This is a genomic window from Streptomyces uncialis, assembly GCF_036250755.1.
GTDB classification, from domain to species: domain Bacteria; phylum Actinomycetota; class Actinomycetes; order Streptomycetales; family Streptomycetaceae; genus Streptomyces; species Streptomyces uncialis.
The window spans coordinates 7072751-7130421 of the sequence record NZ_CP109583.1; the positions used below are offsets into that span (position 1 = coordinate 7072751).

At 71.5% G+C, this 57671-nt stretch carries 47 protein-coding genes, 1 tRNA gene and 1 pseudogene (2 of these 49 running past the window's edge); 24 read left to right on the forward strand and 25 right to left on the reverse strand.

Annotation, left to right across the window (positions count from 1 at the left end):
• On the reverse strand, positions 1 to 921 hold the 5' portion of the coding sequence (locus OG711_RS29590) for a glycoside hydrolase family 35 protein (RefSeq protein ID WP_329561535.1). 834 nt of this gene lie to the left of the window's left edge; only the first 921 of its 1755 coding nucleotides appear in the window; it begins with the start codon at positions 919 to 921; the stop codon falls past the left edge of the window.
• 164 nt (positions 922 to 1085) lie between these two features.
• On the opposite strand from OG711_RS29590, the gene OG711_RS29595 reads away from it, so the two are divergent.
• From OG711_RS29595 to pyk, 5 genes are all read left to right on the forward strand, one after another.
• The gene (locus tag OG711_RS29595) at positions 1086 to 1979 is read left to right on the forward strand and encodes a helix-turn-helix domain-containing protein (RefSeq protein WP_329561537.1); all 894 of its coding nucleotides are present in this window, start codon (positions 1086 to 1088) and stop codon (positions 1977 to 1979) included.
• Positions 1980 to 1985: 6 nt separating this feature from the next.
• Positions 1986 to 2327, forward strand: coding sequence for a chorismate mutase (locus tag OG711_RS29600; RefSeq protein ID WP_329561539.1), 342 nt, complete (start codon positions 1986 to 1988; stop codon positions 2325 to 2327).
• Between the two features lie 441 nt (positions 2328 to 2768).
• Positions 2769 to 5264: an aminopeptidase N gene (pepN, locus tag OG711_RS29605; RefSeq protein WP_329561541.1), complete on the forward strand. Its 2496-nt coding sequence runs from the start codon at positions 2769 to 2771 to the stop codon at positions 5262 to 5264.
• A 187-nt stretch (positions 5265 to 5451) separates the two neighbouring features.
• Complete coding sequence (locus OG711_RS29610) at positions 5452 to 6882, forward strand: lysine N(6)-hydroxylase/L-ornithine N(5)-oxygenase family protein (RefSeq protein WP_073790939.1); 1431 nt, start codon at positions 5452 to 5454, stop codon at positions 6880 to 6882.
• A 221-nt stretch (positions 6883 to 7103) separates the two neighbouring features.
• Positions 7104 to 8534 carry a pyruvate kinase gene (gene pyk, locus OG711_RS29615; protein WP_073790936.1) on the forward strand — a complete coding sequence of 477 codons (1431 nt, stop codon included), beginning with the start codon at positions 7104 to 7106 and terminating at the stop codon, positions 8532 to 8534.
• A 56-nt stretch (positions 8535 to 8590) separates the two neighbouring features.
• Here the strand turns inward: pyk and OG711_RS29620 are convergent, their stop codons facing one another.
• Both OG711_RS29620 and OG711_RS29625 read right to left on the reverse strand, forming a co-directional pair.
• Positions 8591 to 9379, reverse strand: coding sequence for a helix-turn-helix domain-containing protein (locus OG711_RS29620; RefSeq protein ID WP_329561544.1), 789 nt, complete (start codon positions 9377 to 9379; stop codon positions 8591 to 8593).
• Between the two features lie 79 nt (positions 9380 to 9458).
• Positions 9459 to 9545 (reverse strand) — tRNA-Leu (locus OG711_RS29625).
• 95 nt (positions 9546 to 9640) lie between these two features.
• Between OG711_RS29625 and OG711_RS29630 the strand changes: the two genes are divergently transcribed.
• Positions 9641 to 10297 carry an ANTAR domain-containing response regulator gene (locus OG711_RS29630; RefSeq protein ID WP_073790930.1) on the forward strand — a complete coding sequence of 219 codons (657 nt, stop codon included), beginning with the start codon at positions 9641 to 9643 and terminating at the stop codon, positions 10295 to 10297.
• A gap of 111 nt (positions 10298 to 10408) precedes the next feature.
• Here OG711_RS29630 and OG711_RS29635 read toward each other — a convergent pair whose 3' ends face one another.
• From OG711_RS29635 to OG711_RS29665, 7 genes are all read right to left on the reverse strand, one after another.
• Complete coding sequence (locus OG711_RS29635; protein WP_073790927.1) at positions 10409 to 11125, reverse strand: ABC transporter ATP-binding protein; 717 nt, start codon at positions 11123 to 11125, stop codon at positions 10409 to 10411.
• Entirely contained in the window at positions 11122 to 12021 is a 900-nt protein-coding gene (locus OG711_RS29640; protein ID WP_329564127.1) for an ABC transporter ATP-binding protein, read from the reverse strand. Before OG711_RS29640 ends, OG711_RS29635 begins: the two co-directional genes overlap by 4 nt.
• Positions 12022 to 12026: 5 nt before the next feature.
• Positions 12027 to 13826, reverse strand: coding sequence for a branched-chain amino acid ABC transporter permease (locus OG711_RS29645; protein ID WP_073791659.1), 1800 nt, complete (start codon positions 13824 to 13826; stop codon positions 12027 to 12029).
• Between the two features lie 5 nt (positions 13827 to 13831).
• A complete protein-coding gene (locus tag OG711_RS29650) occupies positions 13832 to 14764 on the reverse strand; it encodes a branched-chain amino acid ABC transporter permease (protein WP_073790925.1) in 933 nt (310 codons plus the stop codon).
• 183 nt (positions 14765 to 14947) lie between these two features.
• Entirely contained in the window at positions 14948 to 16177 is a 1230-nt protein-coding gene (locus OG711_RS29655; RefSeq protein WP_073790923.1) for a branched-chain amino acid ABC transporter substrate-binding protein, read from the reverse strand.
• Positions 16178 to 17628: 1451 nt separating this feature from the next.
• Positions 17629 to 18093, reverse strand: coding sequence for a PaaI family thioesterase (locus OG711_RS29660; RefSeq protein ID WP_266514177.1), 465 nt, complete (start codon positions 18091 to 18093; stop codon positions 17629 to 17631).
• 86 nt (positions 18094 to 18179) lie between these two features.
• A complete protein-coding gene (locus OG711_RS29665) occupies positions 18180 to 20459 on the reverse strand; it encodes an FdhF/YdeP family oxidoreductase (RefSeq protein ID WP_329561551.1) in 2280 nt (759 codons plus the stop codon).
• Between the two features lie 138 nt (positions 20460 to 20597).
• Here OG711_RS29665 and polA point away from each other — a divergent pair, with 138 nt between their 5' ends.
• The 3 genes from polA (at position 20598) to OG711_RS29680 (ending at position 26528) form a co-directional block, all read left to right on the forward strand.
• Positions 20598 to 23327 carry a DNA polymerase I gene (gene polA / locus OG711_RS29670; protein ID WP_329561553.1) on the forward strand — a complete coding sequence of 910 codons (2730 nt, stop codon included), beginning with the start codon at positions 20598 to 20600 and terminating at the stop codon, positions 23325 to 23327.
• Between the two features lie 633 nt (positions 23328 to 23960).
• The gene (locus OG711_RS29675) at positions 23961 to 24380 is read left to right on the forward strand and encodes a hypothetical protein (RefSeq protein ID WP_073790913.1); all 420 of its coding nucleotides are present in this window, start codon (positions 23961 to 23963) and stop codon (positions 24378 to 24380) included.
• Positions 24381 to 24683: 303 nt separating this feature from the next.
• The gene (locus tag OG711_RS29680; protein WP_329561555.1) at positions 24684 to 26528 is read left to right on the forward strand and encodes a lytic transglycosylase domain-containing protein; all 1845 of its coding nucleotides are present in this window, start codon (positions 24684 to 24686) and stop codon (positions 26526 to 26528) included.
• Positions 26529 to 26773: 245 nt separating this feature from the next.
• Here the strand turns inward: OG711_RS29680 and OG711_RS29685 are convergent, their stop codons facing one another.
• Positions 26774 to 29515: an ATP-dependent RNA helicase gene (locus OG711_RS29685; protein ID WP_329561557.1), complete on the reverse strand. Its 2742-nt coding sequence runs from the start codon at positions 29513 to 29515 to the stop codon at positions 26774 to 26776.
• Between the two features lie 140 nt (positions 29516 to 29655).
• Positions 29656 to 30540 (reverse strand): class I SAM-dependent methyltransferase, encoded by an 885-nt coding sequence (locus OG711_RS29690; protein WP_329564131.1) that lies wholly within the window; start codon positions 30538 to 30540, stop codon positions 29656 to 29658.
• Between the two features lie 324 nt (positions 30541 to 30864).
• On the opposite strand from OG711_RS29690, the gene rpsA reads away from it, so the two are divergent.
• The 4 genes from rpsA (at position 30865) to OG711_RS29710 (ending at position 34765) form a co-directional block, all read left to right on the forward strand.
• Positions 30865 to 32379 (forward strand): 30S ribosomal protein S1, encoded by a 1515-nt coding sequence (gene rpsA, locus OG711_RS29695; RefSeq protein WP_073790903.1) that lies wholly within the window; start codon positions 30865 to 30867, stop codon positions 32377 to 32379.
• 261 nt (positions 32380 to 32640) lie between these two features.
• Positions 32641 to 33579 carry a PAC2 family protein gene (locus OG711_RS29700; protein WP_099283446.1) on the forward strand — a complete coding sequence of 313 codons (939 nt, stop codon included), beginning with the start codon at positions 32641 to 32643 and terminating at the stop codon, positions 33577 to 33579.
• 82 nt (positions 33580 to 33661) lie between these two features.
• On the forward strand, positions 33662 to 34270 hold the full coding sequence (gene coaE / locus OG711_RS29705) for a dephospho-CoA kinase (RefSeq protein ID WP_329561561.1): 609 nt from the start codon (positions 33662 to 33664) through the stop codon (positions 34268 to 34270).
• Between the two features lie 114 nt (positions 34271 to 34384).
• Complete coding sequence (locus OG711_RS29710) at positions 34385 to 34765, forward strand: tetratricopeptide repeat protein (protein ID WP_073790897.1); 381 nt, start codon at positions 34385 to 34387, stop codon at positions 34763 to 34765.
• 32 nt (positions 34766 to 34797) lie between these two features.
• On the opposite strand, the gene OG711_RS29715 is transcribed toward OG711_RS29710, so the two are convergent.
• The gene (locus OG711_RS29715; RefSeq protein ID WP_329564133.1) at positions 34798 to 35058 is read right to left on the reverse strand and encodes a DUF6343 family protein; all 261 of its coding nucleotides are present in this window, start codon (positions 35056 to 35058) and stop codon (positions 34798 to 34800) included.
• A gap of 259 nt (positions 35059 to 35317) precedes the next feature.
• On the opposite strand from OG711_RS29715, the gene OG711_RS29720 reads away from it, so the two are divergent.
• Both OG711_RS29720 and OG711_RS29725 read left to right on the forward strand, forming a co-directional pair.
• Positions 35318 to 36238 (forward strand): acyltransferase domain-containing protein, encoded by a 921-nt coding sequence (locus OG711_RS29720; protein WP_329564135.1) that lies wholly within the window; start codon positions 35318 to 35320, stop codon positions 36236 to 36238.
• A gap of 83 nt (positions 36239 to 36321) precedes the next feature.
• Entirely contained in the window at positions 36322 to 36999 is a 678-nt protein-coding gene (locus tag OG711_RS29725) for a class I SAM-dependent methyltransferase (RefSeq protein WP_073790895.1), read from the forward strand.
• A 239-nt stretch (positions 37000 to 37238) separates the two neighbouring features.
• Here OG711_RS29725 and OG711_RS29730 read toward each other — a convergent pair whose 3' ends face one another.
• Positions 37239 to 37985 carry an RNA-binding S4 domain-containing protein gene (locus OG711_RS29730; protein ID WP_329561564.1) on the reverse strand — a complete coding sequence of 249 codons (747 nt, stop codon included), beginning with the start codon at positions 37983 to 37985 and terminating at the stop codon, positions 37239 to 37241.
• A gap of 210 nt (positions 37986 to 38195) precedes the next feature.
• Here OG711_RS29730 and OG711_RS29735 point away from each other — a divergent pair, with 210 nt between their 5' ends.
• The gene (locus tag OG711_RS29735; protein ID WP_329561566.1) at positions 38196 to 39734 is read left to right on the forward strand and encodes a YfcC family protein; all 1539 of its coding nucleotides are present in this window, start codon (positions 38196 to 38198) and stop codon (positions 39732 to 39734) included.
• Positions 39735 to 39948: 214 nt separating this feature from the next.
• Here the strand turns inward: OG711_RS29735 and OG711_RS29740 are convergent, their stop codons facing one another.
• Positions 39949 to 40353, reverse strand: a complete 405-nt coding sequence (locus OG711_RS29740) for a RidA family protein (RefSeq protein WP_073790891.1) — start codon at positions 40351 to 40353, stop codon at positions 39949 to 39951.
• A 258-nt stretch (positions 40354 to 40611) separates the two neighbouring features.
• Here OG711_RS29740 and OG711_RS29745 point away from each other — a divergent pair, with 258 nt between their 5' ends.
• Both OG711_RS29745 and OG711_RS29750 read left to right on the forward strand, forming a co-directional pair.
• Positions 40612 to 41583, forward strand: coding sequence for a serine/threonine dehydratase (locus OG711_RS29745; RefSeq protein WP_073790889.1), 972 nt, complete (start codon positions 40612 to 40614; stop codon positions 41581 to 41583).
• Positions 41584 to 41934: 351 nt separating this feature from the next.
• On the forward strand, positions 41935 to 42624 hold the full coding sequence (locus tag OG711_RS29750) for a DUF899 domain-containing protein (protein ID WP_073790887.1): 690 nt from the start codon (positions 41935 to 41937) through the stop codon (positions 42622 to 42624).
• 265 nt (positions 42625 to 42889) lie between these two features.
• On the opposite strand, the gene OG711_RS29755 is transcribed toward OG711_RS29750, so the two are convergent.
• Positions 42890 to 43333 carry a hypothetical protein gene (locus OG711_RS29755; RefSeq protein WP_073790885.1) on the reverse strand — a complete coding sequence of 148 codons (444 nt, stop codon included), beginning with the start codon at positions 43331 to 43333 and terminating at the stop codon, positions 42890 to 42892.
• Positions 43334 to 43371: 38 nt separating this feature from the next.
• Positions 43372 to 43863: pseudogene (locus OG711_RS29760) on the reverse strand (ATP-binding protein); the annotation flags it as partial.
• Between the two features lie 166 nt (positions 43864 to 44029).
• Here OG711_RS29760 and OG711_RS29765 point away from each other — a divergent pair.
• The 3 genes from OG711_RS29765 (at position 44030) to OG711_RS29775 (ending at position 46371) form a co-directional block, all read left to right on the forward strand.
• Positions 44030 to 44890 carry a helix-turn-helix domain-containing protein gene (locus OG711_RS29765; protein WP_266514145.1) on the forward strand — a complete coding sequence of 287 codons (861 nt, stop codon included), beginning with the start codon at positions 44030 to 44032 and terminating at the stop codon, positions 44888 to 44890.
• On the forward strand, positions 44891 to 45133 hold the full coding sequence (locus OG711_RS29770) for a DUF397 domain-containing protein (RefSeq protein WP_073790879.1): 243 nt from the start codon (positions 44891 to 44893) through the stop codon (positions 45131 to 45133).
• Positions 45134 to 45552: 419 nt separating this feature from the next.
• Complete coding sequence (locus tag OG711_RS29775; protein ID WP_329564137.1) at positions 45553 to 46371, forward strand: SAM-dependent methyltransferase; 819 nt, start codon at positions 45553 to 45555, stop codon at positions 46369 to 46371.
• A 222-nt stretch (positions 46372 to 46593) separates the two neighbouring features.
• Here the strand turns inward: OG711_RS29775 and OG711_RS29780 are convergent, their stop codons facing one another.
• Both OG711_RS29780 and OG711_RS29785 read right to left on the reverse strand, forming a co-directional pair.
• On the reverse strand, positions 46594 to 48078 hold the full coding sequence (locus OG711_RS29780; protein WP_266514142.1) for a glutamate synthase subunit beta: 1485 nt from the start codon (positions 48076 to 48078) through the stop codon (positions 46594 to 46596).
• Positions 48079 to 48421: 343 nt separating this feature from the next.
• Positions 48422 to 48904: an anthrone oxygenase family protein gene (locus tag OG711_RS29785; RefSeq protein WP_329561572.1), complete on the reverse strand. Its 483-nt coding sequence runs from the start codon at positions 48902 to 48904 to the stop codon at positions 48422 to 48424.
• A gap of 331 nt (positions 48905 to 49235) precedes the next feature.
• On the opposite strand from OG711_RS29785, the gene OG711_RS29790 reads away from it, so the two are divergent.
• Entirely contained in the window at positions 49236 to 49655 is a 420-nt protein-coding gene (locus OG711_RS29790; protein ID WP_073790870.1) for a CBS domain-containing protein, read from the forward strand.
• Between the two features lie 222 nt (positions 49656 to 49877).
• On the opposite strand, the gene OG711_RS29795 is transcribed toward OG711_RS29790, so the two are convergent.
• The 3 genes from OG711_RS29795 to OG711_RS29805 all read right to left on the reverse strand — a co-directional run bounded on the left by OG711_RS29795 (position 49878) and on the right by OG711_RS29805 (position 53093).
• On the reverse strand, positions 49878 to 51005 hold the full coding sequence (locus tag OG711_RS29795; RefSeq protein WP_073790868.1) for a magnesium and cobalt transport protein CorA: 1128 nt from the start codon (positions 51003 to 51005) through the stop codon (positions 49878 to 49880).
• A 154-nt stretch (positions 51006 to 51159) separates the two neighbouring features.
• The gene (locus OG711_RS29800) at positions 51160 to 52200 is read right to left on the reverse strand and encodes a carbohydrate kinase family protein (RefSeq protein ID WP_405675032.1); all 1041 of its coding nucleotides are present in this window, start codon (positions 52198 to 52200) and stop codon (positions 51160 to 51162) included.
• Complete coding sequence (locus OG711_RS29805) at positions 52185 to 53093, reverse strand: pseudouridine-5'-phosphate glycosidase (RefSeq protein WP_329561576.1); 909 nt, start codon at positions 53091 to 53093, stop codon at positions 52185 to 52187. Before OG711_RS29805 ends, OG711_RS29800 begins: the two co-directional genes overlap by 16 nt.
• A 112-nt stretch (positions 53094 to 53205) precedes the next feature.
• Here OG711_RS29805 and OG711_RS29810 point away from each other — a divergent pair, with 112 nt between their 5' ends.
• The gene (locus tag OG711_RS29810) at positions 53206 to 53568 is read left to right on the forward strand and encodes a cupin domain-containing protein (protein ID WP_329561578.1); all 363 of its coding nucleotides are present in this window, start codon (positions 53206 to 53208) and stop codon (positions 53566 to 53568) included.
• A gap of 43 nt (positions 53569 to 53611) precedes the next feature.
• Here the strand turns inward: OG711_RS29810 and OG711_RS29815 are convergent, their stop codons facing one another.
• From OG711_RS29815 to OG711_RS29825, 3 genes are all read right to left on the reverse strand, one after another.
• Positions 53612 to 54895 carry an MFS transporter gene (locus tag OG711_RS29815; protein ID WP_073791650.1) on the reverse strand — a complete coding sequence of 428 codons (1284 nt, stop codon included), beginning with the start codon at positions 54893 to 54895 and terminating at the stop codon, positions 53612 to 53614.
• A gap of 394 nt (positions 54896 to 55289) precedes the next feature.
• A complete protein-coding gene (locus tag OG711_RS29820; RefSeq protein WP_329561580.1) occupies positions 55290 to 55853 on the reverse strand; it encodes a methylated-DNA--[protein]-cysteine S-methyltransferase in 564 nt (187 codons plus the stop codon).
• A gap of 111 nt (positions 55854 to 55964) precedes the next feature.
• A complete protein-coding gene (locus tag OG711_RS29825; protein ID WP_405675035.1) occupies positions 55965 to 56858 on the reverse strand; it encodes a glycerophosphodiester phosphodiesterase in 894 nt (297 codons plus the stop codon).
• Positions 56859 to 57147: 289 nt separating this feature from the next.
• On the opposite strand from OG711_RS29825, the gene OG711_RS29830 reads away from it, so the two are divergent.
• Positions 57148 to 57671, forward strand: partial view of an MHYT domain-containing protein gene (locus OG711_RS29830; protein WP_079184816.1) — the 5' portion only. Its footprint extends 319 nt past the window's final position; 524 of the gene's 843 nt are visible here — the first part of the coding sequence; the start codon lies at positions 57148 to 57150; its stop codon lies off the right edge, out of view.

The following is a 57671-nucleotide window of genomic DNA, read 5'->3' on the forward strand; positions in this document are numbered from 1 at the left end:
CGGCGCCCCGTAGTCGTACGACGTCACATCCGGCTCCAGCGCCCCGTCGTGCAGCTCCCCGGCCCGGTTCGCCCCCGACCAGCCCGCGAAGCTCGTCCCCCCGAACGCCATGTAGAGATTCACCGACGCCCCGCACTCCAGGATCTCCCGCAGCGCCGCCGCCGCGTCCGCCGCGTCCCGCGACACATGCTCCGCGCCCCAGTGGTCGAACCACCCGCACCAGAACTCCATGCACATCAACGGACCCCGCGGCCGGTGCCGCCGCAACGCGTCGAACCCCGCCCGCGCCTGCGAGCCGAAGTTCACCGTCGCGAGCACGTCCGGCACCGAGCCGCCCGTCAGCATGTGGTCCTCGGGCCCGTCCGACGTGAACAGCGGCACCCGCACCCCGAGGTCCGACAGCATCCCCGCGAGATGCCGCAGATACACCGCGTCCGACCCGTACGAGCCGTACTCGTTCTCCACCTGCACCATGATCACCGGGCCCGCGCCGTCGATCTGCCGCTCCGTGATCTGCGGCAGCAGCACCCCGAACCAGCGCGTCACCGCCGCCAGGAACTCCGCGTCCCGGGTCCGCACCCGCGCCCCCAGGGAACCCGTCACCCAGTGCGGGAGCCCGCCGTTCTCCCACTCGGCGCAGATGTACGGACCCGGCCGCACGATCGCCCACATCCCCGCCGCCCGCACCGCGTCCAGGAACCGGCCCACCCGCTCCACGTCCCGGAACTCACCCGGCCTCGGCTCGTGCATGTTCCACGGGACATATGTCTCCACGCAGTTCAGACCCAGCGCCCGCAGCATCGCCAGCCGATGCCCCCACTGCTCCTCATGGACCCGGAAGTAGTGCAGCGCCCCCGACAGCAGCCGCACCGGTCTTCCGTCCGTCTCGAAGTCGTCCTCGCCCACCCTGAACTCGGCCATCACATCCCTCTCGGTCACCGGCCCCCACACGATCGCCCCTGGCGGGCGCCGGGTCCATGGACAAAGATCGGGGGTGATTGGACGCAAAGGTTCCGGAACGGACGGGGCGGGCACCCACCACCCGGCCCCACCGGCCGACGCGGCGAGAAATGGGGAGAAAGCGGATGTATCACACCTGGATGAGGTACTTCACCCCGAGCCCCCAGCACCACCGCCTCGGACTCGTCTGCCTCGGCGTCGGACTCCAGCACGGCACCCTCCCCACCGTCGGCCCCCGCACCCTCGACCACCATGTCGCCGTCGTCATCACCGCGGGCCGCGGCTGGTACCGCAGCCCCGACGGCCGCCGCACCACCATCACCGCCCCCGCCCTGCTCTGGCTCACCCCCGGCGTCCCCCACCACTACGGACCCGACCCCGGCACCGGCTGGGACGAGAGCTTCGTCGACTTCTCCGGCCCCGCCACCACCACCTACACCGAACTCGGCTACATAGAACCCGAACGCCCCGTCGTCGCCCTCTCCGACCCCACCGGCCCCCGCACCGCCATCGGCCGCATCGCCCGCGCCGCCCGCCGCGGCAACCCCCTCCTCGAAGTGGAGACCGGCGCGGCCGTCCATGAACTCCTCGTCGCCCTGCGCCGCGCCCGCGCCGGTACGGCCCCCGACGGCCACCCCGTCCTCCAGGCCCTCGCCCGCGACGCGTTCCAATCGCTCTCCGTCGCCGAACACGCCGCCCGCCACGGAATGACCCCCGCCGAACTGCGCACCGCCGTCCGCCGCGCCGCCGGATGCAGCCCCAAGGACTACCTCCTCGGCATCCGCCTCGGCCGCGCCAAGGAACTCCTCGCCGCCACCGAACTTCCCGTCGCCTCCGTCGCCCGCCGCGTCGGCTACGACGACCCCGCCTACTTCTCCCGGCTCTTCACCCGCCGCGTCGGCATGGCACCCATCCGCTTCCGCGACCAGCAAGGACGCGCCGTACCCGGCGGCTGGTCCACCACCGTCCCCGACCCCGACGACCCCCCGATCCTCCGGTCCGGCCGCCCCGTAGGGTGATCCACCATGACCCCCAGCGACACCTACAACGCCACCGGCACGGGTCCCGGCTCCGTCGACCCCGCGGTCCGAGCCGAACTCGTCCGCCTCCGCGAAAGCATCGACAACATCGACGCCGCCGTCGTCCATATGCTCGCGGAACGCTTCAAATGCACCCAGCAGGTCGGCCACCTCAAGGCCGCCCACCGACTGCCCCCCGCCGACCCCGGCCGCGAAGCCGACCAGATCGCCCGGCTCCGCACCCTCGCGGAGAACGCCAAACTCGACCCCGCGTTCGCCGAGAAGCTCCTGAACTTCATCATCGCCGAGGTGATCCGCCACCACGAGCAGATCGCCGACGCCCGCTGAACACCACACGGGCCGCCCGCACCTGACCCCCGCGCCCGGCCCGCCCGCCGACCGCCGCCCACCCGCACCGGCCACCGGCACACCGGCTTCCCCCGCCCCCGCACCCCAGGGGCGGGCCCCACGGGCCCCGCCGACGAACGGGTCCCCGGCCCACCCACCCCACCCGGCCCGGGCCCCGCGAGCACCGGCCCCGCGAGCACCGGCCCCGCGAGCCCCCGCTCCCGCGAGCCCCCGGCCCCGCGAGCCCCCGGCCCCGCGAGCACCCGCTCCCGCGTGCCCCCCGGCCCCGCGCGCAGCCGTTCCCCGCCCGCCGGAACAGCCGCCCCCCGAGCCCCCGCACCCGCTCCACCACCACACAGCGACCGCACCGCGCCCGCACAAGTGCACAGACCGGCCCGGACAGGACACCGCCCCTGTGCCCGGCGCCCCGCATCATGCAGCATGAGCAGCATGTCCGTACTCACGCGCGACGAAGCGCACCGCCGAGCCCAGCTCCTCGACGTCCAGCACTACACCGTCGACCTAGACCTCACCACCGGCGACGAGACCTTCACCTCCCGCACGGTCATCCGCTTCACCTCCCGCGCGGACGCGGACACCTTCGTGGAACTCAAGCCCACCGCACTGCACACCGCCACCCTCGACGGCGAACCCCTCGACCCCGCCACCCTCACCGACAACCGACTACCCCTCACCCTCACCACCGGCCCCCACGAACTCACCCTCACCAGCACCATGCGCTACAGCCGCACCGGCGAAGGCATGCACCGCTTCACCGACCCCACCGACGGCGAGACCTACGTCTACACCCAGCTCTTCCTCGACGACGTCCAGCGCGTCTTCCCCGCCTTCGACCAGCCCGACCTCAAAGCCACCTTCGACGTCACCGTCACCGCCCCCGACGACTGGACCGTCCTCGCCAACAGCACCACCACCCGGGACACCGACGGCCGCTGGACCGCCGCCACCACCCCCCGGATCTCCACCTATCTCGTCGCCGTCGCCGCGGGCCCCTGGCACACCGTCCGCACCGAACACCGCGGCATCCCCTTCGGCATCCACTGCCGCCGCTCCCTCGCCCCCTACCTCGACACCGACGCCGACGAGATCCTCGACCTCACCACCGCCCTCTACGACCGCTACCACGAGAAATTCGAGGAACCGTACCCCTTCGACTCCTACGACCAGGCATTCGTCCCCGAATTCAACGCCGGCGCCATGGAGAACCCCGGACTCGTCACCTTCCGCGACGAATTCGTCTACCGCTCCGCCGTCACCGAAACCGAACGCCAGACCCGCGCCATGGTCATCGCCCATGAAATGGCCCATATGTGGTTCGGCGACCTCGTCACCCTCACATGGTGGGACGACATCTGGCTCAACGAGTCCTTCGCCGAATACATGGGCTACCAGACCCTCACCGAATGCACCCGCTTCACCGACACCTGGGTCGACTTCGGCGTCGCCCGCAAAGCCTGGGGATACGACGCCGACCAGCGCCCCACCACCCACCCCGTCGCCCCCGACGCCGTCGACGACACCGCCTCCGCCCTCCTCAACTTCGACGGCATCTCCTACGCCAAGGGCGCCTCGGCCCTGCGCCAACTCGTCGCCTGGCTCGGCGAGAAGGACTTCCTCAACGGCATCAACACCCACTTCGCCCGCCATAAATTCGCCAACGCCACCCTCACCGACTTCCTCGACTCCCTCGCGAGCGCCACCGAACGCGACGTCCACACCTGGGCCGACAGCTGGCTCCGCACCACCGGCGTCGACACCCTCACCACCGGCATCACCGCCAAACCCGGCACCTGGACCCTCACCACCACCCACCACGGCACCCGCCCCCACCGCATCACCACCGGCGTCTACGACCGCGACCTCAACGACCCCCGCGCCCTCGTCCTGCGCGAACGCCTCGACACCGACATCCCCCACACCGGCCCCACCACCCCCCGCACCGGCGTACGCCCCGCCCTGGTCCTCCCCAACGACCAGGACCACACCTACGCCAAACTCCGCCTCGACCCCCAGTCCCGGGAAACCGCCCTCAGCCACCTCTCCGGCATCCCCGACCCCCTCGCCCGCGCCGTCGTCTGGAACACCCTGCGCGACATGGTCCGCGACGGCGACCTCGACCCCACCACCTACCTCACCACCGCCGAGACCCACCTCCCCGACGAAACCGACCTCGCCCTCACCCAGGGCGTCCTGACCTTCGCCGCCACCCACATCACCGACCGCTACCTCACCCCCCGGCAACGCCCCGAAGCCCTCACCACCCTCACCAACCTCACCCGCGCCCTCATCCGCCGCACCGAGGACGGCGAACACCCCGGGCTGCGCCTCGTCGCCGTACGCCACTACATCTCGGCCGCCGCCCACCCCGACACCATCAGCGACTGGCTCACCGACGGCACCGCCCCCGGCGGACCCGAACTCGACCCCGAACTCCGCTGGCGCATCCTCCACCGGCTCGCCGTCCTCGGCGCCACCGACACCACCGCCATCGACACCGAACTCGCCCGCGACCCCAGCGCCACCGGCCAGGAAGGCGCCGCGCGCTGCCGCGCCGCCCTGCCCGACCCCGAAGCCAAGAGCGCCGCCTGGAACGCCCTCTTCCACCCCGACGACCCGCTCTCCAACTACCTCTTCACCGCCACCGCACAAGGCTTCTGGCAACCCGAACAGGCAGACCTCACCGCCGAGTACATCCCCCGCTACTTCACCGAGGCCGTCACCGTCGCCGCCCGCCGGGGCCCCGCCATCGCCGCCGCCATCGGCCACCACGGATTCCCCGCCCACGCCGTCGACGCCACCACCCTCACCCTCGGCCGCGCCGCCCTCGACGACCCCGGCACCACCCCCGCGCTCCACCGCAGGCTCGCCGACCAGCTCGACGACCTCGCCCGCGCCCTGCGCGTCCGCACCACCTGACCCACCACCAGCACACCCCACCCACACGGCGGGGGGACCGGGCCCACGCCCGTCCCCCCGCCGTAACTCTTCGCCGTAACTCTTTCGGGTCCCAAACCCACAGAACCCCACCCCTTCCACACCCCGCCGGTCACCCTGAGGATTTCCGCCCCCCACCCCCCTGAACAGGTGGAAGGACCCGCCCCCGATGACCCCCCACCCCCACATCCCCGCACCCCGCCAGGCATCCGACACCCCCCGCGACCTCATCGGTATCGGCATCGGGCCCTTCAACCTCTCCCTGGCCGCCCTCGCCCACCCCCTCACCACCCTCGACACCGCCTTCTACGACGAGCACCCCGCCTTCCACTGGCACCCCGGCCTCCTCATCGAAGGGGCCACCCTCCAAGTCCCCTTCCTCGCCGACCTCGTCACCCTCGCCGACCCCACCAGCCCCTGGAGCTTCCTCAACTACCTCCGCACCCGCGAACGCCTCTACCCCTTCTACTTCGCCGAGCGCTTCCACACCCACCGCACCGAATACGACGCCTACTGCCGCTGGGTCAGCGACAACCTCCCCGCACTCCACTTCGACCACCACATCGACGCCGTCCACTGGAACCCCGAACGCGCCCTCTACGAAGTCGACTACACCCGCCGCGACCCCCACACCGACACCGGAACCCCCGGCCGCTCCTACGCCAGGAACATCGCCCTCGGCATCGGCACCGCCCCCCACGTCCCCGAAGCCCTCCGCCCCCTCGCCGACACCCCCACCGCCCCCGTCCACCACGCCGCCGACTACCTCACCCACCGCGCCCGCATCCTCGCCGCCGACCACATCACCGTCATCGGCTCAGGCCAGTCCGGCGCCGAGATCTATCTGGACCTGCTGCGCCACCGGCCCCCCGGCCGCGAACGGCTCCACTGGCTCGCCCGCACCCCCGCCTTCGCCCCCATGGAGTACTCCAGACTCGGCCTCGAACACTTCACCCCCGACTACACCCGGTACTTCCACCACCTCACCCAGACCACCCGCGACACCCTCGTCCCGCAGCAATGGCAACTCCACAAAGGCATCGACGCCGACACCATGACCGCCATCCACGAAGAGCTCTACCGCCGCACCCTGCACGGCGGCTGGCCCGACACCGTCCTCACCCCCGGGGTCACCGTCCGCACGGCCGGCCGGATCGCCACCACCCAGGTCGAACTCCACCTCGAACACGCCCAGCAGAACACCCGCAGCCGCCTCACCACCGACGCCGTCGTCCTCGCCACCGGCTACCGCGAACGCCCCCTCACCACCCTCCTCGCCGGACTCACCCCCTACCTCCGCCACGACACCGCCGGCCGCCCCCGCGTCGACCACCACCAACGCCTCGTCCTCGACCCCGCCATCAGCGACACCGGACACCACATCTACGTCCAGAACGCCGAACACCACACCCACGGGGTCGGCACCCCCGACCTCGGGCTCTCCGCCTGGCGCAGCGCCACCATCCTCAACGCCCTCACCGGCAAGAACCCCTACCCCCTCCCCACCCGCACCGCCTTCACCACCTTCGGCCTCACCCCGCACCCCACCGCGACCCCCGCCCCCGGCCACCGGCTCACCCCCCTCGCCGAACCCCGCTGACCCACCATCACCCCCACCGGCCACCACCGATCACCCCACAGTCACCCACCCGTCACACCACTACCGAGCGTGCCCACCCCAGCGCACCCAGCCCGCGGAAATTGCTCATCAGAGCACCCCCGTGCACAATTCAACACTTGTTAAAAACCCCTCATGCAAAGGATGTTGAGTAGTCACCACAACCCAATTCCCTACCCACCGGTAAGCCCTACGCTCGAAACATGCGCCGAGCAAAAATCGTCTGTACCCTGGGCCCCGCAACCGACTCATACGACCAGATCAAGGCACTGGTCGAAGCCGGGATGGACGTAGCCCGCTTCAACCTCAGCCACGGCGACTACGCCGACCACGAGGAGCGCTACCAGCGCGTCCGCAAGGCATCCGAGGAAACCGGCCGCAGCGTCGGAATGCTCGCCGACCTTCAAGGCCCGAAGATCCGGCTCGGCCGTTTCACCGAAGGCCCCGTACTCCTTGAACGCGGCGACACCTTCACCATCACCGTCGAGGACGGCGCCCCCGGCGACCGCCACATCTGCGGCACTACCTACAGTGGCCTCGCCGCCGACGTCACCCCCGGCGAACACATCCTCATCGACGACGGCAAAGTCACCCTCAAGGTCACCGAGGTCGACGGCCCCCGCGTCCGCACCACCGTCATCGAAGGCGGCATGGTCTCCGACCACAAGGGACTCAACCTCCCCGGGGTCGCCGTCTCCGTCCCCGCCCTCTCCACCAAGGACCAGGACGACCTCCGCTGGGCCCTGCGCACCGGCTTCGACGTCATCGCGCTCTCCTTCGTGCGCAGCGGGAACGACATCAAGGACGTCCACCGCATCATGAAGGAGGAAGGCCGCCGCCTTCCCGTCATCGCCAAGGTCGAAAAACCCCAGGCGGTCGACAACATCGAGGACATCGTCGCCGCGTTCGACGGCATCATGGTCGCCCGCGGCGACCTCGGCGTCGAAATGCCCCTGGAACAGGTCCCCCTCGTCCAGAAGCGCGCCGTCAAACTCGCCAAGCGCAACGCCAAACCCGTCATCGTCGCCACCCAGATGCTCGACTCGATGATCGAGAACTCCCGCCCCACCCGCGCCGAGGCCTCCGACGTCGCCAACGCCGTCATCGACGGCACCGACGCCGTCATGCTCTCCGGCGAGACCAGCGTCGGGAAATACCCCGTCGAAACCGTCCGCACCATGGCGCGCATCGTCGAAGCCGCCGAGGAGGACATCCTCTCCAAGGGCCTCCCGCCCCTCACCGAACTCAACAAGCCCCGCACCCAGGGCGGCGCCGTCGCCCGCGCCGCCGCCGAGATGGGCGACTTCCTCGGCGCCAAGTTCCTCGTCGCCTTCACCCAGTCCGGCGACACCGTCAAACGGCTCTCCCGCTACCGCTCACCCATCCCCCTCCTCGCCTTCACCCCCGACCCCGAGACCCGCTCCCAGCTCAACCTCACCTGGGGCGTCGAAACCTTCCTCGGCCCCCACGTCGACTCCACCGACGCGATGGTCGAACAGGTCAACGAACAGCTCCTGCGGATCGGCCGCTGCGAGAAGGGCGACATCGTCGTCATCACCGCCGGCTCCCCGCCCGGCGTCACCGGCTCCACCAACCTCGTCCGCGTCCACCACATCGGCGACACCCCGACCTGACCCACCCCGGAACAACCCAGGGCCGAAGCGCGAAGCACCGAGGACAGGACGGTCCTTCAGTGCTTCGGCCCGATGTGCAGATCCATGAGCGCGACGGACGCCTTGCGGGCGACGGAGATGTTGAACGGGTCGCTGCCGCGGGCAAGCACCGTCCACTCGACCCCGACGGCGTCGAGGGTGTCCGTGAGCAACCGCCGGATGTCGTCCGACTTGTTGGCGAAGAGGTAGCGCGGGTACTCGTACCGTTTCCGTATCCCTTGGACGAGGCGGATCGTCCAGTTGGTGATGCGGCAGCCGTCGGAGTGGATCAACCCTCGGATGAACTCCCAGGGGTGCGCGTCCACGATCGACTGCTGCCAGGGCTCCAGGGCGATGCGGCGCTCGTGCTTCCGTCCGGGTCCGTGCTGCGGGAAGAGGCAGTGCAGGTGCTTGGAGTAGACCTTGATGTTCTGACAGCCTTGTTTCCTCACTCGGCACACCGAGTTGTCCGGAAAGACGGCTTTCATTGCCCGCTCGCACTCATTCTTGAGTCCGGGCCAGTCATCGGCGCAGGTGATCATGAGATTCGGCACGCGGTGACCGGAGTAGTGGCTGATGTGGCCATCGCCGAGGTACAGGCCGAGCAGGTACGAGTACGCGGCTCTGTCCAGCGCGCGACCGTCGCAGCGGGGGCACTGGGCATCGGGCCTGCCGGGGCACTCGCCACGCTTGGCCCGGTCCATGTGCTTCCAGTAGCTGATCGTGCCCTTGGGGATGTTCAGCTCCCGGGCCACATCCGCGTTGCGGGCGCCGCCCCGCAGCAGGGGGACGGCCCTGTGTCGAATCGCTGTGTCGTGAACGTGCATACGAACACTCTGCGTCACGAAGCGCTGCTCTGGGTAGCAAAGAAGCGGAAGTTCACGAGATCGTGAGCTTCCGCTTCAGTGGTGCCGGGTGCGGGACTTGAACCCGCATGTCCTTTCGGACAGATGTGTTTGAGACATCCGCGTATGCCTATTCCGCCAACCCGGCATCAGTACCCCAGCAGCATACCGGGTCAGCGTACCCGCCCGCTGCTGGGTAGGCTGCGTATCCACGACAGCAGGCCCGTCATGAGGAGCCCCAAGGTGACCGCCCCCGAGCCGCCCCAGCCCGTAGAAGACGACGACAAGTCGCATGTGCCTCCCCTGACGACGCGGGTCGTCATCGCCGAGGACGAGGCGCTGATCCGTCTCGACCTCAAGGAGATGCTGGAGGAGGAGGGCTACAGCGTGGTCGGTGAGGCGGGCGACGGTGAGACGGCTGTCTCGCTCGCCCGGGACCTGCGGCCCGACCTGGTGATCCTGGATGTGAAGATGCCGAAGCTCGACGGTATCTCCGCGGCCGAGCAGATCGCCGAGGAGTCGATCGCTCCGGTGCTGATGCTGACCGCGTTCTCGCAGCGGGACCTGGTCGAGCGGGCGCGCGACGCGGGCGCTATGGCGTATCTGGTGAAGCCGTTCAGCAAGAGCGATGTGGTGCCGGCCATCGAGATGGCGGTATCGCGCTTCACGGAGCTGCGGACGCTGGAGCAGGAGGTCGCGGATCTGACCCAGCGGCTGGAGACGCGGAAGCTGGTGGACCGGGCGAAGTCGGTGTTGCAGACGGAGTACGGGCTGTCGGAGCCGGCGGCGTTCCGCTGGATTCAGAAGACGTCGATGGACCGCCGGTTGTCGATGCGTGAGGTCGCGGAGGCCGTGATCGAGGACGGGCGGGAGCGGAAGGCCGCGAAGGAGAAGTCGTAGGGGGAGTCGTGGGCCGGATCGTTCCCGGCCGGATGTGAAGGGGCCCGCTTTTCCGGAGTTGCTCTCCGGGGAAGCGGGCCTCTTCGTGTGCGGGGCTGCGTGGGGTCGGCCTCAGTCCTCGCCGAGATAGGCCTTGCGGACGGATTCGTCGTGGAGGAGGTGTTGTCCGCTGCCGGAGAGGACGATCTTCCCGATCTCCATGACATGGCCGTGGTCGGCGAGGGAGAGCGCGGCCTGGGCGTTCTGCTCGACGAGCAGGATGGTGGTGCCCTGGGATTTGAGTTCGGCGATGGTCGCCATGATTTTCTGCATCATGATCGGTGAGAGGCCCATGGAGGGTTCGTCGAGCATGAGGAGTTTGGGTCGCGACATGAGTGCGCGGCCCATGGCGAGCATTTGCTGCTCACCGCCGGAAAGGGTGCCCGCGGCTTGTCTGCTGCGCTCCTTGAGGATGGGGAAGAGGTCGTAGGAGCGCTCGATGTCGCTGTTGATGCCTTCGGTGTCCTTGCGGAGGAAGGCACCGAGCTGAAGGTTCTCGGCGATGGTGAGCCGGGGGAAGATATGCCGGCCTTCGGGGGAATGGGCGAGGCCGAGGGCGACGATCTTATGGGCGGGTGTCCCGGTGAGCGGGAGACCGTCGAAGGTGATGGAGCCGCTGAGCGGCTTCAGCAGCCCGGAGATCGTGCGGAGAGTGGTGGTCTTCCCGGCCCCGTTGGTGCCGATGAGGGTGACGACCTCGCCTGCCGCGACGGTGAAGGAGATGCCTTTGACGGCCTCGATCTTGCCGTAGGCGACTTTGAGGTCCTTGACTTCCAGGAGTGGGGTCACTGGTCGTCTCCTTCGGGGCGGGCGGTGCTGGTGCCGCTGTCGGTGCCGTCCGGGTGGGCGGCTTTCTCGGCGGCGACGACTTCCTCGATGGCGGAGTCCTCGGGTGCGCCTTCGAAAGGGGTGCCGAGATAGGCGGCGACGACGCGTTCATCGCTCTGGACGGTCTCGCTGGTGCCTTCGACGAGCTTCTCGCCCTGGACGAGGCACGCGACACGGTCGCAGAGGTTGAAGATGAAGCGCATGTCGTGCTCGATGACGAGGACGGCGATGCCCTGGTCACGGATGGCGAAGACCAGTTCCTCGGTGGTGCGGGTCTCCTGCGGGTTCATGCCGGCGGTGGGCTCGTCGAGCAGCAGCAGACCGGGGTCGCTGGCGAGCGCGCGGGCGATCTCCAGCTTGCGCTGATCGCCGTAGGGGAGATTGCGCGCGAGGTGATCGCGTTTATGGGCGAGCCCGATGAATTCGAGGAGCTCCATGGCCCGTTCCTCGGACTCGCGTTCCGCCTTCTTGAATCCGGGGCCGCGCAGCAGCGCGGACCAGAGCCCTTCCTTGGTGCGGGTGTGCCGTCCTACGAGGACGTTCTCCAGGACGGTCATGTTGGCGAACAGCCGGATGTTCTGGAAGGTGCGGGCTATTCCGGCCTGGGTGACGAGATGGGGCTTGGGCGGAAGGACGGTGCCCTTGTACGCGACGGTGCCTTCGGTGGGTATGTAGAGCCCGGTCAGGCAGTTGAAGAAGGTGGTTTTTCCGGCGCCGTTGGGGCCGATGAGTCCGACGATCTCCCCGGTGTTGACGGTGAGGTCGACGGAGCGTACGGCGGTGAGTCCGCCGAAACGCATGGTGACACCGGTGGCCTGGAGAACGGTGGTGCCGGTGGCTGTCCGGGTGGTGGTCATGGTGGTCACGCACCCGTCTTCTTGGTGGTGAGGGGCGGATCGGGATCGAGTCGTTCGTCGGGGACGTCGAGTTGTCCGGTCTCATGGAATTCGAGTTGCTGGCGCCGGTTGGCGATGATGCCTTCGGGGCGGAATCGCATGAGGAGGACAAGGGCGACACCGAACGCGAGAAGCGAGTGTTCCTTGAGGAAGACGAGTTTCTCGGGGAGGAGATAGAGGAGCGCCGCGCCGAGCAGGGGTCCGCTCACGGTTCCCATTCCGCCGAGGACGACGGCGGCGAGGAGGAACGCGGAGTTGGGCGGTGTCGAGCCGGCGAACTGGTACGGGTTGGGGACCACGTTGTAGGTGACGTGGGCACTGACGGTACCGGCGAGTCCGGCGAGCGCGGCGCCGAGGGCGAAGGCGATGAGCTTGACGCGGAAGCCGTTGATGCCCATGGCGGTGGCGGCGGTCTCGTCCTCGCGGATGGCGACCCAGGCGCGGCCGATGCGTGAGTCGGACGCGCGGTTGTAGACGAGGATGACGATGGCCATGACGAGGACCATCAGCAGGTAGTAGTTCGCGAACCTGCCGAGGGTGATTCCGGCGATGTCATGGGTCTCCCCGAAGTTGAATCCGAAGAGTACGAGGTCGGGGATACCGGCGATGCCGTTGGGCCCGTTGGTGATGTCGGGTCCGGAGTCGCCGTCGAGGTTGTTGACGGCGATGCGGAAGATCTCGCCGAAGCCGAGGGTGACGATGGCGAGGTAGTCGCCGCGCAGCCGCAGGGTCGGGGCGCCGATGAGGACGCCGAAGATCAGTGAGGCGGCGGCGCCGGAGAGGGCGGCGGCCCAGAAGGGGAACTGGACGCCGGAGAAGCGGGAGAACTCGGAGCCGGAGACCAGCGCGGCGGTGTAGGCGCCGACGCCGAGGAAGGCGACGTATCCGAGGTCGAGGAGTCCGGCGAGGCCGACGACGATGTTGAGGCCGAGGGCGACGGTTCCGAAGATCAGGATGTTGACGCCGAGGTTCGTGTAGTGGTCGTTCGTCTGGGTGAACGGGAACACGATGGCCGCGGCGAAGCCCATGGCGAGGGTGTAGGAGCGGTTCTCGGCGGCGAGCCGGGAGAGCCGGTCGAGGAGTCCCGCGGTGCTCATCGACCAGACGCCGAGGACGACGACGATCAGATAGCCGATGAAGGTCTCGCCTTCCTCGGACGGGGTCTCGATGCCGTAGATGAAGGTGAGGAGCCCGACGAGGGTGATGACGGAGATGAGGGTGCGCTGGAGCCACGGCGCGACGGGCGCGGGGGCGGGGACGCGGTCGGGCTTCCTGATCAGGCCGCGCAGGGTGAGCCCGAGGCCGGTGCCGCCGTCCGGTCCGGTCTCGGTCGGCCGGGGGAGGCCCAAGGCGCCGATGAGCGGGAGCGCGGACGCCACGACGGCCACGTAGGCGCCGGGTTCGAGGTTGGCCAGCCCGCCGAGGTCGACGGTGATGGCGATGACGGTGAACCAGGTGACGCCGAGGACCCCGAGGGCGGCGAGGGTGAGGGGCGCGTCGCCGCGGCCGGGGTTCAGCCATCGCAGACCGCGTATCTCGTAGGCGGCGAGCGCGTAGAGCGTGGCGAGGGCTCCGGCGACGACGGTCATCCACTGGAGGCCGCCGGGGTAGCCGTAGACGGTGAGGTCCCCGGGGAAGGCCGCGGTCCAGGTCCAGGCGAGGAAGGCGGAGACGATGCTCGCGGCACCGCCGGCGACGGTGAGGGCACGGGCCGCCTGGAGGGGGAGCGGGATGAGGGTGGTGGTGCTGCTGGTCTTGGTCGTCATGGTGGTCACGCCCTGTCCGCGACGCGTTCGCCGAGCAGGCCCTGGGGCCTGAGCAGGAGGACGAGGATGAGGAGGCAGAAGGCCCAGACGTTGGCCCAGCTGGCGCCGCCGAGCTGCTGGAGACCGGGTATGCCGTCGATGTAGGCGCTGGCGAGGGTCTCGGCGATGCCGAGGACGATTCCGCCGAGCATGGCGCCGTAGATGTTGCCGATGCCGCCGAGGACGGCCGCGGTGAAGGCCTTGAGGCCCATGATGAAGCCCATGCGGTACTCGACATGGCCGTACTTGAAGCCGTACGCGATGGCGGCGACGGCGGCGAAGAAGCCGCCGATGGCGAAGGCGATGACGATGATGCGGTTGGTGTCGATGCCCATGAGCTGCGCGGTGTCGGGGTCCTGCGCGGTGGCCTGCATGGCGCGGCCGGTGCGGCTGCGGCGGACGAAGAGCGCGAGGCCGGTCATGCAGACGGCGGCGATGGAGATGAGGAAGATGTCGGCGTTGGTGACGGTGAGGCTGCCGATCTCGTAGCTGCCTTTGCCGAGTTCGGGGAAGACACGGGCCTTGTCGGCCTTGGGGTAGAAGTTGCGCACGACCTCCTGGAGGGCCAGGGAGAGGCCGATGGCGGTGATGAGGGGTGCTAGTCGTGGTGCTCCGCGCAGGGGTCTGTAGGCGAAGCGTTCGGCTCCTACGGCGAAGAGGATGGCTATGAGTCCGCCGCCGATGAGCATCAGGGGCAGGGCCGCCCAGACCGAGGTGCCGGCGGGCAGGACGTAGGCGTAGACGGTGAGCGCGCCGAAGCCGCCGATCATGAAGATCTCACCGTGCGCGAAGTTGATGAGCTGGACGATGCCGTAGACCATCGTGTAGCCGATGGCGATCAGGCCATACATCGAGCCGAGGAGCAGCCCGTTGGCCAGCTGCTGCGGCAGAGTGTTCACCGCGTGGCCTCCATTGTCGCTGGGGGTAGGCAGGGTGGGGTCAGACGAGGGGCCGCGCGGTTGGGGTCTGCCTTCCGCGCGGCCCTGGCACTGCCGTTGTCGTCTGCTGGTGCGGTGGTGCGGTGGTGCGGTGGTGCGGTGGTGCGGTGGTGCGGTCGTGCTGTGGGGCGCGAGGCGGGTGTGTCAGCCGTTGTAGGTGCCGGTCTTCACGGCTTCCCACTTGCCGCTCTTGACCTGGTACACGGTGAGCTGCTTGTTGGCGGTGTCGCCGTACTCGTCGAAGGAGACCTTGCCGGTGATGCCTTCGAAGTTGCTCTTGCCGACCTCTTCGACGACCTTCGCGCGGAGTTCCTTGCCGCCGGGCAGCTTGCCGTCGTTGCCTTCCTTGATGGTCTTGACGGCGTTGATGATGGCGTTGGCGGCGTCGTACGAGTAGCCGCCGTAGGTGCCGTAGGTGCCCTTGTAGCCCTTGGACTTGTAGGTCTCGATGAAGGTCTTGGCGGCGGGGAGGGTGTCGACGGGGACACCGACGGAGGTCACCACGTCGCCTTCGGAGGCGCCGCCCGCGGTCTCGATGTAGGTGGGGCTGAACATGCCGTCGCCGCCGAAGAGCGGGATCTTGACGCCGGCTTCCTTGAGCTGCTTGGTGATGAGCTGGGACTCGTCGTACTGGCCGCCGTAGTAGACGAGGTCGGCCTTGGCGGCCTTGATCTTGGTGACGAGGGCCCCGAAGTCCTTGTCGCCGGTGTTGATGCTGTCGGTGCCGCCGACCTTGCCGCCGAGCTCCTCGAACTGCTCGCGGAAGATCTTGGCGAGACCGGCACCGTAGGTCTGCTTGTCGTCGACGACGAAGACCCGCTTCTTCTTCATGCCTTTGAACGCGTAGTCGGCCGCGAAGCCGCCCTGGAGGGCGTCGGTGGTGGCGGTGCGGAAGTAGGTGGTGTACGGGCGCTTCTTGGTACCGCTCTGCCAGTCCTTGCCCTGGGTCAGCTCGGGGTTGGTGTTGGAGGGCGAGATCTGTACCAGGTTGGCGGAGGCGAAGACCTGCTGCATGGACTGGGCGACGCCCGAGTTGAGGGGGCCGACGACCCCGACGACCTTGCTGTCGCCGACGAGGGCGGTGGCGTTCTGCTGGCCGGTGGCCGGCTGCGCCTTGTCGTCGAGGGCCTTGATCTGGAATTTCACCCCGGGGACGACCTTCTTGGCGTTGGCGTCGTCGACGGCGATCTGGACGCCGTACTGGATGCCGAGTCCGGTCGCGGAATTCTCGCCGGAGAGGGGTGCGTCGACACCGATGGTGATGGTGGTGGTGGCGTCGCCGTCGCCGTTGTCCCCGGAGCCGCCTTCGTCCCGTGATCCACAGGCGGTGAGGGTGAGCGCTCCTGTGGTGAGAACGGAGGTGAGTATCAGCAAAGAACGCTGTCGCACAATCAGTCCTTTCCGCCGACACGTCCGTCCCTGTTTGGGCCGAAACATTGTCGTGCTGGTACCGAACTCCCGATGGAGCGGTGACTGGCGGTGACTCTAAGCCTGACCCCTGGCCTGGGGCAGTGGCGTGGGCGTGCTTGTGACTCTCTTGTTATGACGGGCCGGAATTTGCGATTCCACTCTGCGGTCCGTGGACGGCTTCGGCGGTTTCTCCGTGTGGTCCACATTCTGAGAGTGCGCACTTCCGCTTAGTGGTGCGCCGGACACCGGAGAGCGGGCACTTGATGATCATTTGGGCCCCCCGGGAAAGATCCACTATCTAGATGCCTATAGCATCGAGATGTTTAGCCGGTATTGCTGCCGTGTTACGTAGCGTGATGTCGCACAGGCCCGGATCGGCATTCAGTGGTACTTCCGATTGAACGCCCCTTTATGTCCGCTCCGGAGTGTGCAAAATACGCCGGTGTTCCCGTCGGCGAGCGGATTGGGTGGCGGTGCGACGGTGCAGTCGTGGGAATCCGGTGAATCCCGAATCGGGGGAATGTGTGCCGCGTGGGGCGTATGGGGTCGGAGCACCCCCGCGCTGACCGGCGCGTACGCGCTCCCGGGCCTTCCCGGTCCTTCCTGGTGGTACGTCCCGTGCGGGGCCGCGCTGTTGGAGGAGGGTGGGGCCGGAAAGCGGGGGGAGTGGGGGAGTTCACGCCCGTATGGCGCGATTTCCTACCCGGACGGGTGCCCGTTTTCCGGACGGGAGCGCGCTACCGACCTGTTCAACCCGGTTGGTGGTCCACCCGGTTGAGGCCCCGCCGGACCCGCCCAGGGCCGGCTGCGGCGGACGTCCCGGCCCTGGTGCGGCCGGTGTGCGATCCGGTGCGATCCGGCCGCGATGTCCACGCGCGCCCATGGGGGTCATGTGCGGAACGTGGTGGGACGGGTGGGAAGCGTGAGGGTTGTCGGTGGAGGGTCCGGACCCGGTGAACATTTCGCAGGGTGACGGACCTGGTGCCGTGCCCGGGGCACTGTTCGTCCGCAAGTGCCGTGGGGGAGTGCTGAAACGTTCACTCGGGCGCCCACCGGACACACCGGTCCGCATTCTGGACACTTGTGCGCGGGAGTGGCGGGCGCGGGCGCTTTGTCCGGTCGGCGACGGGGGCTGGGGCCGGAAGCCGGGGGCCAGGGCCGGGTGCTGGGGGTCGGAGGTCGGGGCCGGACGGCTGTCGGCCGACACGTGCGCCGCCGCCGGGGCAGCCGGAATCCGGGCGACGGCCGATGTCCGCCCCTGTCCGCTCCTGACTCGGCTCCTGGCTCAGCCCTGAGTCGGCCTCTGAGGGGGCCTCTGAGTCGGCCCCGCCCCCGCCCGTGCCGGGATGGTCGCCGTCGGAGGGTTGCGGCGGGGGTGGCTCACGGCGGACCTCCGCACACCCCCCAGGGGGGGGCTACTTGGTGTCGCCGACCGTCCTGAGCAGGCAGGTGAGCCGTGCTGTGCACACCCGCTTGCCCGTCTCGTCGGTGATGACGATCTCGTAGGTCGCGGTGGACCGTCCCTGGTGGACGGGGGTGGCCACGCCGGTGACATCTCCGGAGCGCACCCCGCGGTGGTGGGTGCAGTTCAGGTCGACGCCGACGGCGATCTTCCCGGCGCCGCCGTGGAGCATGGCGCCGATGGAGCCCAGGGTCTCGGCGAGTACGGCGGAGGCGCCCCCGTGCAGCAGGCCGTAGGGCTGGGTGTTGCCCTCGACGGGCATGGTGCCGACGACGCGGTCGGCGCTCGCCTCCCCGATCTCGATGCCCATCCGGGTGCCGAGGTGTCCGGCGGAGAACAGGGAGGGAAGGTCGACGCCCAGGGCCGCGTACTCGTCGATGACTTCCTGCGGGAACTTCGCGGTGTGCTGCTCGCCCATGGGCCCGGCTCCGTTCGTGTTCGTCGTCGCGTGCGGTGTGCACCTGGTGGTGCGAACTGTTCTACCAGGTCCCGCTGAGCGAACGCTTAGGGGGTACGGGATGGTTCCAGCCGGACGACGACGGATTTGCTCGCGGGCGTGTTGCTGGTGTCGGCGGTGGCGTCGAGGGGGACGAGGACGTTCGTCTCCGGGTAGTACGCGGCGGCGCACCCGCGCGCGGTGGGGTAGTGGACGACGCGGAACCCGTCGGCGCGCCGCTCGGTGCCGTCGCGCCATTCGCTGACGAGGTCGGTCAGGGAGCCGTCGGGGAAGCCGAGTGCGGTGGCGTCGTCGGGGTGGACGAGGACGACGCGCCGGCCGTTCTTGATACCGCGATAGCGGTCGTCCAGGCCGTAGATGGTGGTGTTGTACTGGTCGTGCGAGCGCAGCGTCTGGAGCAGGAGCCGTCCGGCGGGGAGCTTCGGGTACTCGACGGGCGCGGCGGTGAAGTTGGCCTTGCCGGTGGCGGTGGGGAAGCGGCGTTCGTCGCGGGGGGCGTGCGGGAGGGTGAAGCCGCCGGGGTGCGCGACACGGGCGTTGAAGTCCTCGAAGCCGGGCACGACGCGCGCGATGCGGTCGCGGATGGTGGCGTAGTCCCGCTCGAAGGTCTCCCAGGGGACGGCGCTGCGGGTGCCGAGGACGGCGCGGGCCAGGCGGCAGACGATGGCGGGTTCGGAGAGCAGGCCGGGGCTCGCGGGGGCGAGGCGTCCGCGGGAGGCGTGGACCATGCCCATGGAGTCCTCGACGGTGACGAACTGTTCGCCGCCGGCCTGGAGGTCGCGTTCGGTGCGGCCGAGGGTGGGGAGGATGAGGGCGCGTGCTCCGGTGACGGCGTGGGAGCGGTTGAGCTTGGTGGAGATGTGGACGGTGAGACGGGCGCGCCGCATGGCCGCTTCGGTGACGTCGGTGTCGGGTGACGCGGAGACGAAGTTGCCGCCCATGGCGAGGAACACCTTGGCGTCGCCGTCGCGCAGGGCGCGGATGGCGCGCACGACGTCGTAGCCGTGGGCGCGCGGGGGTGTGAAGCCGAACTCCTTCTCCAGGGCGTCGAGGAAGGCGGGGGCGGGGCGTTCGAAGATGCCCATGGTGCGGTCGCCCTGGACGTTGGAGTGACCGCGTACGGGGCACACCCCGGCGCCGGGGCGGCCGATGGCGCCGCGCAGCAGCAGGAGGTTGACGACCTCGCGGATGGTCGGGACGGCGTGCTTGTGCTGGGTGAGGCCCATGGCCCAGCAGACGACGGTGCGCCGGGAGGCGACGATCATCCGGAGGGCTTCCTCGATGGCGGGCCGGTCGAGCCCGGTGGCGGCGAGGGTGGTGTCCCAGTCGGCGTCCCGGGCGGTGGCGGCGAAGTCCTCGTAGCCGTGGGTGTGCTCGCGGACGAAGTCGTGGTCGACGGCGCCCTCGGTGTCGAGGAGGAGTTTGTTGAGCAGCCGGAACAGGGCTTGGTCGCCGCCGATGCGGATCTGGAGGAAGAGATCGGTGAGGGTGGTGCCCTTGGTGAGGCCGCCCAGGCTCTGGGGGTTCTTGAACTTCTCCATGCCCGCTTCGGGAAGCGGGTTGACGGTGATGATGCGGGCGCCGGCCCGCTTGGCCTTCTCCAGGGCGGAGAGCATCCGCGGGTGGTTCGTCCCGGGGTTCTGTCCGGCGACGATGATGAGGTCGGCCTGGTGGAGGTCGTCGAGCAGGACGCTGCCCTTGCCGACGCCGAGGGTCTCGGTGAGCGCGGAGCCGGACGACTCGTGGCACATGTTGGAGCAGTCGGGGAGGTTGTTCGTGCCGTACTCGCGGACGAACAGCTGGTAGAGGAACGCGGCCTCGTTGCTGGTGCGCCCGGAGGTGTAGAAGACGGCTTCGTCGGGCGAGTCGAGGGCGGTGAGCTCCTCGGCGATGATCGCGAAGGCGTCGTCCCAGCCGACGGGTTCGTAGTGGGTGGCGCCCGCGGGCAGGTGCATCGGCTGGGTGAGGCGGCCCTGCTGGCCGAGCCAGTAGCCGCTGCGGCCGGCGAGGTCGGCGAGGGAGTGCTCGGCGAAGAACGCGGGGGTGACGCGGCGGAGGGTGGCTTCCTCGGCGACGGCCTTGGCGCCGTTCTCGCAGAATTCGGCGGTGTGGCGTTCGTCGCCCTCGGGCCAGGCGCAGCCGGGGCAGTCGAAGCCGTCCTTCTGGTTGACGCGGAGCAGGGTGAGGGCGGTGCGGCGGACGCCCATCTGCTGCTGCGCCATGCGCAGGCTGTGGCCGACGGCGGGGAGCCCGGCAGCGTGGTGCGGGGGCGGGGTGACTCGGGGGGTGTCCTGTGCCGGGTCGCTGCGGGGTGCTTCGCTGGCCATCTCGGCTCCTCGTCGAGCGCGTGTGCCGTTCGCCGTCCGTGATCGGCGGTCGTCCGATCCTCGCACGGGGGTGTGACAGCCGGTGGGCGCGGTCGGGAGCGGGGCCGGGTGTCAGTGGGGCGTGGCAGGATCGGGGGCGTGGCAGATTCAGCATCGAAGAAGACCGGGACGGCGGCGGGCGCGGGCAGCGGCGACCGGCCGCGGCTGCTCCTGATGGACGGGCACTCGCTGGCGTATCGCGCGTTCTTCGCGTTGCCCGTGGAGAATTTCACGACGGCCGCGGGTCAGCCGACGAACGCGATCTACGGTTTCGCGTCGATGCTGGCGAACACGCTGCGTGACGAGGCGCCCACGCACTTCGCGGTGGCGTTCGACGTGTCGCGCAAGACGTGGCGGTCGGAGGAGTTCGCGGAGTACAAGGCGAATCGTTCGAAGACGCCGGACGAGTTCCGGGGACAGGTGGAGCTGATCGGGGAGCTGCTCGACGCGATGCACGCGGTGCGGTTCGCGGTGGACGGCTTCGAGGCGGACGACGTGATCGCGACGCTGGCGACACGTGCGGAGGCCGAGGGTTTCGAGGTCCTGATCGTCACGGGAGACCGGGACTCGTTCCAGTTGGTCAGCGAGCACACGACGGTGCTGTACCCGACGAAGGGCGTGTCGGAGCTGACGCGCTTCACTCCGGAGAAGGTCCAGGAGAAGTACGGGTTGACGCCCGCGCAGTATCCGGACTTCGCCGCGCTGCGGGGTGACCCGTCGGACAATCTGCCGGGTATCCCGGGGGTGGGGGAGAAGACCGCGGCGAAGTGGATCAATCAGTTCGGTTCGTTCGCGGAGCTGGTGGAGCGGGTCGACGAGGTCAAGGGCAAGGCCGGGCAGAACCTCCGGGACCATCTGGAGGCGGTGCGGCTGAACCGCCGGCTGACGGAGATGGTGCGGGACGTGGAGCTGCCGCGCTCGGTGCCCGAGCTGGAGCGCGCGCCGTACGACCGCACGGCGGTGGCGATGGTGCTGGACACGCTGGAGATCCGTAATCCGTCGTTGCGGGAGCGGCTGCTGGCCGTCGACCCGGGTGCGGTGGAGGAGCAGCCGCAGGTCGAGGCGGGTGTCGAGGTCGACGGCGCGGTGCTGGCGACGGGCGAGGTCGCCCCCTGGCTCGCGGAGCACGGTGGTGAGCCGCTGGGCATGTCGGTGGTGGACACCTGGTCGCTGGGTGCGGGCACGGTCTCCGAGATCGCGTTGGCCGCGGCGGGCGGCGCGGCCGCGTGGTTCGACCCGGCGCAGCTGGACGAGGCCGACGAGCAGGCGTTCGCGCGCTGGCTTGCCGACGGCGGGCGGCCGAAGGTGCTGCACAACGCGAAGAGCGTGATGCGGGTCTTCGCGGAGCACGGCTGGTCGGTGGCGGGCATCTCGATGGACACGGCGCTGGCCGCGTATCTGGTGAAGCCGGGCCGTCGTTCCTTCGCGCTGGACGCGTTGACGCTGGAGTACCTGGGGCGGGAGCTGGTTCCCGCGTCGGCGTCGGACGGCCAGTTGGCCTTCGGCGCGGACGAGCAGGCGGAGGCGGACGCGCTGATGGTGCAGGCGCGTGCCGTGCTGGACCTGGGCGGCGCGTTCGAGGGGCGGCTGGCGGAGGTCGGCTCGGCGGAGCTGCTGCGGGACGTGGAGCTGCCCACCTCGGAGCTGCTGGCGCGGATGGAGCGGCACGGCATCGCGGCGGACCGGGCGCATCTGGAGTCGATGGAGCAGATGTTCGCGGGCGCCGTGCAGCAGGCGGTGAAGGAGGCGCACGCCTCGGTGGGCCATGAGTTCAACCTGGGTTCGCCGAAGCAGCTCCAGGAGGTGTTCTTCGGCGAGCTGGACCTGCCGAAGACGAAGAAGACGAAGACGGGCTACACGACCGACGCGGACGCGCTGGCGTGGCTGGCCGGGCAGACGGACCACGAGCTGCCGGTGATCATGCTGCGCCACCGTGAGCAGGCGAAGCTGCGGGTCACGGTCGAGGGTCTGATCAAGACGATCGCCGCGGACGGCCGTATCCACACCACGTTCAACCAGACGGTCGCGGCGACGGGCCGGCTGTCGTCGACCGATCCGAACCTCCAGAACATCCCCGTCCGTACGGACGAGGGCCGCGCGATCCGGCGCGGGTTCGTCGTCGGTGAGGGTTTCGAGTCACTGATGACGGCGGACTACAGCCAGATCGAGCTGCGGGTGATGGCTCATCTGTCGGAGGACGCGGGACTGATCGAGGCGTTCACCTCCGGTGAGGATCTGCACAGCACGGTCGCCTCGCAGGTGTTCGGTGTCGAGCGGTCCGCGGTGGACGCGGAGATGCGCCGCAAGATCAAGGCGATGTCGTACGGCTTGGCGTACGGTCTGTCGGCCTTCGGCCTGTCGCAGCAGCTGAACATCGAGGCGGCGGAGGCCCGCGGCCTGATGGACACCTACTTCGAGCGTTTCGGCGGGGTCCGCGAATACCTCCACCGTGTCGTGGAGGAGGCCCGCGCCACCGGCTACACGGAGACGTGGCTGGGCCGTCGCCGGTATCTGCCGGATCTGAACAGCGACAATCGTCAGCGCCGTGAGATGGCCGAGCGGATGGCCCTGAACGCGCCCATCCAGGGCACGGCGGCGGACATCGTGAAGATCGCCATGCTGAACGTCGACCGCGCGATGGGCGAGGCCGGGCTCACCTCCCGGATGCTGCTCCAGGTCCATGACGAAATCGTCCTGGAGATCGCGCCGGGCGAGCGGGCGGCCACGGAGGAGCTGGTCCGCCGCGAGATGGCGGCGGCCGTGGAGCTGAGGGCCCCGCTGGACGTCTCGGTGGGCGTGGGCCCGGACTGGGAGTCCGCAGCCCACTGACGGCACCGGGCGCGGCCCTGTCCTCCTCCTCCCCACAGCGCGGAGAAGGAGGAGACCAGGCCCGCGCCCACCCCAGCACACCCTCCCCACGCCCGCCCCGCACGGCGACAAGAGCGACGACCGGCCGTGCCCCTTCAGGGTCGCGGGGAACCGCGCACCCACGTCCGCCCCGCACGGGAACAAGGTACGGCGACCGGCCGTGCCCCTTCAGGGGCGCGGGGAACTGCGCCCCACGTCCGACCCACACGGAGACAACAGCGGCGACTGGCCGTGCCCCAAGGGTCGCGGGGAACCGCGCACCCACGTCCGCCCCGCACGGGAACAAGGTACGGCGACCGGCCGTGACCCAAGGGGCGCGGGGAACTGCGCCCCACGTCCGACCCGCACAGCCACGAAGACGCCCACCGGTGATCCCCAGGCACGAACACCAAGGTGCGAGAGGAGACCCAACAGACACGCGCAGCGGGAACCAGGGCCGGGCCGGGCCCGGTACGGACGACCCGGGGACGGGGACGGGGACGGGGCCGGGGACGTGCCGGTGCCGGAGGAATCGGGCTTCCGCAAGACCGACGGAGTCACCCGCTTGGACTGCTCCCCGGGCCCCTCCGCCCCCGCACCGGGAGGATGCCGTCCATGGGCCTCCACCTCCGCGCGAGCCTCACGGCCGGCGCCGCCACCGTGACGGCGGCGGTCCTCGGGCCGATATCCGCCCTCGGCACCGCCGCCGAGCGCGTGCGGTCCGCCGCCCTGCGCCGCGCCGGTCAGGAGCGGGACCCCGCCGCCCCGGTGTCCAAGGGCGCCGGGGCGGCGCTCTCGTGGTCGGCCCGGCTGCGGGCGTCGCGATCCCCGGCGGGTCCTCGCTGTCCGCAGGCGAGTGTCCGCCGTGAGCGGTCGGGCGGCGGGCCGCGTGAGCTGCTGCGGGCGGCCGCCCGACGGCGGGCGGCGTTCGTGCGCCGCACCCGGGGCGCGGCCGGTCCGGTCACGCGCCGCGCGTCCGGTGGGACGCCCACCTCGGGCCCGACGGCCGCTCCGCCGTCGGCTGCCGGGGACTGACGAAGGCGCCGCAGGGCACCCGCACGGCACCCGTCCCGCACACACAGCGCATACACGGCACCCGCATGCGCCCCGCACATCTGACAACCCGTATGCCGGTGACTCCCGCCGAACTGTTCCGGCGTATGTCCCACTCAGCGTCCGACTTCACGTATTCGCTTACCCCCACCGGTGAACGAACCGCCCCAAACCGGGCGCGAACGGGTGCCCAGGCAAAGCAAGTTGCCGTAGGGTCGCCAGCGTCGGAGCGTGCGCGGGACGGTGCGCTCCGCATCTGGTCACCGATGAGAAGGGGAGCCGGGAATGGCGGCGTACATCGGCCGGAGGCTGCGCAAGGGAGCGGCGACCACCGCTGTTGCGGCGGTCGTGGTGGCGGCGTTGTCCGCCTCGGGCGCCCCCGGAGCGCAGGGGGTCACCGACCCGGCGTCCGGGTTGCAGACCTCCGACAGTGCGCCAGGACCGGACGACGGTGATCATTCCGCCACCGGCGACTCGCCCTACTACACCGAACTCCCGCCGCTGAAGAGCCCCACGGTACCGCCCACGATCGGTGACCCGATCAGTCGGGGCGGCTCCGAGGCGGGCATCCCGGCGACCGTCCTCGACGCCTACAAGCGGGCCGAGGCGTCCATGAGGCTGTCCCAGCCGGAGTGCAACCTGCCCTGGGAACTGCTCGCGGCGATAGGCAAGGTCGAGTCCGGTCACGCCCGGGGCGGACGGGTCGACGGGAACGGGACGACGACCACGCCGATCCTCGGCCCGGTGCTCGACGGCAACGGCTTCGCGAACATCAGCGACACCGACAACGGTGCCTTCGACGGTGACGCCACCCATGACCGGGCCGTCGGCCCGATGCAGTTCATCCCGTCCACCTGGGGCGAGGGCGGCCCGACCGGTGACGGATGGGGCGCCGACGCCAACGGCGACGGCAAGCGCGACCCCAACAACATCTACGACGCCACCCTCGCCGCCGGGCGCTATCTCTGCGCGGGCGGCCGCGATCTGTCCGCTGCCGACGAGCTGCGTGCGGCCATCCTCAGCTACAACCGGTCCACCGAGTACGTGAACACCGTGCTGTCGTGGCTGGAGTACTACCGCAAGGGCAGCCACGAGATCCCCGACGGCACGGGCACCCTTCCGGCGGACCGCAGCGATCGCACCCCCGACCGCACGCCTTCTCCCGCCTCCGGGACGCCCCGCCCCGGCTCCTCCGCGCCCGACCGGCCCGGCACCCGCCCCGGCGCCGGCTCCACTCAGGACCCCGAGCGGCCCGGCTCCGGGCCCGGGACATCGCCCGGGCCCTCGGTCCCCGGCGGCAGCCCGTCGCCCGGTCCGACCACCCCGCCCACCAAGCCGCCGGGCAGCGGCGGGCCCACCACGCCTCCCACCACACCACCGACCACTCCGCCCACCAAGCCCCCGACCAGCCCGCCGACGACGACGCCCACCCCGACCGACACCGTCGCCCGGCTGGAGAACGCGGGCGGCGCCACGATCACCGCGACGGCCGGCGAGTCCTTCCCCCGTCCTGTGAAGGTGCGGGCCGAGACCTCGGCGGGGGACCCGGTCGCGAAGGTGCGAGTGCGGTTCACCGTCGCCGGTGACACCGACACCGCCTTCCCCGGCGGCGAGAGCGTCGCCACGGTGGTGACCGACAGCGCCGGTGTCGCCACCGCGCCCGCGCTCCTCGCGGGGGAGAAGGCGGGTGGCTTCACGGTCCGCGCCGTCGTCGTCGGACGCGCGGTCGCCGCCGCCGAGGTCAAGGCGACCGTCACCGCCCGTCAGGCCGACGCCCTGGTACGCGTCGGCGACAAGGAACTCGTCTGCTCGCCCGGCGGCGAGTTCGCCGACGCCGTCGTCCTCAAGGCCACCCGCAAGGGCGCCGCCGCCGGTCGCGTCGCCGCCACGGCCACCCTGGTCAAGGCCGCCGCCGACCCCGCCGTCAACGACAAGGGCCCCCACTTCAAGGACGCCGACGGCAAGCCGGTCCGCGAACTCACCGCCCTCGTCACCGACAAGGACGGCGTGCTCCAGCTGCCGAAGCTCCACGCCGACGAGACCACCGGTACGTTCCTGCTGCGTGTCACCACCACCGGGGGCGCCACCCTCACCGTCGAACTGAAGGTCGCGGCCCCTCCGGCAACCTGACCCACGGCACACCTCCCGCCCGCCCCCGCGTCCACCGGCACCACGGACCCGGGGGCGCCGCCGTCCGCACCCCGCACCGTCCCCCGGACCGGCGCCCCCGCCAGTCGCCCGCCCTCAGCCAGCCGCGCTCACCCCGGGGCAGCCGCGCCCGCCCCGGGGCAGTCGCGCTCACTCCGGGGCACACCCCGGACCCGGCGATGCCCTGCCTCCGCTCAACCTCAGCTCCGGCAATGCCCCGCCTCCGGTCAGCCCCGGGGCCCGGCGGCGTCCCGGCCCCGTGCCCGCGCGCTCGTGTGCCGGGTGGGTGGTGCCGCGGTCGGGTCCTCGGGCCACGGATGCTTCGGATAGCGGCCCCGCAGCTCCGCCCGCACGGCGCGATAGCCCTCCGCCCAGAACGACGCCAGATCCCCGGTGACCGCCGCGGGACGCCCGGCGGGCGAGAGCAGATGCACCAGCACCGGTACCCCCGCCACCTCCGGAGTCCTCGCCAGACCGAACATCTCCTGCAACTTCACCGCCAGCACCGGCCGTTCCGCGTCCGAGTAGTCCACCCGGACCCGCGACCCGCTGGGCACCTGGATGCGCTCCGGCGCCAACGAGTCCAACCGGGCCGCCTCCCCGCTCGCCCACGGCAGCAGCCGGGTCAGCGCCCGGCCGGCGTCGATCCGCGCGAGATGCGCCCGCCCCCGGGCACGCCCCAGCTCGGGCTCCAGCCACTCGTGGGCACGCGCGGTCAACGCCTCGTCCGACACGTCCGGCCAGCCCCCGCCCACCGTGCGGTGCAGGAACGCCAGCCGCTCCCGCAGCCCCATCGCGTCCCGGTCCCACCGCAGCAGACCCAGCCCTTCCCGCCGCAAGCCCTCCACCAGTGCCTCCCGCACCAGCGCGGGAGCCGGTCGGGCCAGCGGACGGACCACCAGCTCCACCGCGCCGAGCCGCTCCACCCGGCGGGCCACCAGGTCCCCGTCGGTCCAGGCCACCTCCTCGCCCTCACCGTGCAGGGACCCCGCCGCCCGCCGGGCGATGTCCTCGTCGACGACCGCGGCGAGCCGCACCCGCGCGTGCCCCGCCCCCGCGGGCCGGTCCGCGACCGCCACCGCCAACCACGGCACCCCCCGCAGAGCCGAAGCGCCGCCCAGCTCCGCGCGTGTCCCCGACACCATCCGGTAGTCGCCCTCGGCCCGCTCCCGGGCCAGCCGCTCGGGAAACGCCAGCGCCACCACCAGCCCCCCGGCGGCGTCCGCCGCGTCACCCCCACGCCCCGGCCCCCCGTCACCCGCCCCGCCTTGACCCGACGAGCGCACCGCCTGTCCGTCGCCCACCCCGCCCGCGGGGCCGGACAAACGCCCCGGCCCCGCGTCCCCCTCCCCGACCGGTCCCGTCGAGTGCGCGAGACCCCCGTCAGCCTCTCCGCCCCGGCCGGACGAACGCGGCCGACCCGCGCCCCCTGACCTGCCCCGGCCGGACGGCCCGGTTTCCGCGTCACCCACCGCCGCGGTGAGTCTGCGCACCTCCTGGCGCCAGCGCGCGCCGTACCCGTCGACGCCGCGCCGGGCCTCCCGCCACGCCGCCGTCAGATCGTCCCCGTAGTCCCGGGGCGGCTCCTCGCTCAGCAGCGCGACCACCTCGGCCGCCCGGCGCGCGCCGAGTTCCGCCGCGCCGTCCAGCAGTGCCCGCCCCAGCCGGGGATGCAGCCCCAGCCTCGCCATCCGCAGCCCCCGGTCGGTCACCCGTCCCGAATCCGTGTGGACCGCGCCGATCGCGGTCAGCACCGACCGGGCCGCCGCCATCGCCCCGCCCGGCGGGGCGTCCAGCAGCGCCAGACCCGTGGCCTGCGGATCACCCCACACGGCGGCCTGCAACGCGAACGCCGTCAGATCGGCGACCTTGATCTCCGGCGCCGGGAACCCCGGCAACCGCTCGTGCTCCGCCGCGGTCCAGCAGCGGTACACCGCGCCCGGCGCCTGCCGCCCGGCCCGGCCCGCGCGCTGCCGGCCGGTCGCGCGCGACGCCCGCACCGTCGTGAGCGACCCCAGACCCCGCGCGTGGTCCATCCTCGGCTCGCGCGCGAGCCCCGAATCCACCACGACCCGTACGCCCGGCACCGTCAGGCTGGACTCCGCCACCGAGGTCGTGAGGACCACCCGCCGTCCGGATCCGCCCGCCAGCACCGCGTCCTGCACGGCGGCCGGTGCCCGCCCGTGGACCTGGAGGATCTCCACCCCCTCCGTCCCCGCCAACTGGCCCGCCACCCGGGCGATCTCACCCACCCCGGGCAGAAAGCACAGCACGTCGCCCTCCCGCTCCGTGAGGGCACGCCGCACCACCGACGTCACATGGGTCAGCAGCACCGGATCGACCCGGGTGCCCTGCGGCGGACGCACCACCCGCGACGGCGGCGCCCACACCACGTCCACCGGATGCGACGTCCCCGCCGCCTCGATCACCGGCGCCCCGCCCAGCAGCCGCGCCCATCCGCTCGCGTCGGTCGTCGCCGACGCGGCCACCAGGCGCAGATCGGGGCGCAGCGCCCCCCGTACATCCAGCAGGAACGCCGCCGTGGTGTCGGCGTCCAGATGCCGCTCATGGCACTCGTCGAGCACCACGGTGTCCACCCCGGACACCTCCTGGTCCCGCTGGAGGCGCTGGAGCAGTACGCCCGTCGTCACGACCTCGACCCGGGTGCGCGGCCCGACGGACCGCTCCCCGCGCACCGTGAATCCGACGCTCTCCCCGACCTTCTCGCCCAGCAGCCAGGCCATCCGCCGGGCGGCGGCCCGCGCCGCGATCCGCCGGGGCTCCGCGACGACGACCCGCCGGGCCGGGCCGCCGCCGACCAGCCCGGCGAGCGCCAGCGGCACCAGGGTCGTCTTACCGGTCCCGGGCGGTGCGCACAGCACCGCCGTGCCCTCGCTGTCCAGGGCCGACATCAGCGCGGGAACGGCGTCGCGTACCGGGAGACGGTCGAGTGCGTCGGTTCGGATCATGCGGCCAGTGTGGTGCCTCGGCGAAATCGGTGTGCGCGGTTGTCCACAGGCACGGCAGGATCAACGGATCGTATGACTTACGCCGATCCCACCAGGTCGGGCGGCCGTGCGACGGGCGGGCTCCGCCGGATTCCCGGGGCTCAGTCGTCCCGGTCGCACACGAAGATCGCCGTGCCGGGGATCAGATGTCCCCGCAGCGGGGACCAGCCGCCCCACTCCTCCCGGTTCCACAGCGGCCACTCCGGTTCCACCAGGTCCACCAGCCGGAATCCGCCGGCCACCACGTCCCGTACCCGGTCGCCGACCGTCCGGTGGTGCTCGACGTACACGGCGTCGCCGTCCTCGTCCTGCTCCACGTACGGCGTGCGGTCGAAGTAGGACGCCGATACCGACAACCCCTCCGGGCCCGGCTCGTCGGGGAAGGACCACCGGATCGGGTGGGTCACCGAGAACACGAAACGGCCGCCGGGCCGCAGCACCCGGCGCACCTCCCGCAGCACCGCCACCGGGTCCGCGACGAACGGCAGTGCCCCGTACGCCGAGCACGCCAGGTCGAACGAGCCGTCGCGGAACGGCAGGGTCCCCGCGTCGGCCTCCACCAGCGCCACGCCGTCGCCGCCGATCCGCAGCGCGTGCTGGAGCTGCCGGTGCGAGAGGTCCAGCGCCACCGGCAGTGCCCCCTGGGCGGCCAGCCAGCGTGAGCACTGGGCGGCCCCCGCGCCGATCTCCAGCACCCGCCGGTCCTTGAGACCGGCCGCCGGGGCCAGCAGCCGCGCGTCCGCCTCGTCCAGTCCCTCGGGGCCCCAGACGAAGCGGTCGTCCCCGAGGAACGCGCCGTGATCGCTCTGGTACTCGTCGGCGTTGCTGTCCCACCAGCCGCGGTTCGCGCGGCTGCTCTCCGTGCCCGAGACGGTACGCCGGGTGGCTTCCGGTTCGGGCTGTTCGGACTCTTGGATGATCGGCTCCCTCGTCGTACTCTTCCGTCCAACCGCCGTGGGGGCCCCGCGTTCCGGCCGCGTCGGCATGAGGCGCGGTACGGCTGCCGCGGCCTCACGGATCAGTTCTTGTGCCGGGTATGCGGCGATCCGCCCCGGGTGTGCGTCTTCGCGCATTGACCCTGTCCGGCTGCCCCCGTATGCTACAAGTTGCGCTGCGAGCCTGCGCTCCTCAGACAGAGCAGGCTGCGCTCGCGTCTGTTGTATGTCCTTTCGGTTCTTGAGGTGTGTTTCCGGGTCCCTTCGGGGAAGCGGGGGCGTGCCTTTCAGGCTGTCCGGCTTCTTCAGAGCGACAACGGCTCCCGGCGTAGCAGTACCTACGACTTCAATGTCCGTACCGGAGCCCTTTCCCACATGACGAGCAGCACCGAGACCACCGCAACCACCCCGCAGGTAGCGGTCAACGACATCGGTAACGAGGAAGCCTTCCTCGCCGCGATCGACGAGACGATCAAGTACTTCAACGACGGCGACATCGTCGACGGCGTCATCGTGAAGGTCGACCGGGACGAGGTCCTGCTCGACATCGGTTATAAGACCGAAGGTGTCATCCCGAGCCGCGAGCTCTCGATCAAGCACGACGTCGACCCCAATGAGGTCGTCGCCGTCGGTGACGAGATCGAAGCCCTTGTCCTTCAGAAGGAGGACAAGGAAGGCCGCCTGATCCTCTCGAAGAAGCGTGCCCAGTACGAACGTGCCTGGGGCACCATCGAGAAGATCAAGGAAGAGGACGGCATCGTCACCGGTACCGTCATCGAGGTCGTCAAGGGTGGTCTCATCCTCGACATCGGCCTCCGTGGCTTCCTCCCGGCCTCCCTGGTCGAGATGCGCCGTGTCCGCGACCTCCAGCCGTACGTCGGCAAGGAGCTCGAAGCCAAGATCATCGAGCTGGACAAGAACCGCAACAACGTGGTCCTGTCCCGCCGTGCCTGGCTGGAGCAGACGCAGTCCGAGGTCCGCCAGACGTTCCTCACCACCCTCCAGAAGGGCCAGGTCCGTTCGGGCGTCGTGTCCTCGATCGTCAACTTCGGTGCCTTCGTGGACCTGGGTGGCGTCGACGGACTCGTCCACGTCTCCGAGCTCTCCTGGAAGCACATCGACCACCCCTCCGAGGTTGTCGAGGTCGGTCAGGAAGTCACCGTCGAGGTTCTCGACGTGGACATGGACCGCGAGCGTGTCTCCCTGTCGCTCAAGGCGACGCAGGAAGACCCGTGGCAGCAGTTCGCCCGGACGCACCAGATCGGTCAGGTCGTCCCCGGCAAGGTCACCAAGCTCGTTCCGTTCGGTGCGTTCGTCCGCGTGGACGAGGGCATCGAGGGCCTGGTCCACATCTCCGAGCTGGCCGAGCGCCACGTGGAGATCCCGGAGCAGGTCGTCCAGGTCAACGACGAGATCTTCGTCAAGGTCATCGACATCGACCTTGAGCGCCGCCGCATCAGCCTTTCGCTGAAGCAGGCCAACGAGTCCTTCGGCGCCGACCCGGCCTCGGTCGAGTTCGACCCGACGCTCTACGGCATGGCCGCGTCGTACGACGACCAGGGGAACTACATCTACCCCGAGGGCTTCGACCCCGAGACCAACGACTGGCTCGACGGGTACGAGAAGCAGCGCGAGGAGTGGGAGCGCCAGTACGCCGAGGCGCAGTCCCGCTTCGAGCAGCACCAGGCCCAGGTCATCAAGTCCCGCGAGGCCGACGCGCAGGCCGCTGCCGAGGGTGGCGACAGTGCCGCTGCTCCGGCCGCGTCCGGTGGCAGCGGTGGCGGTGGCGGCGGTTCGTACTCCTCGGAGTCCGCGGACAACTCCGGTGCCCTGGCTTCGGACGAGGCGCTCGCCGCGCTTCGCGAGAAGCTGGCCGGTGGCCAGAGCTGACGCTTGACCTCAGGCGCTAGTCGCTGATGTTGTCGGGCCCGCACCCTCCGGGGTGCGGGCCCGACGCTGTTTCCACCGCCGCCCGCCGGGGACAACCACTACGCGCGCGTGCCCGTCGGCACCGTCGCGGGTGCGGACCGGCCGGTATGCCACCCAGGAGTGTCCGGGCGGACGGATGAGCGAGCGGGTGCCGACCGGCCGGACGGGGAATGCCTCCGCTCCGCAGCGTGTTCTGACTGAGGGACACGAGGAGGAGCGGCTGTGCTTGATCCGCAGGGTTTGTACGCTTGGGAACCGAAGGGCCTGGCCGTCGTCGATGTGGCGCTCGCCCAGGAGTCCGCCGGACTGGTGATGCTGTACCACTTCGACGGATACATCGACGCGGGGGAAGCCGGTGACCAGATCGTCGAACGGCTGCTGGAGTCGCTGCCTCACCAGGTCGTCGCCCGTTTCGACCACGACCGACTGGTGGACTACCGCGCACGGCGCCCCCTGTTGACGTTCCGGCGTGACCGCTGGACCGCCTACGAGGTGCCCTCTCTGGAGGTGCGTCTGGTGCAGGACACCACCGGCGCGCCCTTCCTGCTGCTGTCCGGCCCCGAACCGGACATCGAGTGGGAGCGCTTCGCCGCCGCCGTCCAGCAGATCGTCGAACGGCTCGGTGTGCGCCTCGCGGTGAACTTCCACGGCATCCCCATGGGCGTCCCGCACACCCGGCCCGTGGGCCTCACCCCGCACGGCAGCCGCACCGACCTGGTGCCCGGCCACCGCAGCCCCTTCGACGAGGCACAGGTGCCCGGCAGCGCCGAGTCCCTGGTCGAGTACCGCCTCATGGAAGCGGGCCACGACGTCCTCGGGGTCGCCGCGCACGTCCCGCACTACATCGCCCGCTCCCCGTACCCGGACGCGGCCCTCACCGTCCTCGAAGCCATCACCTCCGCGACCGGCCTGGTCCTGCCGAGCATCGCGCACTCCCTGCGCACCGAGGCGCACCGCACCCAGAACGAGATCGACCGGCAGATCCGGGAGGGCGACGAGGAACTGGTCGCCCTCGTCCAGGGGCTGGAGCACCAGTACGACGCGGCGGCCGGCGCCGAGAGCCGCGGCAACATGCTCGCGGAACCCACCGACATCCCCTCCGCCGACGAGATCGGCCTGGAGTTCGAGCGCTTCCTCGCGGAACGCGAGGGCGACGGCTGACCCCGCCCGGCAACCCTCCTCACGGCCACCCCGCGCGCGGGGTGGCCGTCGGGCGTCCAGGGGCAGGGCCTAAGCTGCGGGCATGCTGACTGTGGGCCTGACCGGGGGTATCGGCGCCGGGAAGAGCGAGGTGTCGCGGCTGCTCGTGGAGCACGGCGCGGTCCTTGTCGACGCGGACCGGATCGCCCGGGAAGTGGTCGAGCCGGGAACCCCCGGGCTGGCCGCCATCGTCGACGCCTTCGGCGAGCAGGTGCTCGCCGAGGACGGTTCGCTGGACCGCCCCGCCCTGGGCGCGATCGTCTTCGCCGACGCCGACCGGCTCGCCGTCCTCAACGGCATCGTGCACCCCCTGGTCGGTGCTCGCTCCGCGGAGCTGAAGGCTGCCGCCCCCGACGACGCGGTCGTGGTGCAGGACGTCCCGCTCCTCACGGAGAACGGCCTCCAGGACCGGTACGACCTGGTGATCGTGGTGGACACGAGCCCCGCCACCCAGCTCGACCGGCTGGTACGGCTGCGCGGCATGACCGAGGCGGACGCCCGCGCGCGGATGGCCGCGCAGGCCACCCGCGCCCAGCGGCTGGCCATCGCCGACATCGTGATCGACAACGACGTACCCCGCGGCGAGCTGAGCGCGCGTGTGACGGAGGTCTGGGCCGAACTCCTGCGGCGTGCCACCATGAAGTCCGGCTGACCGCCGGGGCCCGCCCCGGCCGGTGTGCCCGCGCACTCCGGCGCGGACCGGCCGCCGGGAATATGCCCGCGCGTGAGGGGCGTTGAAGCGGGGAGCGAGGGGAAGGAATGGGTCGTGCCCGAGCGCAGCGGATCAACCCGACGTACGCCGGAAACTCTTGTCATCGACTTCCGCGCCGCCGAACACCTCCTGGCCGCGCGTGACCCCCGGGGAGCCGTGAAGCTCCTCGACCCGGTCATCGCCGCCCACCCGGAGAACACCGCGGCCCGGTTGCTGCGCGCGCGTGCCTTCTTCGCCGCGGCCCAGCTGAGGCCCGCGGAGCTGGAGTTCACGATCGTGCTGGAGCGGGAGCCGGACAACGCCTTCGCGCACTTCGCGCTGGCCCGCACCTATGAGCGGGCCGGCCGCCCCGAGCAGGCCGTACGGCACTTCCGGCTCGCCGCCGCGCTGGATCCCAACCCCGATTACCTGGCCGCGGCCCACTTCGACGACTGACCGGGCCCCGGTCCCGACCGGCACCGGGCGCGTCAGCGGTCCGACGGCGGCTGGTAGGGCGGGATGTCCCGGCCGGGCTGGAAGTGCGGGCCCTGGCGGATGTGCCGGACCACCACGACCATGTCGACGACGGTGATCAGCCACAGGGTGGCGCAGGCCGCCGCCCAGCCGGGATGACCGATCAGGACGAAGGCCACCGTCCCGGCGACCGCCCAGATCATCCCCCACAGGCTCAGCCAGAACCGCATACGCAGGGGACTGCGCGCGGTCATCGGTTCACTGCCCGTACGCATCACGCTCATCACTCCTGACTGCAACGTACCTCTGTTCCCGGCGCGGCGGGCACCCGGGCGACGGACGCCCGGCACACCGGCCGGGCACTTCCGCTGGCCGTGGCGCGTTCCCAGTGCGACAACGGGGACCGTCGGACGGGGGACGATCATGGGAGCCGAGGACGGGGGCGGCCCGGTGGTGGAGGCGGTGCGCGCGGACGAGTGGGGCGCGCGCTGGCTGGCGGAGCTGGAGCGGCCGGAGGTCGCACGGCTGACGGCCGTGCTGCCGGAGGCCGGGGAGCTGCCGGAGATCCTGCTGGACCTCGCGGTGCCGCACGAGTCGGTCAACGAGCTGGTCGCCCTGCGCCGTCGTTTCGATCGGGAACCGCAGTGGCGATGGCTGCTGGACCGCGCGCTGAGCGGGCTGCTCCACCGGCCCGACGAGCCCGGTGCGGCCATCGGGCCCGGCACCCCACCGGTCGACGATCCGCTGGGCCGCTGCTTCCCGGTCTTCGTGTACCTGGCGGCGCTGCCGCACGCCCTGGCCCATCACCGGCGCCACGGCGTCGACCCGGAGGTGTCCCGGCGCACCCTCGCCGATCTAGGCCGGCAGATCGCCCTCCACCGCGGACGGCACGGCCGTACGGGACTGTCGACGCCCCGTTGGCCCTCGCTGCACTTCAGAGGCGAGCTGTACCAGCTGGGGCGGCTCCAGTTCCAGCGCACGGTGCTCACGGAGAAGCTCGCGCCCCTGGTGACGGCGGCCGGTGCGGCTCCGGGGCCCGACGCCCCCGCCCTGGATCTGCACATCCCCGACTTCCTCGGACCACTGTCGCCCGACGCGGTCGAGCGGTCGCTGGAGCTGGCCCGCGCCTTCTTCCCGCGCCACTATCCGCAGGAGGACCACCAGGTCGCCATGTGCGCCTCCTGGCTGCTGGACCCGCAGCTCAGGGCGTATCTGCCGGCCGATTCCAACATCGTCGCGTTCCAGCGGCGGTTCAGACCCGCCCCCCTCGATCCGGAACCGGACGACGAGGGTCCGATCCGTTTCGTCTTCGGTGAGGTGGTACCGCTGTCCGAGCTGCCGCGGCGGACGACGATGGAGCGGGCGATCGGCGACCATCTGCGGTCCGGGGGGCACTGGCACTTCGGGCGGGGCTGGTTCCCGCTGCGGGACGGCGCCGGGTCACTGCCCGTCTGAGCGTGGGAGGTTGACGCGTTCCGCTCGTACGGACCGGGAACCGCCGTGACGGGCTGGTTCGTTGGGCCGGTATGAGCCTTTGGATGCGTGAGGGATACGACGGATCAGGACCCGGGGCGATCACTCCGGACGGCTGCTCGGTGGAGGTGTACGCGCGGCTGCCGCTCTACGGCGAGCCCGACATCATCGCCGCGGCGGTACCGGAGGCGGCCCGGCTGCTGGAACTCGGCTGCGGGGTAGGGCGGATGACCGGACCCCTGGTGGAGCGCGGCTTCACCGTGACCGCCGTCGACGAGTCCGCGGAGATGCTGGAGCGGGTCCGCGGCGCGCGTACGGTCCGCAGCCCCATCGAGAGCCTGGAGCTGGGAGAGCTGTTCGACGCGGTGACACTGACGTCGTTCCTGGTCCACGCCGGGGACGAAGGAGTACGCCGGGGACTGCTCGACACCTGCCGTCGCCATATCGGTGACGACGGCTGTGTGATCATCCAGCGGGAGCCCCTGGACCAGCGGGCCCGGCTGCCGTACGAGCGGGTCGACCCGGCCGGTTTCACCGTACGGATGAGCTCCGAGCCCGCGGGGGACGGGGTGGATCTGATGCGGGCGGAATATGTGTTCCCCGACACCGTGTGGCGGCAGAGATTCCTGAGCCGCGCCCTCACCCGGGAGGCGTTCGAGGCGGCTCTGGCGGAGTCCGGGCTGAGGGTGGACCGGTACCTCACGGACGACGGGACCTGGGTGCGGGCCGTCCCCACCGCCTGAGACCGGTCTGGCCGCGAGCCACCCCACGCCGGGCCCCTGCCACGTACCAACCATTCCACCGTCGAGCTCCTCGTCACGTACGCGCCACCCCGCCGCCGAGCTCCTCGTCACGTATCGGACACCCCACCGCCGGGCCCCCGCGCCACGTACCCGGCTGCTCCAGCGCCGGGCCCCCGTCACGTACCGGGGGTTCCGGGTGGCTTCGGGTGGGGCGGCACCCGGCGCGTACCGCCGTGGGGTCAGCGGCGGCGGTCGCGGCGGTTGTGGCGGCCGTCACCGCTGTCGCGCGTGGTGTCGCCGCGCCGGGAGGTACGGGCCCGGGAGCCACGGTCCCCACGCTCCGCCCCGGCGGAACCGGCCGCCGCGAAGCCGTCCGGCTCCGCGGGTCCCCGGGTGATGCCCACGCCCCCGGCCTCCCGGAGCCGATCCATCTCCCGGCGGTCCCGCTTGGTGGGCCGTCCGGCACCCCGGTCCCGTACACCGGCCGGGGCGACCGCCTCCCGGGGCGGGGGCGGCGGGCTGTTGTCGAGAAAGCACTCGACCGCCGCCGGGGCGCCTACCCGTTTGCGGATGATCCGCTTCACGACGACCACCCGCTCGTGCCCGGCGTGCTTCAGCCGGACCTCGTCCCCGACCCGGAGCGCGTAGGCCGGTTTCACCCGCTCCCCGTTCACCCGGACATGGCCGCCCCGGCACGCCGCCGCCGCGAGGGAACGGCTCTTGACGAGCCGGACCGACCAGATCCAGACGTCCACCCGCACACTGCCCTGCGAGGGGTCGGGGGCGACCGTACGCCCGGCCGGTCCGCTGCCCACGGCGTCGGCCGCGTCCGACCCGTCCCCGTCGGCCATGTCCTCTTCGTCCCCGTGGAAGCCGTCCGAATTGTCCCCGTGCACCGGGTCCGTCGGGTCGGCGGAGCCTGTCCGGTCCACCCGGTCGGCCGGTCCACCGGCCGTCATCACGTCCACCACCGCGTCAGGAGCCATGACACGACCCTAGAGCCTGCCCCGCCGTGGACGCCGCGTGATATCCGCCCGAGCGGCCCACCCCGGATGCGTCCCCGTGTCCCGCCGGGAATCCTGGCAGCCGGTCGCCCGGCGGACCGGCGTCCCGGCCGGAGCGCACCCGGCGGGCGAGGCCGGAGGGAGAGCGCTCATGCGGGCCGAAGCCACCGCCGGGGCCGACGGGGCTCCCGGGTGAGCGGCAGCGGTACGGACACCCCGGTCCGGGAACCCACCGGGGAACCCGGCTGCCGGTTCGTGTTCCCCAGCGCGCTCACCGTGCTCGTCCTCGTCACGCTGGGGGTCTGGGCCCTCGCCTTCCTCGTCCCGCCCGGGACCTACGACCGGGACGACGACGGAGCCCCGGTCCAGGGCACCTACCATCGCGTCGACACATCGCAAAGCCTCACCGACCGGCTGAACGATCTGTTCCTCGCCCCGGTGAACGGCCTCTACGGCATCCTCGACCCCGGCTCCGGGCAGGTCGGCCCGACTTTCAGCGGAGAGCTGTACGGCAGCGCCGGGGTGTTCCTCTTCATCCTCGCGATCGGCGCGTTCATCACCGTCGTCTTCGCCACGGGCGCGCTGGAACGCGGTATCGAGCGGCTCGCGCACCGGCTGCGCAGCCGCGGGTCGCTGCTGATCGCGGGCATCATGCTCGTCTTCTCGGTGCTCGGCACGGTCGAGGGGTTCGCCGAGGAGACGCTCGGCTTCTACGGGCTGATCGTGCCGCTGATGCTCGCCCTCGGCTACGACCGGATGACCGCTGTCGGCACGATCATCCTCGGCGCCGGGGTCGGGGTGCTGTGCTCCACCGTCAACCCGTTCTCGACCGGGGTCGCCTCGTCCGCCGCCGGGATCTCCCTGGGGGACGGCATCGTGCTCCGGTTCGTGATGTGGGTGGTCCTCACGGCGGTGACCATCGGATACGTCGTCCGCTACGCGCGACGGGTGCTGGGGGACCCCGGCCGGTCGCTGTCGGGGTTCCTGCCGGGCGACCGCGAACAGATCGCCACCGGGGACGACGGCGGACCGGCCCCGGAACTGACGCGGCTGCACCGGACGGTCCTGGTACTGACGTGTCTGATCTTCTCGTTCATGATCTTCTCCGTGGTGCCCTGGTCCAGCGCGCTGACCGGCCGCGCCGACGCGACCCCGTACGGCTGGGAGCTCGGCTGGTCCTTCCCGGAACTGGCGGCGCTGTTCCTGGTGGCCGCGGTGCTCGTCGGGATCGTCGCCCGGATGGGGGAACCGGCCCTCAGCGCGACCGTCGTCCAAGGCGCGGCCGACTTCATCTCCCCGGCGCTGGTCATCGTCCTCGCCCGCGGGGTCACCGTGATCATGAACAACTCGCAGATCACCGACACCGTGCTGCACTCCATCGAGGGCATCGTGGCGGGCACCTCGTCGGGACTCTTCGCGGTGATCGTCTTCCTGGTGGATCTGCCGCTGGCGTTCCTGATCCCCTCCAGCTCCGGGCACGCGACGCTGGCCATGCCGATCCTGGCGCCGCTCGCCGACTTCGCCGGGGTGTCCCGCGCCGTCGTCGTCACCGCGTGGGCGGCGGCCAGCGGCTGGATGAACCTGTGGGTGCCCACCACCGCGGTCACCATCGGCGGGGTGGCCCTCGCGAAGGTCGGGTACAACCGCTATCTGCGGTTCGTCTGGCCGCTGCTCGCGATTCTCGCGGTGCTGATCTGCGGGTTCGTGGCCGTGGGCGCGGTCGTGAGCTGACGTGCCGGTGGCCGTGAGCTGATGTGGCGTCGGTCGCGAGCTGAGCGGCAGCGGGTCGTGAGCCGACCGGCCGCGCCGCGAGCCGCGCGGCTACGGAAGGGGTAACCGACCGCGGACGGGCCGGCCTTCCGTCCTGCCGAACGCGGGGGCGCTGGGCACGCCGCGTGCCGAGCCGGGTCCCCCGGTCCGGTCGGCACACGCCGCGCCCTGGAGGTCAGTCGCCGGCCACCGCGACCGTCGCCGTGATCTCCACGAGCTGGCCCTCGTAGCCGAGACAGGTCACACCCATGATCGTCGAGGAGTGCGGGCCCTGGCTCAGACCGCTCGCCTGGACGACCTCCCAGACCTCGGTGAGGACGTCCGGGGAATCGGTGACCACGTACACATCGGTGTACGCCACGTCCTCCAGGACACCGCCGACCGCCTTCACCTGCTCGGTGAGGTTCGCGACGACCTGCTCGGCCTGCCGGACGGGATCGCCCGCTCCGACCAGTTCCCCCGCCGGGTCCAGCGGTACGGACCCGGCGAGGAACGCCAGCCGGGTGCCGGCCTCGACAATGGAGGCGTGCGAGTAGGTGGGCGGGGTGAAGAGGGACGGGACGGTGAGGCGGCGGATCATGGGGCTCCTCGGTGGGATCTGTCGTTCGTACGGCTTCCGCCCAGGTCAGGGGTCGGAAGCCGATGTGTCCGATCATGCGATGTCCTGCCCGGTTCCCGCATCGGGTTTTCCGGTGACCGGACAAACGCGGGCCGTGACCGGCGGTCCGGGAACCCGCGGCGGGCGCTCCATGGTCCGTGAGACGAGGTGCGTGATCCGCGAGCCGGGGCCGCCGACCCGTGCCTCTCGACCCGACCGGCTGCACATACCATCGACCTCATGACCGGTGACCACGAAACGATCGACCACGCCGATGTGCGGGCCGCGACCGGGCGGACGGCCGGGCACACCCGCCCGGTCACCGTCGCCCCCGACGACATCGTCGAGGGCCTCCATCTCGCGTACGAGTTCACCCAGCACACGGGCTCGTTCAAGGCACGGGGCGCGATCAACTTCACCACCGCCCATCTGGCGGCGGGCACCATGCCCTCCGCCGGAGTGGTGATCGCCTCCGGCGGCAACGCGGGGCTCGCCTGCGCGTGGGCGGCCGACCGCTGCTCGGTGCCCGCGACCGTGTTCCTGCCCGAGACCGCGCCCGAGGTGAAGGTCGCCCGGCTGCGTTCCCTCGGCGCCACCGTGCACCTCGTGGGCAAGGAGTACGCGGAGGCCTTCGAGGCCTCCCGCGACTTCGCCGCCCGCACCGGGGCGCTGCTGTCCCACGCGTACGACAATCCGTACATCGCCGCCGGGGCGGGCACCCTGATGGAGGAGATCCACGCCGCGCTGCCCGAGCTGGACACCGTCGTCGTCGCCGTCGGCGGGGGCGGGCTGTTCAGCGGTGTCGCCGCCGCGGCGCACGCGCACGGCGTCCGGGTCGTCGCCGTGGAGCCCGAGAACTCCCGTGCCCTGCACGCGGCGATCGCGGCCGGGCACCCTGTCGACGTGACCGTCGACTCCGTCGCCGCCGACTCCCTCGGCGCCCGTCAGGTCTCCCGGGAAGCGGTCCGCTGGGCCGGACTCGCGGACTGCGTCCCGGTCCTGGTCCCCGACGAGGAGATCGTCGCCGCGCGCCGACTGCTGTGGGACGACCGGCGGCTGGCGGTCGAGCACGCGGCGGCCACCGCGTACGCCGCAGTGCGCACCGGGGCGTACCCCGTGGGGGACGGCGAGCGGGTGTGCGTGGTGCTGTGCGGCGCCAACACCGACCCCGGTGACCTGGTCACCCGGGCGTCCGCTCCCACGGGAGGCTGACCGCTCGTCAAACGCCCTTCCGGCGCACGGTGTCGAAAGCGGGCGCCCGCGCGTACGGAGGGGCGTTCCGTTGTGCGCGGGGGGCGCCTGGATGCCGGTCCGCGCCGCCCTCGTGGCCCCGGGTGAGCCGTCCCCGCGTCCCGGTGAGCCGTCCGCACGTCTCGGTAGCCGCCCTCGTATCCCCGGTAAACCGTCCCCCCGTCCGTCTGCTGCCCCCCATGCGGAGGGTCGCGGGAGCCGTCTGACGGCGGGTCACCCAAACCGCCCGCGACATTCTTCGCCCCCGCCGATGAGTTCCGTTCCTCCGGCCGGTCCACCCCGCACAACCACCGGCCGTTCGGAGGAGGAACCATGTCGCTCCCGCAGATCGTCACGCGTGCCCAGTGGGTGGCCGCGCGTGAATCCCTGCTGGTCGAGGAGAAGGCCGTCACCCGCGCGAGGGACGGGCTCAACGCCCGCCGGCGCGCCCTGCCCATGGTCGAGGTCGTCACGGAGTACGTCTTCGAGGGCCCCGACGGGAAGGTGGCCCTGCGGGACCTCTTCGAGGACCGCGAACAACTCGTCGTGTACCACTTCATGTTCGGGCCGGAGCAGGACACCGGGTGCGCGGGCTGCTCCGGGTTCCTCGACCAGATCGGGAACCTGGCCCATCTGCGCGCCCGGGGCACCGCCTTCGCCGCCGTGTCGCGGGCGCCGTTCACGAAGCTGCTGCCGTTCAAGGCGCGGATGGGCTGGACGCTGCCGTGGTACTCGTCGTACGTCTGCGACTTCAACGCCGACTTCGGCGCCACCGTGCCCGCGGGCGACCGCCCGGTCGAGCGGGCGGGGGTGAGCTGCTTCCTGCGCCACGGCGAGCGGCTGTTCCACACGTACTCGACCTTCGACCGGGGCCTCGACGGTCTCGGTTCCACGACGAGTCTCCTGGACCTGACGGCTCTGGGGCGTCAGGAGGAGTGGGAGGAACCCCGCGGCCGGGCGCTGGTACGGCGGGTGCGGGACGGCAAGGGCTGGCTCCGTCATCACGACGACTACGACGACTGAACGCCGGGACGGTGGCCGACGGGGTCACAGCCGGGACCGGGAGGACCGGGCCCGGGGCGCCGCGGGAAGAACCGCGCCGAGAAGAACAAGCGCGAGCGGGACGGCGAAGAGCCGCGGGGCGGAACCGGGGGAGGGATGGCTCGGAAGTCGGGGGAGGGCCGGACCATTCATCGGATCGAGTGAAACGAAGAGTGGTCCGACCGGCGGCACCCCCACGGGCCGCCGGTCGGACCGGGTGACCGAGCGACACCCCCAGGGTCGCCGGTCAGGCTGTCACGGGACGCGACCAGTTCGGTGTCGTCCCTGTGACGCGGCATAGAGCCAGATAGAGCGGTATAGGAGGCGTGTACGGAACCGCCGCGTCCGGTCGGTGGATCAGCCCTGGTGGGCGGTCCTCGTCCGGTAGTACGGCCCCGGTGGTGTAGCGCGCCGGGGCGGGCCAGTCCAGTGCCACGTCCGAGTCCGAGGGGACGATCCACCACCAGCGGTCCCTGTCGGCGTAGACACAGCCGATCCGGGGCAGGCGGGTGATCACCCGTCGGGCGTAGGGGGCGGGCACGGACACCGTGTCCCAGCCCAGGGGCACGTCCATGTCCTTCGGCAGGGTCAGCCGCCGCGTCGGGCAGCGGCCACGTCCGTGGGCGGAGCGGCGGCGCTCCATCGACACCAGGGTGCCGAGGCTCAGTGACCGCGCGGTCATCACAGCCATTCGGCCCCCGTTCCGCGGAACGCGTCCGCCACGGCCGGCCTGGCCGTGCCCGCGGCCCTCGGCAGATCCGCCCAGACCAGCAGGCCCGGACCTGTCTCCTGCGCGCCCCAGGCACTGGACACCGCCGCGACGAGCAGCAGGCCTCTGCCGTGCTCCTCCTCCGGGCGCTGCGGCGAGGGCCGCGGCTCGCCCGGAGCGCATCCCTCGTCGCTGACCGCTATCCGCACCTTCTCGGTGTCGTCGTGCAGCTCGCAGACGATCAAGGTGGAAGCGGTGTGCACGATGGCGTTGGTGACCAGTTCGGACACCACAAGATCCGCCGCGTCACATGTGTCCTCACATACGGCCCAACCGGTCAGTCGGGCACGCGTGAGGCGCCGGGCCTGAGCGGGAGAACCCGGATGTGCGGCCAATTCGAAGCGGAAGCGGCGCCTGGCGGCTTCGCCAGGAGACGCCCCGGCTGCCTCGGCACCGATACCCATTTCGGCGGCCTCTGTTCCTAACGGCGCGGACGGAATCACGTTTGCCACTATCTCCCCGTCGTGAACACTTGGCAAGTGTCACTCTGAAAATTGCAGAGTGCAGTGTGCCTGGCCGGGGACACATGGCACACTGCTCGCAACAGCACGCGAAGCGGCCCCAGTTGGGTCCGCCGTTCTGTGCTGCCTGATCATCGGTGACTCTCCGGAGGTGGACGTGAGCGAACCGCGGTCCGCGCCGACCGTCGGGCAGGTCGTGCTCGGGCGCCGCCTCCAGGACCTGCGTGAACGCGCGGGACTGAAACGCGAGGAGGCCGCCAAGGTCCTCCGCGTCGCTCCCGCGACCGTCCGCCGGATGGAGATGGCCGAGGTCGCGCTGAAGATCCCGTACGTCCAGCTGCTGCTGAAGACGTACGGCGTCTCCGACGAGGAGACCGACACCTTCGTGCTCCTGGCGGAGGAGGCGAACCGTCCCGGCTGGTGGCAGCGCTTCCACGACATCCTCCCGGGCTGGTTCTCCATGTACGTCAGCCTGGAGGGCGCGGCCGTACTCATCCGGGCGTACGAGCCGCACTTCGTGCCCGGACTGCTCCAGACGGAGGACTACGCACGCGCCGTTCTGCGCTCCGGGGCCGTCGGTCAGACCCGTCCCGAGGACATCGACGGACATGTGGCGCTGCGGATGCAGCGTCAGGACCTCCTCACCCGGGAGAACGCGCCACGGCTGTGGGTCGTGATGGACGAGACGGCCCTGCGCCGCCCGGCCGGCGGTCCCGAGGTGATGCGCGGCCAGATCGACAAGCTGCTGGAATGCACGAAGCTGCCGAACGTCACCTTGCAGATCGCCCGGTTCGACTCGGGTCCGCACCCCGGTACCTACGGGCCCTTCGTGCTGTTCCGCTTCGCCATGCCGGAACTCCCCGACATGGTCTACAGCGAGTACCTGACCGGTGCCGTCTACCTCGACGCGCGCTCCGAGGTGGCCAAGCACCTTGAGGTCATGGACCGCATGGCGGCACAGGCCGCTACGGCACATCGCACGAAGGAGATCCTGCGGGATCTCCGCAAGGAGCTATGAATGGACCGACCGGGGATATACAACGGCATGCCCGCGCGGGAACTCGGCACCGAGGGCTGGCACAAGCCCTGGAGCGGAGGCAACGGCGGGAACTGCGTCGAGGCCATGAAGCTGGCCGACGGCAGGATCGCCATGCGTCAGTCCGCCGATCCGGACGGGCCCGCCCTCATCTACACGCGTGGCGAGATCCGGGCGTTCATCCAGGGCGCGAAGGAGGGCGAGGCCGACTTCCTGCTGTCCTGAGCCCATGACCGGCTCGGCCCCGGCCCCGGCCCCGGCCCATGACCTGCCCTGGCCCATGACCTGCCCGCCCGCTGACCATCCGGCCCGTGACCACTCTGGGCCCACGACGGCCGGACCCGCCCGGCCCCCGGCCCGGCCCCACCCGTGCCGTCCCGTCCGGCACCGCACCTGAGCAGCGCGGTACCACCCAGCACCACAGCTCGACACCACCCATCCCGTCGGCGTCGGGCACCGGAGCCGTTCCGTCCGGTACGGGCGGTGGAGGTGCCGCACCGGCGTCAGGCAGCCACGCGGACGACTTGGAGTCGCTCATGACACAGCGGGACGACACACCCACGGCAGCGGGACGCGCACCGGACCAGGACGGGCACCGGCCGACGGCGGACGAGGCCACACAGGCGTTACGAAGGGCCTCCCGGATCTCCGGTTTCGACCCCTCCCTGCCCGGCCCCACGGTCATCGACACCACCACCCCGCACCCGGCCCGGATGTACGACTGGTTCCTCGGCGGCAAGGACAACTACCCCGTCGACGAGGAGATGGGCCGCAAGCTGGTCGCCATGGACGCCCGCACCCCGGTCATGGCCCGCGTCAACCGCGCGTTCATGCACCGCGTCACGGGCCGGCTCGCCGCCCAGGGCGTACGCCAGTTCCTCGACATCGGCACCGGTATCCCCACCGAACCCAACCTCCACCAGATCGCCCAGCGCCACAGCCCCGACGCCCGGGTCGTGTACTGCGACAACGACCCCATCGTCCTCGCCCACGCCGAGGCCCTGCTGCGCAGCGCGCCCCAGGGCGTCACCGAGTACCTCCAGGCCGATGTCCGCGACCCCGGCACGATCCTCGACGCCGCCCGCGCGGTCCTCGACCTCAGCCGGCCGGTCGCCCTGTCCATGATCGCCCTGCTGCACTTCGTCCCGGACGAGGACGGTCCCTACGACCTGCTGCGCCGCTACATGGCGGCCCTCCCGTCCGGCAGCCATCTGGTCGTCTCGCACGCCACGGGCGACTTCGACCCCGAGGGCGCCCGGCGGGCCCGGGAACTGTACGAGGCACGCGGACTGAGTCTCGCGCTGCGCTCCCGCGCCGAGGTCACACGCTTCTTCGAGGGCCTCGACCTGGTCGACCCCGGCATCGTCCTGGTCGACCAGTGGCACCCGGAACTGGGGGAGAGGGTGCCGGGCCAGGAGAACGGACCGATGCCCGGGTACGTGGGGGTCGGACGGAAGGCGTGAGCCGTACCCGGCGGCCGGGCCGCCCCTGGCTGATCAGGGCCTGGCTGATCAGGGCCTGACGGGTCGGGGCGCTGACCGGTCGGCGGCGGTGGCGGTACGCGCGGTGGTGTCGGCCCGGCTCAGGCTTTCGCCGTCGCCCGTCGCCCGTCGCCCGTCGCCCGTCGCCCGTCGCCCGTCGTCCGTCGCCCGTCGCCCGTCGCTCACGCGCTCATCGGCCCCGGCTCACGCCCTCATCGGGCGGTCCCACGGACCTATCGGGCAGGGCAACTGGCTCGTACCCACCAGATAGCGGTCCACCGCCGCGGCCACCGCCCGGCCCTCCGCTATCGCCCAGACGATCAGCGACTGACCGCGCGCCGCGTCCCCCGCCGCGAACACCCCAGGGACGTTCGTCGCGAACGACGCGTCCCGCGCGATGACGTCCCGTCCGTCCAGCGCGAGCTCCAACTGGGCCACCGGTCCGTCGTCCAGCTCCGGTCCCGTGAAGCCCAGCGCCAGCAGTACCAGGTCGGCACGCAGGGCCCGCTCCGTCCCCGCCAGCGGTCTGCGTTCCGCGTCGACGTCGGCCACCCGTACTCCGCCCACCCGGCCGTCCGCCCCCTCCTCGAAGCGCACCGTGGACGCCGCGAAGAGCCGGGCGTCGGCGTCCGACACCGGGGCGCTGCCCAGTTCCCCGGCCTCCTGGTGCGCCGGGGACAACCGGTAGACCGCCGGATAGACCGGCCAGGGTTCGGCCTCGGTGCGCTCCGGCCGGGGCAGCGCGCGGATGTCGAGCTGGGTCACCGACGCGGCACCTTCGCGTACGGCCGTCCCCAGGCAGTCGGCGCCCGTGTCGCCACCCCCGATGATCACGACATGACGACCCGCCGCCGACAGCGGCGACACCGCCAGATCCCCCTCGCGCACCCGGTTCGCCGACGGCAGGTACTCCATCGCCTGATGAATGCCCGCCAGTTCCCGCCCGGGTACCGGCAGTTCCCGGCTCCGGGTCGCACCCGTCGCGAGGACCACCGCGTCGTAGCGGGCGCGCAGCTCACGGGCCCCGATGTCGCGGCCCACCGCCGTACCGGTACGGAACTTCGTCCCTTCGGCCCGCAACTGCTCCAGCCGCCGGTCCAGCCGGTCCTTCGCCATCTTGAACGCCGGTATCCCGTACCGCAGCAGTCCCCCGATCCGGTCGTCCCGCTCGAAGACGGCCACCGTGTGCCCGGCCCGGGTGAGCTGCTGGGCGGCCGCGAGCCCCGCCGGACCCGAACCGACCACGGCCACCGTCCGCCCGGAGAGACGTTCCGGCGGCTGGGGCCGCACCCAGCCGTCCTCCCACGCCCGGTCCACGATCGACAGCTCCACGTTCTTGATCGTCACCGCGGGCTGGTTGATCGCGAGAACACACCCCGCCTCGCACGGCGCGGGACACAGGGTGCCGGTGAACTCGGGGAAGTTGTTCGTGGCGTGCAGCCGCTCGCTCGCCGCCCGCCAGTCGTCCCGGGACACCAGGTCGTTCCACTCCGGGATGAGGTTGCCGAGCGGGCACGCCTCATGACAGAACGGGACCCCGCAGTCCATACAGCGGTCGGCCTGCCGGCGGATGATCGGGAGCAGCGCACCGGGGACGTACACCTCGTCCCAGTCCTGGACGCGCTCGGCCACCGGGCGGCGCGGCCATTCCTCGCGCGGAGTCCGCATGAATCCCTTGGGGTCGGCCATGGCCGTCTCCCTCGCGTGCGCTCTGGGGCCACGATACGACGCGGGGGGCTGCGGCGCCGACCGGTACGGGGGCCCGTCGCCGGGCCTGGCGGGTGGGGGCGGGGCGGGCTCCGTCCGGCGTGGGCTCCGTCCGGCGCGGGCCGAGGTGGGGCGCGGGCTACGGGACCCGTGCGGGCGGAGGTCGGGCGGGGGCGGGGGTGGGGCGTCGTCCGGGCGCGGGTCCGGCGGGGGTGGCACTCACCGCCGCACCGGGCTCACCGTTCCCGCACCGGGCTCACCGGACACACCGCCTCCGCACCGGGCTCCCCGCTCCCGTATCGGACGCCCCGCTCCCGTCTCGGGCTCACCGGACGAGTGCCAGGACGAACAGGGTCGCGGCCGCGAGCGCGGCGGCCGTGCGTATGTGGTTCCACCTGGTCCACTCCCGGGCCCAGTCGCGCCAGTACGCGGCACTGGCCGGTGCCTCGGGGTCGACCTTGTCCAACGCGTCGTTGCGCGGGAAGTGCGCCACGGCGCTGATTCCCAGCATCCCGAACAGGTACAGCGCGCAGCCGACGAGCAGCAGCGGCCCGCCCTCGCCCGGCCAGGACACCAGGGTGAACACGGCGATCACCGCGCTCAGCAGGGCCCCGCCGAGGAAGGCCACCATGAACGCCGGGCCCGGCGCGGCCCTGTTGACCGCCTGCATCGCCGCGATGCCCTGCGCGGGGGGCAGGGCGGTCAGGCCCTTCATCACGAAGCTGGAGAACGCGAAGAGCGCGCCCGCCGACACCGCGCACACCAGGGCTCCCACGAGCACCACCACGAACAACGCTCCGTCGATCATCAGACCACTCCTTGCCGATTGTGTGCTTGCCAGGCCATCTGTGTGTTCGCCGGGCCGACCGGGTCCTCGCCGGTGAGCCCTTGCGGGTGAGGGGCCCGCTGCCCGTACGCGTCCGGCCCGCGCTCCTCAGTCAACCCCGCCCGATGAGGCCCGGCCATGGCCAGGGCGCGCACCGCCATACGCGGGCGTCGCCCTCGGCGCCGCCGTACCCCCCGACGCGGTCGCCGTCCCTAGCGGGTGCGCTCCTTCCGCGCCCCGGAGAGAATGAAGGGCGCCGGGACCAGCGACGCCCCCCGCGCCGCGCCGGCCGTCCGGCACCAGGAGGTACCGCATGACCACCGCCGGAGACATGATGCACCGCGGCGCCCAGTGGATTCCCGCGCACGAGACCCTTGACCGCGCGGCTCAGTTGATGCGTGACCTGGGCGTAGGCGCACTCCCCATCGCCGACGCGGAGGAACGCCTCTGCGGCATCCTCACCGACCGCGACATCGTCGTGGAGTGCGTGGCGATGGGCCACGATCCGTCCCGGGTCACCGCCGGTGACCTCGCCCAGGGCACGCCCCGTTGGGTCGACTCGGGCGCCGACGTCAGCGAGGTGCTCCAGGAGATGCAGGGGCACCAGATCCGCCGTCTGCCCGTCATCGAGGACAAGCGGCTGGTCGGGATGATCAGCGAGGCCGATCTCGCCGGACATCTGTCGGACGAGCAGATCGCCGCCTGGGTCGAGAGCGTGTACGCCACACACTGACCCCGGCTCCGACCCGGCTCCGACCCTCGGCCCCGGGCCTTCAACCCCGGTTCCGGCCCCTGGCACCGAGCGCGCAACCCGGCATCGGGCGACCGGCCTCGGTACCGAGCGACCGCACCCGGCGTCGGGCGACCGACATGGGCACCGAGAAACCGCACCCGGCGTCGTGTGCCCGAGATCGGCTCCGGGAGACCTTCCCCCGGAGCCGCCGAATCGTGGTCCTCACAACCAGCCGTTACGCCGGAATCCGCGGTACAGCAGGACGCACGCCGTGGCTATCACCCCGAGCACGGCCGGATAGCCGTACGTCAAGCGGAGTTCGGGCATGTTCTCGAAGTTCATGCCGTACATCCCGCACAGCATCGTCGGGACGGCGATGATCGCCGCCCAGGCCGTGATCTTGCGCATGTCGGAGTTCTGCGCGACCGTCACCTGCGCGAGATGGGCCTGGAGGATGGAGTTGACGAGGTCGTCGAAGGCGTGGATCTGCTCCGCGACCCGCTGGAGATGGTCGGAGACGTCCCGGAAGTAGGTCTGTATCTCGGGGTCGACCGCGCGCATCGGCTGGGTGGCGAGGACCTGGAGCGGGCGGTCCAGCGGTATGACGGCCCGCTTGAGCTCCAGCAGCTCGCGTTTGAACTGGTAGACCCGCCCCGGGTCCACACGGGCGCCCTGCTCGGAGAACACATCGGACTCGATCTGGTCCATGTCGGCCTGGATCGCGTCGGTGACCTGGAGATAGTCGTCCACGACATGGTCGGCGATCGCGTGCAGCACCGCCGCCGGCCCTTTCGCCAGCCGCTGCGGCTCCGCCTCCAGCCCCTCCCGTACGGGCCCGAGCGAGCCGTGCCGTCCGTGCCGCACGGTGATCACGAAGTCCCGGCCGACGAAGACCATGATCTCGCCGGTGTCGACCACCTCACTGGTCGCGGTGAGTTCGACATGATCGACGTAGCAGACGGTCTTGAACACCGCGAACAGCGTGTCCCCGTACCGCTCCACCTTGGGCCGCTGATGGGCGTGCACCGTGTCCTCCACGGCCAGCGGATGCAGCTCGAACAGCTCCGCGACCCCGGCGAACTGGCGCTCCGTCGGTTCGTGCAGTCCGAGCCAGACGAATCCCTTGTCGGTCTTGCGGGTCCGCTCGACGGATTCCACCAGGTCCTTGCCGTCCGGCTGGCGTATCCCGTCGTGGTAGCGGACGCAGTTGACGACCGCCGATCCCAGTGGGGACCGCGCCGGATGACTCAGATCGACGCGTGGGCGCTTGCGAGCCATTCGCCCGACCCTGCGCAGGCCGTCGACCCCTGGGAGGTTGCCGACCTTGCGCAGGTTCCCCGCTACCGACATGCCGGACTCCTCGTGCTGGATGGTGACTTGGCGGGCAAGTCTGCCAGTCCTGGAGCGGGTGCGGGGAAGCCTGTGGGAACGGAACATTCCGTTCCGTTCCCGGGTCTCACTCCATCCGGTGACACCGGCCCTCCGCCATGTCCGCCCCGTACCGTCAGCACGGTCCCCCGTCCGTCCCGTCCGTCCCGCGCGACCCGTCCGTCCTGTGAGTCCCGTGCGGCCTGCGCGTCACATCCGGCCTCTGCACCCTCTCCATCCCGTCCACCCCCTGCGTCCCACCCGTCCCACGCGCCGGGCGGGCGCCGACCTGGGACACGGCCCGGGCACCCGCACGGCATCCCTCGGCTACCGCGTCGGTGATCCCCGAGCCCCTGAGCAGTCCGGCGAGGAACGCGCCCGTGAACGCGTCGCCCGCCCCTGTGGTGTCCTCGGTCCGCGCTACCGGAAAGGCGGGGACCCGGGCCCGCACCGCTCCGTCCCGGGCCACCAGCGCGCCCTTGGCGCCCCGCTTCACCACGACCAGCGGAAATGCGCGGCTCAGCTGTGCCGCCGCGTCTTCGGCGTCCGGCCAGCCGGTCAGCTGCCGTGCCTCGTCCTCGCTGGGCAGCAGGATGTCCACCCCGGCGGCCAGCGCGAGGAAGCGGTCGGCCCCGAGGTGCCCGAGGAACCCGGCCGACGCGGGATCGACGCTCACCGGCACACCCCGCGCGCTTGCCGACGACTTCGCCGCGTCCACCATGCCGCGGCCGGACGGCGTGAAGAACAGATAGCCCGACAGATGCAGCCGCGCGACCCCGTCCAGGAACGCGTCCGTCCAGTCGGCCGCCCCGAGGCGGGGAGCGGTTCCGCTGTCGGTGAGGAAGGTGCGTTCCGCGCCGGCGCCCGCGTCGACCAGGCTGATCACCGTCCCGGTGGGCGCGTGCGGGTCGACGACCAGATGGGGGCGCACCCCGGCGGCCGTGAGCAGGCGCTGGTGCCAGGCGGCCGTCGTGGCGCCCACCCGGCCCAGCAGACGGACATCGGGGGCGCCCTGGTGGGCGGCCCAGCAGGCGACGTTGGCGCCCGCGCCCCCCGGCACGGTGCGGATGACGGCGGCCGTGTCGGTGCCGGGCGCGAGCGGGGCGGTATGCCGGGCGACGATGTCCGTGATCACCTCCCCGAGGACGAGCAGCGCGGCGTTCACACCCCGGTCCAGGCGGCGGCGATCCGGGCCGCGAGACGGACATTCCCCGTCACCGCCGCCACATTCGCGTCCAGCGACGCGCCGTCGGTGTGACGGACCAGTTGGTCCAGCAGGAACGGTGTCACCGCCTGGCCGGTGATCCCCCGTCGGTCGCACTCCTTGAGCGCCGCGTCGAGCACGCGCGCGTGCAGCCCGGGATCGAGCTGTTCGGCCTCCGCCACCGGCCGGGCGACGATCAGCGCGGAGTCGGGTCCGCCCAGCGAGTCCTGCGCGCGCATGACGTTCGCGACGGCGCCGGGGGAGTCGAGCCGCCAGTCCACCGGGTGCCCGGAGTCTGTGAGGTAGAAGCCGGGGAAGCGGGAGGTGCGGTACCCGGCGACGGCGACGCCCAGGGTCTCCAGTCGTTGCAGGGTCGCCGGGACGTCGAGGATCGACTTCACCCCCGCGCACACCACCGTGATCCGGGTCCGGGCGAGCAGGGCCGGATCCGCGGACTCGTCCTGGGTCGCGGTCCACTGCCGGTGCACCCCGCCGAGGCCGCCCGTCGCGAACACCCTGATCCCCGAGCGGGCCGCCAGCAGCGCGGTGGCGGACACCGTCGTCGCCCCGCTGGCCCCGGTGGCCATCGCCAGCGGCAGATCACGGTGGCCCAGCTTGCGGACGGCCGGGTCGTTCGCCACCCGCTCCAGCTGCGGCCCGTCCAGGCCGACATGGGGCCGTCCGTCGAGAACGGCGATCGTCGCGGGCACGGCGCCCCGCGCGCGTACGTCGTCCTCCAGGCCGCGGGCCACCCGCAGGTTCCGGGGCGCCGGGAGTCCGTGCGCGATGATCGTGGACTCCAGCGCGACGACCGGTCGCCGGGCCTCCAGCGCCTCGCGTACGTCCTTGGACACGACCAGAACCACAGTGCCTCCCGGGTCAAGAGCCTTCTTCCATCCCTGGCGGACCGAAAGCCTCGTCAAACCCGTACGGGACCTGTCGCCGGGGCGCGCGCCGGGCCCGCTAGGGTGACCGGCCATGACCGCGAACGATCAGAATCTTTCGTCATTTGCCGTACACATCCCCCAGGCCGAGTTGACGCCGGAACCGCTCGATCCGGCTCAGATCGTCTCCGGGGACCCGGTCGTCACGGGCCGGACCCTGTGGGAGTCCCCGGACGGCAAGCAGGTGCGCGGCATCTGGCAGATCACCCCGGGAGTGGTGACCGACACGGAGGCCGACGAGCTGTTCGTGGTGATCAGCGGGCGCGCCACCATCAAGGTCGACGGCGGCGACACGCTGGAGGTCGGCCCGGGGGACGCGGCGGTGCTGCGCGCGGGGGACCGCACGACATGGACGGTCCACGAGACGCTGCGCAAGGCGTACCACATCAACCTCTGAGCGCTCCGGGACCGCTTCCGGGCGCTCCGGGACCCCGGCCGCGCTACCCGCTGTCGCCGACGGCCTTCGCGGCGGGCCCCACGGCCTCACCGCGGGCCCCCGGCCGGGTCCACAGCGCCAGCGCGCCGAGCGGCAGGAGCAGCAGCGCCGCCAGCAGGTTCAGCCATCCGTAGCCCGCCGTGGCGACCACGACGCCCGCGAGGGCGCCGCCCACCCCGGCGGCCGTGTTCATGACCAGGTCGGACAGACCCTGCGCGGCGGCCCGCGCGGGCGCCGGTACCGACTCCGTGAGCAGCGCCGAACCGGCGACCAGGGCGGCCGACCAGCCTAGGCCCAGCAGGAACAGTCCGGTGGCGGTCCGTCCGTGGGCGCCGCCCGCGGTGCCCGCGAACAGCGCGGCGCCGGCCAGCAACAGCACCGACAGGGCGATCACGAAGTCCCGGCCGAGCCGGTCCGACAGCCATCCCATGACGGGCGAGAACGCGTACATCCCGGCGATATGGCCGCTGATGACCAGACCGATGAGGTCGATGTCGGCGCCATGATGTCCTAGATGGACGGGTGTCATCGCCATCACGGCCACCATCGCGGTGTGCGCCAGGGCGACGGTCACCAGCGCCAGCCGGGCCCGGGGCGACGCGGCCACGGCGGTGAAGCCCGCGCGCATCGAACCGCCGCCGGGCGCGCGCTCCTCGACGGGCTCCAGGGCCCGCGCCACCAGCAGCGGATCGGGCCGCAGCAGCACGGCCACCAGAACCGCCGAGAGCACGAACACCCCCGCCGCCCACAGGAACGGCCCGGCGGCCTCCGGGATGCCCAGACCCGCGACGCTCGCACCCGCCGGGGCCGCGATGTTCGGCCCGAGGACCGCGCCGACGGTGGTCGCCCAGACGACGTTGGAGATGGCCCGCCCGCGATACCGCGGCTCCGCGAGGTCGGCCGCCGCGAACCGGGCCTGGAGGTTCGCCGCCGAGGCCGCGCCGAACCCGGCCATACCGGCCAGCAGCAGCGGGAAGCTGTCCACGGACGCCCCTACGACGACGAGGGCGGCGCCGAACGCGCCGATCGCGTACGCGAGGACCAGTCCGGCCCGTCGTCCGCGCGCGTTCATCAGGGAGGCCAGCGGCATCGACAGGACCGCTGTGCCGGCCACGGTCGCCGTGAGCGCGAGACCGGACAGCGAGTCCGATCCGCCGACCTCCTTCGCGAGCACGGCGGCCAGGGCGATGCCCGTGGCGATACCGAGCCCGCCGAGTATCTGGCTGGCTATCAGCACCGCGGCGACCCGGCGGCGCAGCGAGGTCAGCTCCCCGGCGCTCCCGGGCAGACCGGGGACGGACTCGTCGGGGACGGTCCCGCCCGGCCCCTTCGAAGGGATGCCTTGGTCCGCCTCGGCGCCCGCCACGGGCCGCCGGTCGCCGTGCGGCGGGAGGGGAACGCCCTGGCCGGGCTCAGATCTCGCGTCAGGAGTCACCGCCGCAGTCTGACACCAGCCGCCCGCTCCGCCCGGAGCGCCATCGTCCGCGCCGACCCGCGAGGACACCCACGGACCGCTCGCGGCGGACGGCCGTGGCCGGCCCGGGGAAGCCGCCTGCGCCCCGCCCGCGGAAGCGCCTGCGGACCGCCCGCAACAGGGCCCGCAGTCCGCCCGCCCGCAGGCAAGAGCGCCTGAGCCCAGCCCGGAACAGCGCCTGCGGCTCAGAACAGCGCCTGCGGCCGGCTCAGAACAGCGGCTGCGGAAGCACTCCCTCCAGCGCCAGCAGGGTCCGCTTGGCCTCCAGACCGCCCCCGAACCCCCCGATCCCGCCGTCGCTCTCGACGACCCGGTGGCACGGCACCACGACCGGCAGCGGATTGGCGCCCATGGCCGCGCCGACGGCCTGTGCCGCGCGCGGCTGGCCCACCCGGCCCGCCAGCTCGCCGTACCCGACCACGGCCCCGTAGGGCACCCCCGCCGCCAGCTCCCGCAGCACCTCGCGGGGAAAGCCCGAGATCAGCGACCAGTCCAGCGGCAGGGTGAACTCCCTCAGCTCACCCCGGAAGTACGCGGTGACCTGCCGTACCGCCTCGGCGAGCAGCGGATCGCCGGGAGCGTGCACCGGCCGCGCGCCGAGCCTGGACGCCAGCTCGTCCAGCGCCTTCTCGCGTACGGCGTCCCGGGCGTGGAACACGACGCTGACCAGTCCCCGCGCGGTCGTGACCAGCAGCAGCGGCCCGATGTCGCTGTCGACCACCGCCCACGCGGGCCGCCGTGTGTCCCGCTCTTCCTGCCCGTCAGCGTCCATGACCACCACGGTACGGCCGACCACTGACAACCCGACAGCCACGGCGGACAGGACCCCCGCTCGGCGGGCGGCGGCGCCCGCGTGCCGAGCGTCGCGCCCGCCCCGGGCCGGTCAGTCGTCCTGGCCCAGGGCCTCCTCGACGACATCGGGGGCGTTGGTGATGATCCCGTCGACCCCGGTACGGGCCGCCCTGCGGGCCGCCTCAGGGTCGTTGACCGTCCAGGTGTTCACTTCGAGGGGCCGCCCGTGCGGACCGTCGAGCGCGTGCACGGAGGCGACGTAGGCCGCAGTCAGGGTGGTGCTGCGCGGATTGATCTGGTCGGTGAAGCTCGCGTACGAGCCCAGGTCCGCCGGCTCGGGGGTGCCGAGGAAGCCGGTGCGCACATCGGGGCGGGCGTCGTGCACCGCGCGCACACTGGCCGCGCTGAAGCTCTGCACCACGAGCCGGTTCCGCAGATGCCTCCGGTCGAGCCACTGCTCCTGGCTGAGGACCTCCAGGACGTCCTTCTCGATGCCCGGGTACTGCTCGGGGGCCTTGATCTCCAGCAGCAGCCGCTGGCCGTTGGCGTCCAGCCGGTGCAGGAACTCCCGCAGCGTCGGCACGCGCGCGCCCGCGTGTGCCCCGCCTTTCCAGCTGCCCGCGTCGAGCCGGGCGATCTCGTCCGCAGTGAAGTCGCGCACCTTCCACGGCGCGCGGCCGGGGAAGACCTCCTCGACGTCCGTGGTGCGCTTCAGATCGGTGTCGTGGATCACCACCAGGACATCGTCCTTGGTGCGCTGCACATCGTTCTCGATCCAGTCGAAGCCCAGCTCATCGGCCAGGTCGACGGCGGCGAGGGTGTTCTCGGGCGCCTGCGCGGAGGCGCCGCGGTGCGCGATCACGACGACCTCGCCCTCACCCGCGAGGGCCTGGGTGGACAGGGCGGGCAGGAACACCGCCGCCACGCCCAGCGCGACGACCGTGGCGACCGCGGCCGTACGCGCGCGGACCGGTACCTCTCGCATCATATGAACAAGCACGGACCGAGAGTGACAGCACCGGACCGGCACACCGGGTGCGGCGCGTGGACGTGCGCGCAACGGATGACCCGGTCGGACGTACGCACGACACCGTTCGGCACAGTCCCGCGCCGTTCCCCGCCGTTCCGCGCGGGCGGGTAAGCGGATCCGTTACCGGAAAATCGCTCAAACGTTCCCGATGCGGTCATACTCCTCGGATCGGCCCATGACGATCCGCGGCCCCAGGGGGGAACGGACGCCACGCGGGTTTCATCGGGTGAAAGGGCTACGGCTCATGCAAGGGACCGTCGACGGCTTCAGCCATGGATGGATCACACCGGTCGTCGCGTACGCCATGGCGTGCCTGGGAGCCGCGCTCGGACTGCGCTGCACCACACGGTCACTGCTGGTCACGCACTCCTGGCGGCCCGGCTGGCTGCTGCTGGGATCGGCCGCGATCGGCTCCGGCATCTGGACGATGCACTTCATCGCCATGATGGGCTTCAGCGTCGACGAGACGACCATCCACTACGACCCGTCCCTGACGTTCGCCAGCCTCGGTGTCGCGATCGTCATGGTCGGCGTGGGCATCTTCATCGTCGGCTACCGGGGCGGCACCCGGGCGGCCCTGCTCACCGGCGGCACCCTCACCGGCCTCGGCGTCGCGTCCATGCACTACCTGGGGATGGCGGGCATGCGCCTCAACGGCAGCCTCGTCTACGACACGGGCACCGTCGTCCTGTCGGTGGCCGTCGCGGTCGCCGCCGCCACCGCCGCCCTGTGGGCCGCCGCCCAGGTGCGCGGCTTCGGATGGTCCCT

What these genes read in the sequence shown, in the direction of transcription:
- OG711_RS29715 (WP_329564133.1), bottom strand. Translation starts at nt 35,058, where the DNA reads ATGCGTACGGGCAGTGAACCGATGACCGCGCGCAGTCCCCTGCGTATG.
- OG711_RS29810 (WP_329561578.1), top strand. Translation starts at nt 53,206, where the DNA reads ATGACCGCGAACGATCAGAATCTTTCGTCATTTGCCGTACACATCCCC.
- OG711_RS29595 (WP_329561537.1), top strand. Translation starts at nt 1,086, where the DNA reads ATGTATCACACCTGGATGAGGTACTTCACCCCGAGCCCCCAGCACCAC.
- OG711_RS29675 (WP_073790913.1), top strand. Translation starts at nt 23,961, where the DNA reads ATGGGCCTCCACCTCCGCGCGAGCCTCACGGCCGGCGCCGCCACCGTG.
- OG711_RS29770 (WP_073790879.1), top strand. Translation starts at nt 44,891, where the DNA reads ATGGACCGACCGGGGATATACAACGGCATGCCCGCGCGGGAACTCGGC.
- pyk (WP_073790936.1), top strand. Translation starts at nt 7,104, where the DNA reads ATGCGCCGAGCAAAAATCGTCTGTACCCTGGGCCCCGCAACCGACTCA.
- OG711_RS29620 (WP_329561544.1), bottom strand. Translation starts at nt 9,379, where the DNA reads ATGCACGTTCACGACACAGCGATTCGACACAGGGCCGTCCCCCTGCTG.
- OG711_RS29820 (WP_329561580.1), bottom strand. Translation starts at nt 55,853, where the DNA reads ATGGACGCTGACGGGCAGGAAGAGCGGGACACACGGCGGCCCGCGTGG.
- OG711_RS29750 (WP_073790887.1), top strand. Translation starts at nt 41,935, where the DNA reads ATGTCGCTCCCGCAGATCGTCACGCGTGCCCAGTGGGTGGCCGCGCGT.
- OG711_RS29795 (WP_073790868.1), bottom strand. Translation starts at nt 51,005, where the DNA reads ATGTCGGTAGCGGGGAACCTGCGCAAGGTCGGCAACCTCCCAGGGGTC.
- OG711_RS29780 (WP_266514142.1), bottom strand. Translation starts at nt 48,078, where the DNA reads ATGGCCGACCCCAAGGGATTCATGCGGACTCCGCGCGAGGAATGGCCG.
- OG711_RS29610 (WP_073790939.1), top strand. Translation starts at nt 5,452, where the DNA reads ATGACCCCCCACCCCCACATCCCCGCACCCCGCCAGGCATCCGACACC.
- OG711_RS29745 (WP_073790889.1), top strand. Translation starts at nt 40,612, where the DNA reads ATGACCGGTGACCACGAAACGATCGACCACGCCGATGTGCGGGCCGCG.
- OG711_RS29665 (WP_329561551.1), bottom strand. Translation starts at nt 20,459, where the DNA reads ATGGCCAGCGAAGCACCCCGCAGCGACCCGGCACAGGACACCCCCCGA.
- OG711_RS29660 (WP_266514177.1), bottom strand. Translation starts at nt 18,093, where the DNA reads ATGGGCGAGCAGCACACCGCGAAGTTCCCGCAGGAAGTCATCGACGAG.
- OG711_RS29640 (WP_329564127.1), bottom strand. Translation starts at nt 12,021, where the DNA reads ATGACCACCACCCGGACAGCCACCGGCACCACCGTTCTCCAGGCCACC.
- pepN (WP_329561541.1), top strand. Translation starts at nt 2,769, where the DNA reads ATGAGCAGCATGTCCGTACTCACGCGCGACGAAGCGCACCGCCGAGCC.
- OG711_RS29680 (WP_329561555.1), top strand. Translation starts at nt 24,684, where the DNA reads ATGGCGGCGTACATCGGCCGGAGGCTGCGCAAGGGAGCGGCGACCACC.
- OG711_RS29600 (WP_329561539.1), top strand. Translation starts at nt 1,986, where the DNA reads ATGACCCCCAGCGACACCTACAACGCCACCGGCACGGGTCCCGGCTCC.
- OG711_RS29785 (WP_329561572.1), bottom strand. Translation starts at nt 48,904, where the DNA reads ATGATCGACGGAGCGTTGTTCGTGGTGGTGCTCGTGGGAGCCCTGGTG.
- OG711_RS29740 (WP_073790891.1), bottom strand. Translation starts at nt 40,353, where the DNA reads ATGATCCGCCGCCTCACCGTCCCGTCCCTCTTCACCCCGCCCACCTAC.
- OG711_RS29730 (WP_329561564.1), bottom strand. Translation starts at nt 37,985, where the DNA reads ATGGCTCCTGACGCGGTGGTGGACGTGATGACGGCCGGTGGACCGGCC.
- OG711_RS29685 (WP_329561557.1), bottom strand. Translation starts at nt 29,515, where the DNA reads ATGATCCGAACCGACGCACTCGACCGTCTCCCGGTACGCGACGCCGTT.
- rpsA (WP_073790903.1), top strand. Translation starts at nt 30,865, where the DNA reads ATGACGAGCAGCACCGAGACCACCGCAACCACCCCGCAGGTAGCGGTC.
- OG711_RS29690 (WP_329564131.1), bottom strand. Translation starts at nt 30,540, where the DNA reads ATGCCGACGCGGCCGGAACGCGGGGCCCCCACGGCGGTTGGACGGAAG.
- OG711_RS29755 (WP_073790885.1), bottom strand. Translation starts at nt 43,333, where the DNA reads ATGGCTGTGATGACCGCGCGGTCACTGAGCCTCGGCACCCTGGTGTCG.
- coaE (WP_329561561.1), top strand. Translation starts at nt 33,662, where the DNA reads ATGCTGACTGTGGGCCTGACCGGGGGTATCGGCGCCGGGAAGAGCGAG.
- OG711_RS29790 (WP_073790870.1), top strand. Translation starts at nt 49,236, where the DNA reads ATGACCACCGCCGGAGACATGATGCACCGCGGCGCCCAGTGGATTCCC.
- OG711_RS29725 (WP_073790895.1), top strand. Translation starts at nt 36,322, where the DNA reads ATGCGTGAGGGATACGACGGATCAGGACCCGGGGCGATCACTCCGGAC.
- OG711_RS29825 (WP_405675035.1), bottom strand. Translation starts at nt 56,858, where the DNA reads ATGCGAGAGGTACCGGTCCGCGCGCGTACGGCCGCGGTCGCCACGGTC.
- OG711_RS29645 (WP_073791659.1), bottom strand. Translation starts at nt 13,826, where the DNA reads ATGACGACCAAGACCAGCAGCACCACCACCCTCATCCCGCTCCCCCTC.